The following is a 56,829-nucleotide window of genomic DNA, read 5'->3' on the forward strand; positions in this document are numbered from 1 at the left end:
GCCAGGTGGAGAAGTTGAGGAACCACAGGGCGCACCCGACGACCTCGCCGCCGACGTCGGCGACGTGCCCGAACAGTGCCGGATGCTCGCCGAAGAGGGCGGCGTGCAGCTGCTCCGCGGTCAGCCCGCACTCGTCCGGCGCCTTCTCGTACTCGGCCAGTTCGTGCACGAGCGCGACGACGGCCGCGACGTCGGACTCGCGGACCCGCCGGATTCGGTCGTCCATGGCTTGCGAATATAGCCGACCATCTGCTTGGCTACCGACGAGTAACTTTTGGGAGGGGACATGGCTGCCAGTCCGACCTACGCGCTGTGGAACAGGGTCGCCGGCCTGCCCGGCGGCACGCGGCTCTTCTCCGCGGCGCTCTGCCTGCGGGTGCCCTACTTCCGCACCGTGCTGCCACACGTGCGCGAGATGCGGCCGGGGCGGTGCGAGGTGGGCGCGCCGAAGTGGTGGGGCGTGCACAACCACATCGGCACGTTCCACGCCATCGCGGCGTGCAACCTCGCCGAGCTGGCGATGGGCATGCTCGCCGAGGCCACGATCCCGGCGACGCACCGCTGGCTGCCGAAGGGGATGACCGTGTCCTACGTCGCGAAGGCCGAGACCGGGCTGACCGCGGTGGCCGAGCTGCCGGAGCTCCCGGAGTTCGGTGACGAGGGGATGGACGTGGCGGTGCCGGTCACCGTGTCGGACAAGCGCGGCAAGCCCGTGGTGACCGGCACGATCACGATCTGGGTGACGCGGAAACCCCCGCGCCGGTCGTGAGTGCTCAGCCGTAGGGCCGCAGGGCCACCAGCGTGTCCTGTTCCAGCGTGTTGCGGCCGGACTCCGACGGGAGGCCCAGCCGGCGGTCCAGCACCCGGCCCCAGCCGCCGCAGCCGGTGGTGGCGGGCATCGCCAGCTGCTCGTCGATCGAGCGGAAGCGCAGCACCGGCGGGTCCACCGAGACCACCTCGGTGGGCCCGACCTGCTGGATCTCCGAGTGGATCGGCTCCCGCGCCGTGCCGATCGCGCAGTCGCCGGGCAACAGCCGTCCGGCCAGCTCCGCCGTCAGCGCGATCTCGCCCTTGCGGTCGGCGTTGGCCTCGAAGTCCGAGTAACCACCGTAGGCCAGCCGCAGCGTGCCGCCCGGCAGACCGGGCAGCGTCGTCGGTCCGGCGCGCAGTGCCCCGAACACCTGGGCGTACCGGCCTTCGAGCGTGCCCTCGGCGAACGTGAGCCGCATCGGCGCCAGGCGCAGGTCCCGGACGTGACCGAACGACAGCGTGCCGGTCGAGACGAGCACCTCGCACCGCCAGCGGGCGGGGTCGGCGCCCTCCGGCAGGGCGGGGCAGTCGGCGAAGTCGAAGGCGGGCGGGGGCGTGGCGGCCGAGGCGGGCAGTGCGATGGCGGCCACGACCGCGGCGGCCACGCCCAGTGCGGCGACGGAACGGAACAGGCGTTGTCTCATGGCCTCGAGCCTGGTGTGCCCGGCACCGCGCGGCATCGGGGTTGCCCTGGAGTCGGCCCCTGGTTCGGACCCCGGCCCGTCGCTGGGCCGAACGAGTGAACTTAACACCGTTTACCCAGGTCGGGTGAACCCCGTTAACTAGCGGTATTGCCCCACGTCGCCGCCGGTCGGGAACATGCCTGTCATGCGCTTCTCCCTGTCCCGCAGACGCTTCCTCGGCTACACCGCCCTCAACTCGGCGGCGGCGCTCGGCCTGACCACGATCACCACGCCACGGGCCGCCGCGCAGCAGGACTCGGCCCCCGGCTTCTCGCCCGCCGTCGTGATCGGGACGGGGTACGGCGCGGCCGTCACCGCGCTGCGGCTCGGCGAGGCGGGCATCCCGACGCTCATGCTGGAGATGGGACAGCTGTGGGACACGCCTGCCGCCGACGGCCGGATCTTCTGCGACATGCTCAACCCCGACGCGCGGTCGATGTGGCTGAAGGACCGCACGGAGATGCCGCTCGCGAGCTTCCTGTGGTTCGGCATCAACCGGGACATCGAGCGGTACACCGGTGTGCTCGACCGCGTCCACTACGGCGACATGTCGGTCTACCTCGGCCGGGGCGTCGGCGGCGGGTCGCTCGTCAACGGCGCGATGGCCGTCACCCCGAGCCGGTCGTATTTCGAGGAGATCCTGCCCGGCGTCGACGCCGACGAGATGTACGGCACGTACTTCCCGCGGGCCAACGCCGAGCTCGGCGTCAACCACATCCGCCCGGAGTGGTTCGAGACGTGTCAGGCCTACAAGTACGCCAGGGTGTCCCGCAAGCACGCGGAGAAGGCCGGGTTCGCGACGACGTTCGTGCCGAGCGTCTACGACTTCGGGTACATGGAGCGCGAGGAGGCGGGCGAGGTGCCGCGCTCGGCGCTGGGCTCCGAGGTGATCTTCGGCAACAACCACGGGAAGCGCTCGCTGGACAAGAGCTACCTGGCCGCCGCGCTCGGCACCGGCAACGTCACCATCCGGACGTTGCGGGAGGTGCGCGGCATCAGCCGCCGGTCCGACGGCACGTACGCGCTCACCGTGCGCAGGCTGGGCACGGACGGCTCGGTGCTCGGCACCACCGAGATCGGCACGCGGTACCTGTTCCTCGGCGCGGGCAGCATCGGCTCGACCGAGCTGCTGCTCCGGGCGCGGGACACGGGGACGCTGCCGCTGCTCGGCGAGGAGGTCGGCCGCGGCTGGGGGCCCAACGGCAACGTGATGTTCGGCCGGGCCAACCACATGTGGGACCCCACCGGGTCGACGCAGTCCGGCATGCCCGCGCTGGGCATCGACGCCTGGGCGGACCAGTCGGTGTTCGCCGAGGTGGCGCCCGCGCCCGCGGGCACGGAGACGTGGCTGTCCCTCTACCTCGCCATCACGAGGAACCCGGAACGGGGCCACTTCACCTACGACGCGGCGAGCGACTCCGCCCGGCTGCACTGGACGGCCGAGCAGGGCAAGCCGTCGATCGACGCGGCGAAGGCCGTCTTCGACGAGATCAACCGGGTGAACGGCACGATCTACCGGTACGACCTGTTCGGCGACACGAGGGCGTTCGAGAACCGCTTCACCTACCACCCGCTGGGCGGGCTGGTGCTCGGTGCGGCGACCGACGGCTACGGGCGGGTGCGTGAGTACCCGAACCTCTATGTCACCGACGGGTCGCTCATCCCCGGCAGCACCGGCGTGAACCCGTTCGTCACCATCACCGCGCTCGCCGAGCGCAACATCGAGCGCATCCTCGCCGAGGACCTCTAGCCCTTGGGGTACGTTCAGCGCAGCTGGTAGGCGTCGATCAGGGTCTGCTCGACCGTGCTGCCGTCCCGGTTGACCGCCGTCGCCCGCAGCGACACCGTGCTCGCGCCCACCGGGTGGTGCAGCAGGAGCCGCGCGTTGCCGTCCACCTCGGCCGCCGTCCACGTGTGCCCGTTGTCGTAGGACACCTCGGCGTCGAGCCGGGCGGGCGTCTCGGTCCGGGCACTCGCCTGCTCCTGCACCGCGACCGGAACGGTGAACGGTCTGCCGGACGGCGCCGAGTTGTCGTCGTCGAGCTCCGGGAAGTACCGGATCGTCCACACCGGCAGCCGCGTCGGCTCCTCCGTGTGCCCCGAGCGGAACGTCCACGAGGCGGCCACCCGCGCACCGACGTCGAACAGCGGGCCGCGCCCGCCACCGGCAGCCAGCCGGTACTCGGCTTCCTCCGCGGGCACGGTGAACACTCCCGATCCGGCGACGCTGTTCTCGCCGATCAACTCGCCTTCCCGGGAGAGGCGGGTGTACGTGCCCTCGTCCGAGGAACGGCCCCAGTTGCCGCCGCGGTCGCCGAACAGGGGCGTGTTGACGTCGATCGTGTCGCCGTTCCGGACCACCCACTGCTGCGGGTTGCAGGTCAGCGGCAGCACCGGCCCGAACACCGCGTAGTTCATCGACTCCTCGTACTCGCGGCCCGGTTCGTACTGCTCCTGCGGGGACTCCAGCGTGGTGATCAGCCTGCCGGTCTCCGCGTCGGAGGTGTACAGCCACCTCTTCCAGTCCACCGTCCCGTCCCCGGTGTTGTAGTACTCGGTGCGGACGGCCGGGATCCCGATGTCGGTGAAGTTGGCGACCCCGGTGTCCCACCCCAGGTGCGGCACCGGAGCCGGGCCCGCCTCCCCCGTGGTCCGGGGCCGTGGGGTGCCGTAGTCCACCCGCACCGTGGCCAGATCCTCCGGGCGCACCAGCCGGACGAACCCGGTCGGTACGCGGCCGTACTCGTACCACGCGAGGCCGTAGAGCGCGGTGTTCCCCGCCGCCGTCCACTGGGTGCTGACGAGCGCCCGCAGCTTCTCGTGCGGCAGGTCGGGGCCGAGGTGAGCCATCCGGATCCGCTCGACCGGCCCGCTGAAGACGACCAGGTGAAAGGTCGCGTCCCGGCCCGCGATCGGGCGGGTGTAGGACACCTCGCCGAGCCGGGCGGTCGCGTCCGGCTCGGGTGGCGTGACCCGCACGGGTTCCGCCGCGCGGGCGTCCAGGTCCACGGTGATGTCCCGGTCGAGGGTCAGCTGGGGGTACGCGAGCAGGTGCCGGTGCACCGTGCCGTCGTCGGCCTCGGCGGGGATGAGGGTCTGCAGCAGGTACGTACCGGCACGCAGGCGGAGCGTGACGGTGCCGTCCGGCTCGTACGGCGACCACGTCTCCCCGCTGTCCACGTCCCACAGCTGCGTGAAGTAGGTGTCGGCGGGCGTGCCGTCGGGCGCGACGTGGCGGAGGGTCAGGTCGTAGCTCTCCGGTTCCCGGCCGATGCCGACGGGTGTCCGGACCTCGGTGTCCCCGTCGCGGGCGACGAGCGTGCCGGAGTAGGACCCCGGCTCGGTCACCGTCGAGATGTCGCCGGTCACGACCACGCTCGCCGACCCGCCCGCGGGCACGGTCAGCCGGGACCGCGCGAGCGTGATCACCCCGGGTGGGGCGGGATCGCCCGCCGGACCGGACACGTCCAGGTCGAGCTCCACGGTGAGCTCGGCGTCGCCGAGGTTGGTGTAGGTGAGCTCGATGGCGACCGGCTCCGCGTCCACGTGCGGCCACCGCCGGATGCCGAAGTTGACCTCGCTGGGCTCGGCGAGCATCCGCTGGGCCAGCGCCGCGGCCGAGTCGATGCGGCCGGTGCCCTGCTCGAAGATGGTCAGGCCCTCGGTCGGCCTCGCCGAGCCGACCAGCAGGCTCCTGAGCTGTTCCCCGGTCAGCTCCGGGTGCTGCTGCCGCAGCAGCGCGGTGGCGCCCGCGACGTGCGGGGTGGCCATCGACGTGCCGCTCAGCTCGACGTAATGCTCGCCGACCGGCTCCCCGATCATGCCCTCGGAGCTGCGGGCGGCGACGATCCGCACGCCCGGCGCGGTGACGTCCGGCTTGAGGGCCCGACCGCCGGGCAACGGGCCCCGGCTCGATCGCTCGGCCAGCTGGTCGCGCTCGTTCACCGAGCCGACCGTGAACGCGGCCCGCGCGGAGCCGGGCGAGTTGATCGTGCCCGGCAGGGGGCCGTCGTTGCCCGCCGCCACCACGAACAGCGTGCCGTGCTCCGCGGACAGGGTGTTCAGCGCTTCCTCGACGGGGTCGATCGTCGGCAGGTTGGGGCCGCCGAGGCTCATGTTCACGATGTCGGCGCCCTGCTCGGCGGCAGCCCACTCCATCCCCGCGATGATCCAGGACTCCTGGCCGCGGCCGAAGTCGTCGAGCACCTTGCCGTCGAGGTACTCGGCCTCGTAGGCGACACCCCGGTAGGTGCCGTCGGAGGCGGCTCCGGTGCCCACGGCGATCGACGCCACGTGGGTACCGTGCCCGAGCCGGTCGTCGTCAGTCGGCGTTCCGGCGAAGTTCCGCTGTGCCCGCTGTCGTCCCGCCAGGTCAGGGTGGTCGTGGTCGACCCCGGAATCGAGCACGGCGACGGTCACCCCGCTGCCGGTGTACCCGGCGTCCCACGCGGCGGGCGCGCCGACCTGGGGCACGCTCTCGTCGAGGACGGCCCAGCGGATGCCGTCGAGCCAGATCCTGGTGACCGCACCGGCCAGCGCGGAGACGCCGGCCTCGGCGGTGAGGGCGTTCCACAGGCCGGTGGCGGAGCCCTTGTCGACTCGCGCCGCCGCGCCGTCGATGCTGGCCAGCCGTTGTTCGACGCGGGCTCCGGAGACCCGCTGGACCGTCGTGGCCGCGTCCGCACCCCCGGCGTACTCGACGATGATCGGGATGGTGTCCCGGTGCGCGTCGTCGTACTCGAACTCGAGCAAGGTCGTGATGTCGAAGAGGCGCCGGTCCAGAGTGCCCGCGGCGAGCCGCTGACTCGCGTCGGACGGCACCACGAAGAAGCGGTCCCCCTCGGCGAAGAGCGAGAAGACGATCTCGTCCCGGCCGGGGCCGGGCCGCACTCGCGGCGGCCTGCCGGTTGTCGTCGCGATGACGTGGTCGCCCGTGATGAGCGTGATTCGTTCGGGCATCGCACTGCTCCCCAGCGTCGGTTTCCCCCTGGTAACCGACGCTAGGGACCCCGGAAGCGGGGAAACAATACGCTGTGCGAGTTATCGGTGACGCTCAGTCGAACGCAGCGGGTCACCGACTGGTCAGCGCAGCTTGTCGTAGTACGCGACGCAGTCGGCGTAGCTCGGCAGCAGGCCCTCCCGCTCCGCCTCGGCGAGCGTGGGCGCCGCGGAGTCCTTTTCGGACAGAACTGGCTCGATCCCGGACGGCCAGGGCAGTGCCAGCGCGGGGTCGAGCGGGCAGACGCCGTGCTCGCGAGGCGGGTGGTAGGGCGTCGAGCACAGGTAGGTCATCGCCGTGTCGTCCTCGAGGGCCATGAAGGCGTGCCCCAGCCCTTCGGCGACGTACACCGCCCGGAACTCCGTGCTGTCCAGGCGCACGGCGTCCCACCTGCCGAACGTGGGCGAGCCGACGCGGAGATCCACCACCACGTCCAGCAGCGCGCCCTGGGGACAGTAGACGTACTTGGCCTGTCCCGGCGGCACGTCGGCGAAGTGCACCCCGCGCACGGCCCCGCGGCGGGACACGCTGTGGTTGGTCTGCGCGACGGTCAGGCGGTGCCCCACAGCGTCGACGAACGCCGCCTCCTGGAACGGGGCGACGAAGGCCCCGCGCCGGTCCGGGAAGATCCTGGGGACGAACTCGTAGGCGTCCCGCACGGCCAGTTCGCGCGCGTCCATGCCGGTACCTTAACCTCGTCGCTTCAAGCCGGACGGACGTCTTGCTATCAAGGCGCTGACCTGCGCGGATCCGACGAAATCTGTGATCTCGCCCGCACCTGGTGACCACGACCCTCGGGCGGCCTGTCACACTGGGGGAACCGCCGCGTCCGCGGTCGCTGGCCGCACCATGGGCCTCGACGGACGCCTCGCCGACTACTCGCCGCTACCGCGACGCTCGGTCGTGCTGGAGGAATCCCCGTGTACTGCGGTGCCCGCCGGGCACCACCTTTCTTCAGCTGTTGGAGTTCTCACGTGTCCCATGCTCAGGTAGCGAGCCCGGTGTCAGACGCTGAGGTCATGCCCGAACCGACGACAGGAAGAGCGATGAACGACCAGGTCAGCCAGGACACCGCCGTCGAGGTGAGCGACGAGGAGGTCTTCGCCGGGCACGAGGGCGGCAAGCTCTCGGTGACCTCGAACACGCCCATCTCCCACGCGCGCGACCTGTCCATCGCCTACACGCCGGGCGTCGCGAAGGTGAGCCGCGCCATCGCCGAGGACGCGGCCCTCGCCGCGCGCTACACCTGGGCCGACCGGCTGGTCGCCGTGGTGAGCGACGGTACGGCCGTGCTCGGCCTCGGCGACATCGGCGCGAGCGCGTCGCTGCCCGTGATGGAGGGCAAGGCGGCGCTGTTCAAGAGCTTCGCCGGGCTCAACTCGATCCCGCTCGTGCTCGACACCACCGACGTCGACGAGATCGTCGAGACGCTGGTGCGGTTGCGGCCGTCGTTCGGCGCGGTGAATCTCGAGGACATCTCCGCGCCGCGGTGCTTCGAGCTCGAGGAGAAGGTGAAGCAGGCTCTCGACTGCCCGGTCATGCACGACGATCAGCACGGCACCGCCATCGTCGTGCTGGCCGCGCTGCGCGGCGCGAACATGGTGCTCGACCGTGCCGTTGCCGACCAGCGGGTCGTCATCTCGGGCGCGGGCGCGGCCGGAGTGGCCTGCGCGCGCATCCTGCAGGCCGCGGGCGTGGGCGACGTCACCCTGGTCGACTCGAAGGGCATCATCTACCCGGGCCGCGCCGGGCTGAACCCGATCAAGGAACAGCTCGCGGAGACCACCAACCGGGAAGGGCTCCGGGGCGGGATCGCCGAGGCGCTCGCGGGAGCCGACGTGTTCCTCGGGCTGTCCTGCGCGACGATCGAGGAGAGCCTGCTCGCCACGATGGCCGGCGACCCGATCGTGTTCGCGCTGTCGAACCCGGACCCGGAGGTGCACCCGCACGTGGCCGCACGGTATGCCACCGTCGTGGCCACCGGGCGCAGCGACTTCCCGAACCAGATCAACAACGTGCTCGCCTTCCCCGGTGTGTTCCGGGGTGCGCTGGACGCCGGCGCGCGGACGATCACGGAGAACATGAAGCTGGCCGCCGCCGACGCGATCGCCTCGGTGGCCGCCGACGCGCTGGCGCCGGACCACATCGTGCCGAGCCCGCTCGACCCGAGGGTGGCGCCCGAGGTCGCGGCCGCGGTGGCGAAGGCGGCCGAGGTCGACGGCGTCACCGCATAGCCCCGGCCCGTGAGTGGGAGACGTGGTGCGAACGCAGCGGCGCGGAGCGTCTCCGCCAGGGGTGGTCGGGCGGCGGGTGGGCGTTTCCACTCATGCGCCGGCCAGCAGGTTCCGCAGTTCCAGCAGCCGGTGCCGGGGCAGGTCGACGAGCCGGTGGTCGGCGACGTCCGCGTCCGGGCCCGCCGTCGGCGTGCCGCCGTGTTCGGCCAGCGCCGCGCGCACGGTGTTGGCGAGCCTGCCGTGGGCGCGGCGCCACACCGCCCGCACCGCGGGCGAACCCTGCCCGGCGGGCACCGCGTCGGCGACCACCACCGCGTGCTTGCTGTCCGGGGTGCTCCGCAGCAGCCGGAGCCGGTACTTGTCCTCGATCAGCTCCCGCAGGGCCGCCTGCGCCGCGGCGTCGCCGAGATCGGGGTGGGCGTTGGGCACCAGCAGGGCGACCCGCTCGGCGTTCACGGCGAGCAGCGCCCGCACCAGCCACGGCCCGGGATCGGCGGTGAGATCCACGGCCACCGCCGATCCCGGGCCGGCCTGCACCGGCCCCGACCAGTCCGGCCCGGTCTCCTCGACCACCCGCCCGCCGTCCGCGGCGATGTCGCGCAGTGCGGCGAGCGGGGACCGGCCCGCCGCGCCCGCCTCCACCGACTGCGGTCCGTGCGTGTAGATCGCGGGCCGGCCACCGTGCTTGCCCTGCTTGCCTTTCCTCCGTGCGCGGGCCGTCGGCTGGCACACGTAGAGGTCCGCGGCGCTGCCGATCGCCTGCGCGCCGAGGTAGCGGTGGAAGCCGGGCAGGATCGCCTCGAACGTCAGCCCCAGGCCGAGCAGCTCGCGCTGCACCTGCCCGCCCAGCGCCGGGTGCCGCGCGCTGTAGCCGTAGGCGAGCAGCAGCCGCCCCCGGACCGGGTCCGCGAGGCACTCCAGCGCGCGGCCCGCGAACAGCGCCATGCCGTCCGGGGTGTACGGCGGATCGCTGAAGACCAGATCCGCGTGCCCGGCGACGGTGAGCGGCAACGAGAACCGCAGGTCCGCGAACACGGTCCGGATCGTGCGGCCGCTGAGCCGGTCGAGGTAGGCCAGCACGCGGTCGTCGACGTCCACGACGGTGAGGTCGGCCCCGGGGCACACGGCGCGGACGGCGAGCGAGGTCAGGTCGTGGTCGCCGACGAACACCAGCCGGGCGGTCTCCAGGTCGTACCGCTCCGCCAGCCACGTCGCCCTGCGCAGCACGGTCTCCGGCGTCGCCTGCACGTGGTCGAGCGCGGGCAGCGGCGGTGGTACCTCCTCGATCCGGCGGGTCAGCTCGGCGAGCAGGTCCGGCGGCTCGGTGACCCGGCCCGCCCGCTGCGCGGCGTACCGCGCCGCCGCGCCGGGCCGGATGCGCACCGCCGTCCCGGCGCACTCCACGTCGGCCCCGAGCGCCTCGATCAGCTCCTCCGCGCTGCGGCGCGGCAGCGCCGCCTCCCGCACGAGCGCGTCGAACTCGTGCCAGCCCTCGCACAGCAGGGTGATCGCGTGCCGCAGGGGGCGGGTGTGCACGCCGTGGGCGGCGAGGACCTCGTCGAGTGAGCTCACGAACCCGAGCGTAGATCCCCGGTTCCCGTGCCTTTGTCGGTGTCGTGGGTTACGGTCGACCGGGTCTGTCCTGAGGGGAGCGCGCGCATGGGCATCGAGTTCCGCGGCGTCACGAAGACGTATCCGAACGGCACCGTCGCCGTCGACGACCTGGACCTGTCGATCGAGGACGGCACCATCACGGTGCTCGTCGGGCCTTCCGGCTGCGGCAAGACCACGTCGTTGCGGATGATCAACCGGATGGTCGAGCCCACGTCCGGCGCGGTGCTGCTGGACGGCCGCGACGTCCGGGAGGCCGACCCCGCGGTGCTGCGGCGCGGAATCGGCTACGTCATCCAGCACGCCGGGCTCTTTCCACATCGGACGGTGCTGAACAACGTCGCCACGGTGCCCCTGCTTTCCGGCTGGGGACGCCGGAGGGCGCGCGAACGGGCCGCGGAACTGCTGGAGATCGTCGGGCTGCCCGGCGAGCTCGGCGACCGGTATCCCGCCCAGCTCTCCGGGGGCCAGCAGCAGCGGGTCGGGGTCGCCCGCGCGCTCGCGGCCGACGCGCCGGTGCTGCTGATGGACGAGCCGTTCTCGGCCGTCGATCCCGTGGTCCGGCAGGGGCTCCAGGACGAGCTGCTGCGGCTGCAGGAGCGGCTGGGCAAGACGATCGTGTTCGTCACCCACGACATCGACGAGGCGGTGCGGCTCGGTGACCGGGTGGCGGTGCTGCGGGTGGGCGGCAGCCTCGCGCAGTACGGCACGCCCGCCGACGTGCTCCGGCACCCGGTCGACGACTTCGTGGCGGGGTTCGTCGGCAGGGATCGCGGGTACCGCGGGCTGTCCTTCCTCTCCGCCGAGGGAGTGCGGATCGAGGACGTGCCGACCGTCCGGCTCGGCGGCGAACCCGGTGTCGCTCCGGGCTGGCGGCTCGCGGTGAACGACGCGGGACAGCCGAGGGGCTGGCTGCCTCCGGAGTCCATTGTGGATGGTGTGCTCACCGAGGACGACCTCGTGGCTGGCGGTTCGCTGTACCGCCAGGGCACGGCGATCCGGGGCGCGCTGGACGCGGCCCTCTCCTCGCCCGCGGGGCTGGGCGTGGTCGTCGACGACGACGGCAGGGTGGTCGGCGCCGTCACGGCACACCAGGTACTCGACGCGATCGAGAGCCATCCCGAGAGCGTGGGCAGCGCATGACGTTCCTCGACGAGCTCGGCCGGTTCCTCGGCAGCGAGAACGTTCGCGAGCAACTGGGCCGGAACCTGCTCGAACACTGCTACCTCGCCCTGCTGCCGCTCGTGCTCGGCGTCGTGCTCGCGATCGGCGCGGGCTGGCTCGGCCGTGGCCGCCGCCGCATGCGCGGTGCCCTGTTCGTCGTGGGCAACGTGCTGTACACGATCCCCTCGCTGGCGTTGTTCCTGGTGATCCCCGGCATCATCGGCACGAAGATCACCAGCAGTGTCAACGTGGTGCTCGCGCTGACGATCTACACCACGGCGCTGCTGGTGCGGCCGGTGCTGGACGCCCTCGACAACGTCCCGGCGCACGTCGTCGCGTCGGCCACCGCGCTCGGCTACCGGCCGGCGCGGCGCTTCCTCGCGGTGGAGCTGCCGCTGGCCGTCCCGGTGCTCGCCGCGGGGGTGCGGGTGGCCTCGGTGAGCAACATCAGCCTCGTCAGCGTCGGCGCCCTCATCGGGACGGGCGGCCTCGGCGTGCTGTTCACCGACGGCTTCCAGCGCACCTACTTCGCCCCGATCGTCGTCGGCATCGTGCTGACCGTACTGCTGGCGCTGGTGGTCGACGTGCTGCTCGTCGCGCTGCGACGGGTGCTGACCCCGTGGGACCGGACCGCACCCACCCGAGCGGAGGTGACCGCCGCGTGATCACCGAACTCGCCGACTGGGTGTCCGACCCGGCGAACTGGCAGGGTCCGGACGGGGTGCCCGCCCGGGTGCTGGAGCATCTCGGCTACGTCGGGCTCGGCCTGGTGCTCGCCGCCGTGATCGCCGTGCCGGTGGGGCTGTTCGTCGGGCACACCGGCCGGGGCGGGGTGCTGCTCGTCGGTTCCGGCAACGCGATCCGGGCGCTGCCCACGCTCGGCCTGGTGACCTTCCTGTTCCTGGTCTTCACCGACAGTCTCGTCGCCGCGATCGTCGGGCTGGTGGTGCTGGCCATCCCGCCGATCCTGGCCGGGACGTACGCCGGGATCCAGGCGGTCGACCGCGACGTCGTCGACGCGGCCGAGGGCATGGGCATGCGCGGCTGGCAGCGGTTGTGGCGGATCGAGGTGCCGATCTCACTGCCGCTGGTGCTCGGCGGGGTCCGCAACGCGGTGCTGCAGCTCGTCGCGACCGCGGCGGTGGCGGCGTACGTCGGGCTCGACGGGCTCGGGCGGTACCTGATCGACGGGCTCGCCAACCTCGACTACGGCGCGGTGGTGGCCGGGGCGATCGTCACGGCGCTGCTCGCGGTGACCCTCGACCTGCTGCTCGCCGGGGCACAGCGGGTCGTACTGCCGAAGGGCGTGCGCCTGGCGACCGGAACGGGGCCGTCCGCCGCCGCGGAGCCGACCCGGGAGGTGACCGCATGAGCCCGTCGCCGACCGCACCCAATGTGGCTTTCGGTGCGTTCGACGCACCCGGTGCCGCATTCGGTGCGTTCAACGCACCCGCTGTGGCATTGGGGACATCGTGGCGGCGCTGGTGGGGCCGGCGGCGGGTGCCCGCGCTGCTGGCCGTGCTGGCGCTGCTGCTCTCCGCGTGCGCGAACCCGATGCGGGGCGGCGCCGAGGGCGGCCCTTCCGGCGAGATCGTCATCGGCGCGTCCGACGTGGGGGAGAGCCTGCTGCTCGCGCACATCTACGCGGGCGCGTTGCGCGAGGCCGGTGCCGGCAACGTGACGGTCCACCCGCCGGTCGGCGGCCGCGAGGTGGTGGTGCGGGCGCTGCGCGACCGTTCGCTGTCGCTCGTGCCCGAGTACAGCGGCAACCTGCTGCGCCACTTCGCCGAGGACACCACGGCCACGACGTCCGGTGAGGTGTACGCCGAGCTGCGGCGGGTGCTGCCCCGGGAGTTCGAGGTGCTGGAGCAGGCGCCGGCCCAGGACACCGACGTGCTCGTCGTGCGGCGCGACCTCGCGCGGCAGGGGGTGCGCACGATCTCCGACCTGGCACCGCTGTGTGGCGACCTGGTGTTCGGCGGCCCCGGCCAGTGGGCGGACCGCTGGCGGGCGCGGATCAAGGAGCTCTACGGCTGCGAGTTCAAGCGGATCACGGTGACCGACACGGGCGGCCCGGTCACCGTGGCGGCGCTGCGGTCGGGGAAGATCCAGGTGGCGGACCTGTTCAGCACCTCGGCGACGATCGAGAACAACGGGTTCGTCCCGCTCGAGGACGACAAGAACATGTTCCCGGCCCAGAACATCGTGCCGCTCGCCGCGCGCGGTGTGCTCTCCGCGCGGCACAAGGAGGCGCTGAATGCCGTGTCGGCCGTGCTGACCACCGAGAAGCTGACGCGGCTCAACGTCGAGTTCACCGAGGAGAAGCGGCACCCGGTCGACATCGCCGAGGACTTCCTGCGCGGGAACGGGCTGGCCTGACCAGCAAGCCCGGAGGTCCACCTACTTTCGGGTCGAACCGTTCGGGTGCTTCACGTCGTGGAATGTCGGTTTATTACCGCCTGCGTCCGGAAAACGCAAGATCTACCTTCGGGTGGTTCCTCTCTCTACCGTCTGGTCCCACGTTCACCGGAACGGGTAGGAGGAGAAGCCTTGCGGAAGTTGCTGGGAACGAGACGGAGGTCGGTGACCGGGCTCGGGCTCGCCGCCGGAGTCGCCGCCCTGACGGTACTCGGCGGCACCACGCCCGCCGCCGCCCAGGAAGGCACCATTCTCGGCGCCGACGCGCCGGGTGCCATCGAGAACAGTTACATCGTCGTGCTCGAAGACGGGTCCACGGTGGACCGCGTGACCGGCAGGCACGGCGGCCTGGTCAAGCGGATCTTCACCAGGGCGCTCCCGGGCTACGCGGCCACGATGAGCGAGGCGCAGGCCAAACGCGTCGCCGCCGACCCCGCGGTCGCCTACGTCGAGCAGAACCGGCGGATGCGCATCAGCGCCGACCAGGCCAACCCGCCGTCCTGGGGGCTCGACCGCATCGACCAGCGGGACCTGCCGCTGAACCGCAACTACAGCTACTCCTCCTCGGCGGCAGGCGTGACCGCCTACATCATCGACACCGGCGTCATGACCAGCCACTCCGACTTCGGCGGCAGGGCGAAGTCCGGCTACGACTTCGTCGACAACGACGCCACCGCCAACGACTGCAACGGCCACGGCACCCACGTCGCGGGCACGGTCGGCGGTGCCGCGCACGGCGTCGCGAAGGGAGTGAACCTCGTCGGCGTGCGCGTCCTCGACTGCGGCGGCTCCGGCACCTACGACGGCGTGATCGCCGGCATCGACTGGGTCACCCGCAACGCCGCCAAGCCCGCCGTCGCGAACATGAGCCTGGGCGGCAGCGTCTCCACGGCCGTGGACGACGCGGTGCGGCGCTCGATCGCCTCCGGCGTCACGTACGCGCTCGCGGCGGGCAACGACTACGGCGCCAACGCGTGCAACACCTCGCCCGCCCGCACGGCCGAGGCGATCACGGTCGGCTCGACCACCCGCACCGACGCCAGGTCGGGCTTCTCCAACATCGGTTCCTGCCTCGACATCTTCGCGCCCGGCAGCGACATCACCTCGACGTGGATCGGCGGCAACTCCGCCACCAACACCATCAGCGGCACCTCGATGGCGACCCCGCACGTGGCGGGCGCGGCCGCGCTGTACCTGGCGGGCAACCCGTCGGCGACCCCGAAGCAGGTACGGGACGCGCTCGTCGCGAACGGCACGACCGGGAAGGTGAGCAGCCCGGGAAGCGGCTCGCCGAACGTCCTGCTCTACACGGGCAACGGGAGCAGCACCCCGCCCGACGAGCCCGCCGACTGCGCGCCGGTCAGCAACGGCACCAACGTGGACATCCCCGACGCCGGTTCCGCGGTGACCAGCTCGGTGACCGTGAGCGGTTGCGACCGGGCGGCGTCGAGCACGGCCAAGGTCGCGGTGGACATCAAGCACAGCTACCGCGGTGATCTGGTGATCGACCTGGTGGCACCCGACGGGGCCGCGGTGCGGCTGAAGAACTCGGGCAGCGACTCGGCCGACAACGTGATCACGACCTACACCGTGGACGCGTCGAGCAAGGCGGCCAACGGCACCTGGACCCTGCGGGTGCGGGACGTCTACCGCTACGACACCGGCTACATCGACAGCTGGACCTTCACCCCGTAACCCCCGTCTGCCATGAGTGGCCCGTTACTGGCACATTTCGCCAGTAACGGGCCACTCATGGCAGTAGCGGCGGTGGGTTACTGGAAGGCCTTGTCGATGATGGCCTTCTGCTCCACCTCGTGGACCTTCGACGAGCCCGCGGACGGGGCGGCCATCGGCCTGCGGGCCACCACCTGCAGCCCGGCGAACGTCTCCGGCAGCCTGCGCGGCAGGTTGAGCCCGAAGAACGGCCACGCGCCCTGGTTCTCCGGCTCCTCCTGCACCCAGGTGAGCCCCCGGGAGTTCGGGTACCGCTCCACCGCCGCCCTGAGCTTCTTCTTCGGCAGCGGGTAGTACTGCTCGACACGGACGAGCGCGATGTCGTCGATCTCCCGCTTGGTCCGCTCGGCCAGCAGCTCCCAGTACATCTTGCCGGAGGTGAGCAGCACCTTCCGCACCTTGCCCGGGTCGACGCTCTCGTCGTCGATCACCGAGAGGAACTTCGACTGCTCGGTGAAGTCCTCGACCGAGGACTTCACGTTCTTGTCCCTCAGCAGCCGCTTCGGCGTGAACACCACCAGCGGCCGGTTCACGCCGTCGAGGGCGTGCCTGCGGAGCAGGTGGAAGTAGTTCGCCGGGGTGGACGGCATCGACACGGTCATCGAGCCCTCGGCGCACAGCTGCAGGAACCGCTCGATCCGGCCGGAGGTGTGGTCGGGTCCCTGGCCCTCGTGGCCGTGCGGCAGCAGCAGCACGACGTCGGAGAGCTGGCCCCACTTGGCCTCGCCGGACGAGATGTACTCGTCGATCACGGTCTGCGCGCCGTTGACGAAGTCACCGAACTGCGCCTCCCACATCACCAGCGCCTCGGAGTTGGCCACCGAGTAGCCGTACTCGAAGCCCACCGCCGCGTACTCGGACAGCGCCGAGTCGTAGATCATCACGCGGCCCTGGTCGTCGGCGAGGTGCTGCAGCGGGGAGTACTCCTGGCCGGACTTGCGGTCTATCAGCACCGAGTGCCGCTGCGTGAACGTGCCACGCCGGGAGTCCTGCCCGGACAGCCGCACGAGCCTGCCCTCCAGCGCCAGCGAGCCGAACGCCAGCAGCTCGCCGAACGCCCAGTCGATGCCGCCCTCGCGGGACATCTTCGCCCGCCGCTCCAGCACCGGCTTGACCCGCTGGTGCGGCGTGAAGCCCTCGGGCAGCTTGACGAAGGCGTCACCGATGCGCTCGATCACCTCGCGGGAGACGGCCGTCGGCACCTTCGCGGGCACCTGCTGCTCCTCCTCGACCGAGGGGCTCGGCGCGATCGGGTGCTTCTCCAGCTCCCGCACCTCGTTGAACACGTGCTCGAGCTGGCTGGAGAAGTCGCGCAGCGCGGCCTCGGCCTCCTCGACCGAGATGTCGCCCCGGCCGATCAGCGACTCGGTGTAGGTCTTCCGGACGCTGCGCTTGGTGTCGATGATGTCGTACATGGCGGGCTGCGTCATCGACGGGTCGTCGCCCTCGTTGTGGCCGCGGCGGCGGTAGCAGATCATGTCGATCACGACGTCCTTGTTGAACGCCTGCCGGTAGTCCACGGCCAGCCGGGCCACCCAGTACGCCGCCTCGGGGTCGTCACCGTTGACGTGGAAGATCGGCGCGCCGATCATCTTCGCCACGTCGGTGGCGTACTGCGAGGAGCGGGCGTGCTCGGGCGCGGTGGTGAAGCCCACCTGGTTGTTGATGATGACGTGCACGGTGCCGCCGGTGCGGTAGCCGCGCAGCAGTGCGAGGTTGAGCGTCTCGGCGACCACGCCCTGGCCGGCGAACGCGGCGTCGCCGTGCAGCAGCACCGGCAGCACCGAGAAGCCGCCGGACTCCTTCTCGCCCTTGTCGAGGATGTCCTGCTTGGCGCGCACGATGCCCTCGAGCACCGGGTCGACCGTCTCCAGGTGCGACGGGTTGGCCGTCAGCGACACCTTCGTCTCGCCGTCGCCGAACATGCGGAAGTACTTGCCCTCGGCGCCGAGGTGGTACTTCACGTCACCGGAGCCGTGCGCCTGGCCGGGGTCGAGGTTGCCCTCGAACTCCTGGAAGATCTGCGAGATCGGCTTGCCGACGATGTTGGCCAGCACGTTCAGCCTGCCCCGGTGCGGCATGCCGATGACGACCTCGTCGAGCTCGTGCTCGGCGGCCTTGTCCAGGACGGTGTCCAGCAGCGGGATCACCGTCTCGCCGCCCTCCAGCGAGAACCGCTTCTGCCCGACGTACTTGGTCTGCAGGAACGTCTCGAACGCCTCGGCCGCGTTGAGCTTGCTCAGCACGTACTTCTGCACCGAGGGCTCGGGCTTCTCGTGCGGCACCTCGACGCGGTCCTGGATCCAGCGCCGCTCGTCGGGGTCGAGGATGTGCGTGTACTCGACGCCGACCGTGCGGCAGTAGGAGTCGCGCAGCACGCCGAGCACGTCGCGCAGCTTCATCCGCTGCTGGCCCGCGAACCCGCCGACGGCGAACTCGCGGTCGAGGTCCCACAGCGTCAGGCCGTGGGACAGGATGTCGAGGTCCTCGTGCCGCCGCTGCCGGTAGTTCAGCGGGTCGGTGTCGGCCATCAGGTGGCCGCGCATGCGGTAGGCGTCGATGAGCTCGAGCACCCGGGCGGTCTTGTCGATCTCGCCCTCGGGGATGTCCTCGACCCAGCGCACCGGCTCGTACGGCAGGCGCAGCGACGTGAAGATGTCGTCGTAGAAGCCGTCACCGCCGAGCAGCAGCCCGTGGATCCGCTTGAGGAACTCGCCGGACTCGGCGCCCTGGATGATGCGGTGGTCGTAGGTCGAGGTCAGCGTCATGATCTTGCTGACGCCCAGCTTGACGAGCGTCTGCTCGCTGGTGCCCTCGAACGCGGCCGGGTACTGCATCGCGCCGACGCCGATGATCGCGCCCTGGCCCGCCTGCAACCGCGGCACCGAGTGGTTGGTGCCGATGCCGCCCGGGTTGGTCAGCGAGATCGTGGTGCCCGCGAAGTCGTCGGCGGTGAGCTTGTTGTTGCGCGCCTTCCGGACGATGTCCTCGTAGGCCTGCCAGAACTGCAGGAACGACATGTTCTCGCAGTTCTTGATGGAGGCCACGACCAGCGTGCGCTGGCCGTCCTTGCCCTTCATGTCGATGGCGAGGCCGAGGTTGACGTGTTCCGGCGTGACCGCGTGTGGCTTGCCGTCGACCAGCTCGTAGTGCCGGTTCATGTTCGGGAAGTCATGCAGCGCCCGGACCATGGCGTAGCCGATGAGGTGGGTGAACGAGATCTTCCCGCCGCGGGTGCGCCGGAGGTGGTTGTTGATGACGATGCGGTTGTCCGCCATCAGCTTGGCCGGCACGGCGCGCACGCTCGTGGCGGTGGGGACGCTCAGCGAGACGTCCATGTTCTTGGCGATCGCGGCGGACGCCCCGCGCAACGGCTTGCGCTCCGGCTCCTCGGCGGACGGCTTGGTCTCCTGCTTCGCGGCGGGCGCCTGCCTGGCGGGCGCCGCGGGCTTGGGCTCGGCCTTGGGAGTGGGTTGCGCGGGCTGCTGCGCCTGCTGCTTCGGCTGCGCCTGCCGCGGCTGGGCCTGCTCGGCCTGCTCCGCCTGTTCGGTCCGCTGAGCGGACTGCTGGGGACGTTCGGACGCGGACTTCGTGGTGGAGCTCTGCCCGTTGGGCGACGGGGCCCGCTCGGCGGTCGTGTCCGGCTTCTGTCGCGGAGCCTGCGTTGGCTTGAAGTCCGCGAAGAAGTCATGCCATGCGGCGTCTACTGAGGAAGGGTCGGCGAGGAACTGGTCGTACATCTCCTCGACGAGCCATTCGTTGGGGCCGAACTGTGACGCAGGGCTGCTGCTGGACACGGCTTGGACTCGCCTCTATCCGTCTCGATCTGTGTTGTCCGATTACGCGCCTACCAGGCTAACCCCCTCCCGTGAGGCAACGGCAGCGAACTGGGTCAACTGCCGGAACGGCCCTTTGGGATTTGTCACTGAATCGTTACAGCGGTCGATCCAGGTGACCGAGCGGTCGCCTCACCCGCCCTCGCCGAGCCGCCACAGCTTCGCGTAGTGGCCGTCCGCGGCGAGCAGTTCCGCGTGCGTGCCCGTCTCCACCACATGGCCGTGGTCGAGCACCACGATGCGGTCCGCGCGCGCGGCCGTGGCGAGCCGGTGCGCCACGACGAACGTCGTCCGGCGCGCCGCCAGCTGATCGGTCGCCCGCAGCACGGCCGTCTCGGTGGCCGGGTCGAGGGCGGCGGTCGCCTCGTCGAGCAGCAGCACGTCGGGATCCACCAGTTCCGCCCTGGCCAGTGCCACGAGCTGCCGCTGGCCCGCCGACAGTGCCCGGCCGCGCTCGCCGACCTGCTGGTGGAAACCGTGCGGCAGCGCCGCGATGCCCGGCAGCGCGCCCACCGCGCGCACGGCGGCCTCCACCTCGGCGTCGGTCGCCGAGGGCCGCCCGTAGCGCACGTTGTCGGCGACCGTGCCGGAGAACAGGTGCGCCTCCTGCGGTACCACGCCGATCCGGGACCGCAGCCCGGGCAGGTCGTAGTCGCGCACGTCGACCCCGTCGAGGCGGACCGTGCCCGCCGTGGCGTCGTAGAACCGCGCGACCAGCTTCACCACCGTGGACTTCCCCGCGCCCGTCGCCCCCACCAGCGCCACGGTCGTCCCGGCGGGCACGTGCAGGGACACGCCAGCCAGCGCGGGCACGTCCGTGCCGGGATAGGCGAAGTCGACGCCGGTCAGCTCGACCTCGCCGCGCAGCCGCTCCGGTACCGGCACCGGACGCTCCGGCTGCGGCACCGACGTCGGCGTGCGCAGCAGGTCACCGATCCGGCGCAGCCCGACCTTGGCCTGCTGGTAGCCGTCGAACACCGACGACAGCTGCTGCACCGGGGAGAAGAACAGGCCGAGGTACAACACGAACGCCAGCAGCACGCCCGGCGACAGCGTGCCGGCCGCGACCCGGTTGGCGCCCACCACCAGCACGATCGCCTCCGCGACACCGGAGAGCAGGGTGACGAACGGGAAGTACGTCGCCACGTAACGTTGTGCCCGCAGCCGGGTGCGGCGGTAGGCGTCGCTGCGGTCGGCGAACGCCTGCGCCGAGCGTTCCTCCCGCGTGTACGCCTGGGCGACGCGCAGACCGGAGACGTTCTCCTGCATGTCGGCGTTGACGGCGCTGACCCGCTCGCGGGCCTCGGTGTAGGCGGCCGAGGCGAGCCTGCGGAAGATCACCGTGGCCACCAGCAGCACCGGCAGCACGGCCAGCGCGTACAGCGCCAGCCCGGGATCGGTGACGACCAGCGCGCCGCCGATCCCCGCGATCGTGACGACGCTGACCACGGCCGTGGCGAGGCCCGTCTGCAGGAATGACGACAACGCGTCGACATCCGTGGTCATCCGCGTCATGATCCGCCCGGACAGCTCGCGCTCGTAGTAGTCGAGGCCGAGCCGCTGCAGGTGCGCGTAGCTGCGTACCCGGAGCAGGTAGAGCACCGACTCGCCGGAGCGTGCCGTCAGCCGCGTCTGCACGGCGATGACGAGCCAGTCGACGGCGATCACGAGCACGCCGATCGCGGCGGTGAGCAGCACGACCGACGCCGCGCCGGTCCGCACGCCGTCGTCGACGCCCCGCTGGTAGAGCGCGGGCACGGCGATCGTGGCCAGCGCGTCCACCGCGACGAGCGCCACCACCAGCGCGAGCAGGCCCCGCACCGGCCGCAGCAGGCGGGCCAGCCGGAACCGCGGATCCGGCGCGGTCGGGTCCGCGTCGCCGAGCCGGGGCTCGTCCGTGGCGGGCGGCAGCCGCCGCACCCGGTCCAGCAGCTCGGGCGTCGGGGGCAGGTCGAGCGAGGCCCGGCCGCCGGGGCCGCCACCCGGGCTGGCGGCGCGGGCCGCGGAGGGGGAGCGGTGCGCGGCCGACTCGGCGAGTTCGCCCACGTCGTCGCGGGCGCCCTCGTCCGGCCACAGCTCGGGAGTGACGCCCGAGGCGTCGCGCCCGGACTCGTGGTGCCGCCGGACCTGCTCGACATCGTCGCCGGGCCCGGCGAGCAGGTCACGGAACAGCCCGCAGCGCGCGGTCAGCTCGTCCGCGGTGCCGACGTCCACCACCCGGCCTGCGTCCAGGACCGCGATCCGGTCGGCCAGCGCCAGCGTGGAGCGCCGGTGCGCGATCAGGATCGTCGTCCGCGTCCGGGTGACCGCGCGCAGCGTGTCGTGGATCGCCGCCTCGGTCACCGTGTCCACGGCGGACGTGGCGTCGTCGAGCACGAGCACGCGCGGGTCGGTGAGCAGGGCCCTGGCCAGCCCGACACGCTGCCGTTGCCCGCCGGACAGGGTCAGGCCGCGCTCGCCGACGAGCGTGTCGTAGCCGTCGGGCAGCGCCATGATGAAGTCGTGCGCCTCGGCGGCCCTGGCCGCGGCGACCACCTCCTCGTCGCCGGCGTCCGGCCTGCCGTAGGCGATGTTGTCCCGCACCGAGGTGGAGAACAGGAACGCCTCCTCGAACACCACGCCGATGGCGCGGCGGAGGTCGGCCAGGCGCAGCTCCCGGATGTCGGACGAGGCACCGGGAGGTCCGATGTGGACCGAACCCTCGTGCGGATCGTAGAACCGGGGCAGCAGCAGCGAGATCGTGGACTTGCCCGAGCCCGCCGTGCCCACCAGCGCCAGCGTCTCGCCCGGCCGGGCGTGCAGCGACATGCCGTCGAGCACGGGCTCGGACCGCGTGTAGCCGAACCGTACGTTCTCCAGCCGCACCTCCAGCGGGCCGTCCGGCAGCGGCCGCGCGTCCGGCCGCTCACGGACCTCGGGCTGCGCGTCGATGAGCTCGTGCACCCGCTCGGCCCCGGCCCGGGTGAGCTGGGCCTGCACGACGAGGCTCGCCAGCATCCGCGCCGGGCCGATGAGCGCGGAGACGTACGTCGCGAAGGCGAGGAACGTGCCGAGGGTGATCTCCCCGCGCAGCGCCAGGATGCCGCCCGCGGCCAGCACGGCGACCTGACCGGCGGCGGGCAGCGCCGACGTGGTGGCCGTCGGCACCGCGGAAAGGCGCGCCGAGCGCAGCCGCTCCGCGAACAGCCTGCGCGCGGTGGCCGCGAGCCGGTTCACCTCACGCGCCTCCTGCCCGAAGCCCTTCACCACGCGCACGCCGGTGACGGTCTCCTCCACCTGCTGTGCGACGTCCGCCGCCCGCTGCTGCGCCGACCACGTGGCGGGGAAGAGCCTGCGGCGGCTGCTCGCGACCACGATCGCCACGGCGGGCGCCACCACGAGCGCGATCAGCGTGAGCAGCGGCGACAGCCACAGCATCGCCCCGAGCGCGAGGACGGCGTAGATCACCGACCCCGCCGAGAGCGGCACCTGCATGAGCACGCCCGTCACAAGCTGCAGGTCGGTGATCGCGCGGGAGACCACCTGCCCGGTGCGCAGCGAGTCCTGCTTGCCGCCGTCCAGCCGGGACACCGCGCCGAACACCGCGCGCCGCAGGTCGTGCTGGACGTCCAGGGCGAGCCTGCCGCCCACGTAACGCCGGGCGAACGCGCTGCCGAACGCCAGCACCTGCAGCCCGACGAGCCCGGCGGCGAGCCAGCCGAGGTTCGCCGTCCGTCCCGCGACGGCGTCGTCGACGGCCGTCTTCACCAGCAGCGGGGTGGCGGCCTGGAAGCCCACGCCGACCATCGCGGCGCCGAGCGAGAGCAGGACGAGCACGGGGTGCCGCCAGCACGCGGCGGCCAGCCTGCGGATCCAGCCGGCCCGCTGCGGTCCGGTCCCGCCCGTTCCCGGTGGTTCTGCCGTCTGGTCGCGGGTGCGTGCGGGAGCGGTGGTCACGCCCTCCAGGCTATGGCCGGTGCCGACAGGACGCGCCGGGTGCGTGCCTGGTCACCTCTCGTGAGTGTTTTCCGTGGTTAGAACCACGTTTCTCACTCACGAGGGGTGACCCCGCGGTCAGGTGATGTCGCGGCGCTGGTTGGCGGCCCACCCGGCGAGGAAGAACACCATCGTCCAGGCGAGGAAGATCGCCGCCGAGACCCACCAGGCGAAGGCCCCCGGCGCGCCCGCCGTGTACTGCAGCAGCCACTGCAGGTCCTCGTCCAGCTCGCCCGGCACGGAAAGGCCCGCCGCGCCGAACGCCTCCGCGCCGATCGCCCCGACGATGCCGTTCAACGTGCCGTTCGGCAGCACGCCGCCCAGCCACGTGATGTCCAGCCAGCCGAAGCTGACGAACACCAGGACGTTCTCCACGATGAGCATCCAGATGGTGAGCGTGATCACGCTGCCGACCACGCTGTTCCACACCGCGCCGACACCGATGCCGAAGAGGGTGGCCAGCACGGTCGCGAGGATCCCCGCGCCCAGCACGCCGAGCCACTGGCCCGCGGTGGGCAGTCCGCGCTCGTCTACGGTGAGCACCGTGCCCAGGCTCGCGGCGCCGACGATGACCAGGCCGTAGATCGCGCCGAACCCGATGTAGGTGAGCATCTTCGCGGTCAGCGCCGAGCCGCGGTTGGGCGCGGTGAGGAACGTGGTCGTGATCGTCTTCTTGCTGTACTCGCCCGCGAGCGCGAAAACGCCGAAGATGATCGGGAAGATCGTGCCGATGTTCACGCCGTGCGCGAGCGCGAGCAGCCCCACGGGCAGCTCACCGAGCGAGATGCCGAGCAGCCCGGCCAGCTCCCGCGCGTCGGAGCTGCCGAGGTAGTCGTTGAGGTCGTTGGTGATCGCCCCCCAGAACAGGGCGAACGCGAGCGCGAACGCCACCGAGGGGATGAGCAGGATCCACCAGCTCTTCGTGGTGATGATCTTGCGGGACTCCGCCTTCACGAGGTTGCCCATCATGCCTGGCCTCCCCAGCCCTGCTGCTGCCCCTGCGGCTGCTGATAACCCTGCGGCGGTGGCGGATAACCCTGCTGTCCCTGGTACCCGGGGTGCCCCGGCTGCGGCGGCTGGTAGCCGGGCGGCGGTGCCCACGCACCCGGCGGTGGCTGCTGGCCGTACGGTGCCTGGCCCGTGCTGAACTGCCCCGCGGTGAGCTGGAAGAACAGCCGTTCCAGGTCGGCCCTGTCCTCCTGCATCCCGTACACCGCGATACCGGCCTTCGCCGCGAGGTCGCCGATCTCCTTGACCGTGGCGCCGCTCACCGCGACCCGGCCGTCCGGGGTGGGCTCCAGCTGCGTGAAACCGGCTTCCTGCAACGCTTTCACGAGTTCCCCCGCGTCGGCGGGCTGCACCAGCACCCGCGACGTCTGGCTCTGCCGCAGCTGCTCCAGCGGGCCGTAGTACCGGGTCATGCCCGCGCTGATGATCACGACCTGGTCGATCGTCTGCTCCACCTCGGACAGCAGGTGGCTCGACACCAGCACGGTGCGGCCCTGCTGGGCGAACGAACGCAGGAACGAGCGCAGCCACGCGATGCCCTCGGGGTCGAGGCCGTTGGCGGGCTCGTCGAGCACCAGCACCTGCGGGTCGCCGAGCAGGGCGGTCGCCAGCGCCAGCCGCTGCCGCATGCCGAGTGAGTACTCGCCGGCCTTGCGATCGGCGGCCGAGGACAACCCGACGAGCCCGAGCAGTTCGTCGGCCCGCCGGTCGGGCACGCCGATCGCGGACGCGTACACGCGCAGGTGGTTGCGTGCCGTCCGTTTTGGATGGAAGCCCTCGTTCTCCAGCACCGCCCCGACGACGCGGGCGGGGTTGCCCAGCTGGTGGTGCGGCCTGCCGTTGATGGTCGCCGCGCCGGAGGTGGGGGTGACGAGACCGAGCAGCATGCGCAGGGTCGTCGTCTTACCCGCGCCGTTCGGGCCGAGGAAGCCCGTCACCGAGCCCGGCTCCACCGTGAAGCTCAGGTTCTGCACCGCCGCCACCGCACCGAACCGCTTGGTCAAGTTCTGCACCGCGATGCGGCCACTGCCGTCGTGCATGCCGTCCCCGTTCGCCGTGGTGATCCGTACGCCGTGACTCGCGTCATCCTGCCGTACGGCCGCGGTGGACGGGCACGGGGAGGCCGGAGGCCTTGCCGCGCGGCTCCGGCGACGTCGATCACGTTCCGGCGCCGGAACTCTCCCCGGCGATGCCGGGGCGGGCGGCAAACCTTCCCGTGTCACCCGGTCCGCGCCATGGATCCTTGGGAAATCACGAGTCACCGAAGGTCGCCGTGAAGAAGTAATACCTGAGAGTTTCGCCCCCCGGCGGGCGAACCCCGTACCGACGACCTAAGCTGGTACGTGGCGGCCCGCTCCCGGTGACCCCCAGGCTGGTTGAGCGGGCCGCCCCTTCTTGTGCTCGTGGCCGAGATCGACGCTGGGCACTCCCGGATCCGGTGCGATCAGAGGTCGGCGGGCGTGTACTCCAGGCCGTGTGCCAGCGCCACCGGCTCGTTCGTCAGCGCCCCGGCGTGGGTGTTGAGCCCCTTCGCCAGGCTCGGGTTCGCCCGCAGCGCCTTCCGCCAGCCGTGCTCGGCCAGCTGCACCGCGTAGGGCAGCGTCACGTTGGTGAGGCCGTAGGTCGAGGTCCTCGGCACGGCGCCGGGCATGTTCGCGACGCAGTAGAACACCGAGCCGTGTACCTGGTAGGTCGGGTCGTCGTGGGTGGTCGGCCGGGAGTCCGCGAAGCAGCCGCCCTGGTCGATCGAGATGTCGACGAGCACGCTGCCCGGCCGCATCCGCGAGACCAGCTCGTTGGACACGAGTTTCGGCGCCTTCGCGCCCGGCAGCAGCACGGCGCCGACCACGAGGTCGGCGTCCAGGACGGCCTGCTCCAGGGTGTAGGCGTTGGAGGCGATCGTGCGGATCCGGCCCGCGAAGTCGTGGTCGATCTGGCGCAGCCGGTCGACGTTGGTGTCGAGCACCTCGACGTCGGCACCGAGCCCCGCCGCGATCCGGGCGGCGTTCAACCCGGCGACCCCACCGCCGATCACCACGACCTTGGCCGGATGCACGCCCGGCACACCGCTGGGCAGGATGCCCCGGCCGCCGCTCGGCTTCAGCAGCGAGTGCGCGCCGACCTGCGGCGCGAGCCTGCCCGCGACCTCGGACATCGGCGCCAGCAGCGGCAGCGCGCCCGTCTCGGTCTGCACGGTCTCGTAGGCGACGGCCGTCGTCCCCGCGGCCAGCAGGGCCTCGGTCAGCGGCCGGTCCGCGGCCAGGTGCAGGTAGGTGAACAGGACCTGGTCCGCCCGCAGCCGCTCGTACTCGGCGGCGATCGGCTCCTTCACCTTCAGCACCAGCTCGCCCTCGGCCCACGTCTCCTCGGCCGTGGCGAGGATCTTCGCGCCCGCGGAGAGGTACTCCTCGTCGCTGATCGCCGAACCCGCGCCCGCGTCGGTCTCGATGAACACGTCGTGCCCGCGCTGGATCAGCTCGTGCACGCCGGCGGGAGTCAGCGCGACCCGGTACTCGTGCTTCTTGATCTCTCGGGGGACGGCGATACGCACAGCTGCCTCCTGCGGTGTAGTGCGGTGTCGCTGCCCACGGTGAACCACCCGGACGGCGGTGTCATCGTGGCCGCAAAACAATGATGACCGCCGCCGGTGGTGGGCGCAGAACAACGCCTTGACCTCGACTTTGGTGGAGGTCGCAGGCTGTGGGCAGTGGTTCGACCGGGACGAAGGGGGATCCGATGCGGGCGGTGTGGTTGCACGAGTTCGGCGGGCCGGAGGTGCTCGCCGTGGACGGTGCGCCGGACCCGGAGCCGGACGGGGACCAGGTGCTGATCGAGGTGGAGTACGCGGGCGTCACGTTCGTCGAGACGCAGGTGCGTGCCGGCCGGGGGCCGTTCCCGGTCCGGCCGCCGCTCGTCCCGGGCAACGGGGTCGGCGGGGTCGTCACGCGGGTGGGTGCGGGCGCCGACCGCCGGCTCGTCGGCAAGCGGGTGGTCAGCAGCCTGAACGGCTCGGGCGGCTACGCCGAGCGGGCCGTGGCCGACGCGGCGGCGGTCATCGAGGTGCCGCCGGAGGTCGGCCTGGACACCGCCGTGGCGCTGCTCGCCGACGGCCGCACGGCGACGATGCTCGTGCGCGACGCGGGCCTGCGGGCCGGGGACCGGGTGCTGGTCGAGGCGGCGGCGGGCGGTGTCGGCAGCCTGCTCGTGCAGCTCGCGCGGAACGCGGGCGCGCGGGTGGTGGCCGCCGCGGGCGGTGAGCACAAGCTGGAGCTGGCCGCCGAACTCGGTGCCGAGGTGGTGGTGGACTACCGCAAGCCGGACTGGCCCGGTGCCGTCCGGGACGCGATCGGTGGGGTGGACGTGGTCTTCGACGGGGTCGGTGGTGACCTCGCGCGGGCCGCGTTCGACCTGCTCGGCGCGGGTGGCCGGATGCTGAGCTTCGGCCTGGCCAGCGGCGAGTGGGCGGCCATCCCGGAGGACCTCGCCGCCGAGCGCGGGGTCACGCTCGGCGGTGGCCGGGGCGGTACCCCCGCCGAGCTGCGGGAGCTGGCGGCGAGCGCGCTGGCCGAGGCGGCGGCGGGACGGCTGCGGCCGGTCATCGGCCAGCGTTTCCCACTGGCCAGGGTGGCGGACGCGCACGCGGCCATCGAGTCGCGCGCGACCGTGGGCAAGACCCTGCTCGAGGTGAGGTGATGCGGATCGGGGTGGTCCTGCCCGCGTTCGGCACCGAGGGCGTCGGCGCGGTCGGCCCGTACGCGCGGCACGCGGAGGAATGCGGGCTGGAGTCGGTGTGGAAGGGCGACCACCTGATCGCCGCGCGTCCCGTCCTCGACAGCACGCTCGTGCTCACCGCCGCGGCCACCGCGACGGAGCGGATCAGGGTCGGCTTCGGCGTGCTCCTGCCCGCACTGCGGCCGGTGGCGTGGACCGCCAAGCAGATCGCCAGCCTGCAGCACCTCTCCGGGGACCGGGTCCTGCTCGGCGTCGGCACCGGCGGTGCGGTGCACGGCGCGGCGGGCTGGCGGGCGGCCGGGGTGCCGTACGCGGAGCGCGGAGCCCGCACCGACGCGGCGCTGGAACTCCTGCCCGGCCTGATCGCGGGGAAGCCCGTGACCGTCGAGGGGGAGCCGGTCGCGCTCGCCCGGCGCCACCGTGCCGCCCGTGCTCACTGGGGGTGGCGGCAGGGTGGCGCTGCGGCGGGCCGCCCGGTTCGGCGACGAGTGGTACCCCGCGGTCGTGCCGCCGTCGGCGGTGGCGGCGGGGATGCGGGAGCTCGCCGAGCTGGCGGACTCGTACGGCAGGCCGGCGCCGGGCCTGACGGTGGGCGTGAGCACCGGGATGGGGGAGGTGCCCGCCTCCTCTCGACGCGCAGGTGCGGGGTCTCGCCGACTACGGAACGGGCGATCCGCGCGCCGTGGTGGTGACCGGCCCGCCGGAGCGGGTGGCCGGCCGGTACGCGGAGTGGGCCGAGGCCGGTGCGGGCCAGGTGGTGGCGATGCCGTTCGGCGGGGACTGGTTCCGGCAGGTCGAGCTGCTCGGCGAGGTGGCCAGGCTGCTCGGCTGAGGTCCTCCAAGGCCACCTTGGGGGCTCGTTGGGTCAGGACCAGTGGAGGGCGATGAGCTGGGTGAGCAGGGCCAGGCGGACGTCCGGGTCGTCGAGGTCGAGCGGGACCAGGTCGAGCAGCTTCCGCATGCGGTACCGCAGGGTGTTGGGGTGGATGCGCAACGCCCGCGCCGCGGCCCTCGGGTCGCCGGGATGCCGCAGCCACTCGTAGAGCGTGTCGACGTAGCCGGTGGCGTGCGCGGCGTCGTGCGCGCGCAGCTCGCCCAGCGGCCCGAGCTCGGTGACGCGGGCGGTGCCCGCCGCCGTCGCCGCGCGGTGCAGGGCCAGCGCCGTCCACACCTCGTCGAAGCACACGACGCGCCCCGGCAGCACGCCCGACCGCAGCAGCCCGAGCGCCTCCTCGGCCTCGGCCCGGGAGCTGGCGAGCTCACCGAGTGGCCGCGCGCTGCCCGCCGCGGCGCGCAACGCGCCGGTCTCGCGGCCGGACGGCACCTCGTCGAGCGCGGCCCGCAGCTCCGGCCAGCCACCGGGACCGTCCTCGCCGGGCACGATGGCGTACAGCAGGCCGCTCGCCTCCGCGGCGACCGGCCGCCGCCCGATGCCCTGCGAGATCCGTTCGAGCAGGGCCAGCCGCAGGCCCTCACCGTCGAGCGTCTCGCCGCCCGGCGTCTCCACGACGACCACCCGGTGCGGCTCGTCGGTGAGGTCCAGCTCGGCCGCGGCCTTGCGCGGGCCGACCTCGCCCCGCAGCAGCGCCCGCAACAGCTCGGCGGACGCGCGGCGCTGGACATCGGCGTGCGCGCGGCGGCGCAGCAGGTGCAGCGCCACCACGGGTGCGGTGTCGGCGAACGCCGCGGCCCGCTCGTCGGGGACGGGCCCGGACACCACCGCCCACATCGAGCCGAGCAGCTCGCCGCCCATCCGGATCGGCACGATCAGCCGGGGCAGGGTGCCGTCCCGCTGCGCGGGCACGAAGATCGTCTGCCTGCCCCGGGACAGCTCGCGGAACACCCCGCGCGAACGGAACCGGGCGAGCACGTCGTCCGGGATGCGCCTGCCCATGATCGTCGCGACGCGGGCCGGGTCGGTCAGGTCCTGGCGGGCGGAGTAGGCGAGCACCCGCGAGTTGGTGTCCTCGATGGTCACCGGCGCGTCGACCACCGAGGCCACCGCGTCGGCCAGCCGGAACAGGTCGCTCGCGGCGGGGTCGTCTCCGTTCTCCAGGGTGTCGTGCTCGTCGGCGATCGCGTCGAGCACCGTGCGCAGCAGCCACACCAGCTGCGCCCAGGAGGTCGCGGAGTGCACCTCGATGAGCCCGATGCCCGCCGTTCGCGCCGCGCGGCGGATGCCGGGTTTGCTCGCGAGCGGAGGTTTGAGCAGCACCGCGGCGGCGCCGTTTCCCGCGCTGCCGCGGACCAGTTCGGTGGCCTCCCCGGCGTCGGCGACGGCGACCGCGAGCACGAGGTCGCCCGCCGCGACGTGGCCGGGCGATCCCGGCTCGGCGATCACGACGTCGGCGACGGCGGGGCAGTCGTCGGGAACGTGTACCGCGTGCAGCAGGGTCGGCCCCACGCGGTCCACGACTGTGCGCACGGAGACCATCAGACCTCGGGTGGTGTTCGGTCGTCGATGTCCTCGGGCGTGTACTGCTCGCGCTTCGTGGTCAGCGCCCAGCGGTGGCCGAGGGGATCCACCACCCGGCCGTACCGCTCGCCGAAGAACATCTCCTGGATCGGTGCCTCGACCTCGGCACCCGCGAACACGGCGCGGCGGAACAGATCGTCGGGATCGGCCACCTCGAGCGTGAGCAGGGTGGGTGTGCCGCCGAGGGTGGGCGGCGCCAGCGCGCCCAGCTGGGTGATCTCCTGGCTGACCAGCAGCCTGGCGTCTCCGATGGCGACCTCGACGAACAGCACCCTGCCGTCGGGCAGGACGTTGCGGAACAGCTCGGTGGCGCCGAACGCCGTGCGGTAGAAGGCCAGCGCCCGCTCGACGTCGTGCACGAACACGTGGGGCACGAGGCCGAGTGCGCGGCTGGGCCGGTTCATGCGGTTCTCGCCCGCTCGCCGAGCAGCCCCGCCTCGGCGGACTCAGCCGCGAGCCGCTGCAGCAGTGCGGCCTCGCGCCGCGCGACCCGCAGACCAAGGTCGGTGAGGCGGTAGTAGCGGCGGCGTGCGTCGTGCGGCTCGTCCTCCGTCCGGTGTGGAGCCTCCTCCACCAGCCCGTCCGCGCTGAGCCGGGCGAGCGTCCGGTACAGCGTGCCGGGCCCGAGTTGCACGGACCCGCCGGTGACCTCGTCGACGAATCCCATGATCCCGTAGCCGTGGGCGTGGCCGCGCGCGATCGCCAGCAGCACCTGGAAGCCGGCCGGGGTCAGCGGCGGTGAGTTGACCTTGGCCATGCGATGAGCATACGCTCCACCCTCGTTCTATCCATTACGGATATATCGAGATCGGAGCCACGATGGCGATTCGCGGGGTGCACAAGGTGATCGTGGGCGTGCGTGACCAGGAGCGCGCGAAGCGGTTCTGGACGGAGGTGGTGGGCTTCACGGTGACGACCGACGCGCCGTACGGCGACCAGGGTGCCCGCTGGGTGGAGGTGACCTCGCCGGACGGGCAGGCCCTCGTGCTGAGCGAGGCGGAGGACGCCGGGCCCCGGCCGTCCGGGCGGGACGACCTGCCCACGTCCAACGTCTTCTTCCGCGCCGACGACATCGAGCGGACCCATGCGGAACTGGCGGCGAAGGGTGTCGACTTCCCGGATCCGCCGACCAGGCAGCCCTGGGGCTGGTGGGCGACCTTCGTGGACTCCGAGGGCAACCGCTTCGCCCTGCAGCAGGCTCGTGAGTGAGCAACGTTGTTCTCACAACGTCTTTCACTCACGAGTCGGCGACCGCCTCCCTGATCCAGCCGGCGACGGGCAGGCCCCGCTCGACGCACTCCACCGACAGCCGCACCGTCCAGCGCAGTGCCTGCAGCACGAGGCTGTCCACCTCCTCCGGGGCCGCGCTGGCCAGTGCGATCTCCACCTGCTCCTCCGCGGCCTCCGTGTTGCCGTGCACCTCGGCCAGCAGCGTGCGCACCGCCGTCCGCACCGGCGGGTCGGCCTGGTCGATCGAGACCTCCTCGCCCTCGGAGTCGAACACCTGGACCTTCACCGGTGCGGAACCGCCGTCCCCCAGCGTGGCGACCATGGCGCTGCATTCGGCGAACAGCAGCAGCATCAGCTCCCGCGTCTCGGTCAGGCGCTGCTCCGGGGTCGTGGGCGCCAGCACGTCGAGCGCCTCGGCGTCGTCGCCGAGACGCATGGCGATCAGCGCTCGTTGCGCCTTTCCGACGAGCCCGCCGTGCTCGTCCTCGCTGCGGTCTGCCTGCACGGTGCCCATCCAACACCAGGGAGGCCGGAAGTGCTGCCGCCCGGCAGGGTGAGGGCGAGATCACTCAAGCGGCGTGGAGCGCCCCGAGCGCGAGCCGTTCCAGCAGCGCGGCCTGCTGGTCGTCGGGCAGGTGCCTGCTGTGCGGGGTGGAGTTGATCAGGCCGAACACGGCGTGCGCGGCCGAGCGGGCGTGTGCCTGGTCGAGTCCGGGCACGGCGGCCCGGATCACCCGCACCCACACCTCGACGTAGCGCCGCTGCAGCGCCCGTACCTGCCTGCGGTCGGTGTCGGCGAGGTTGGCGAGGCTGCGCTCCTGCACGGTGATCAGCGCGGGGTGCGTGAGCGCGAAGTCGACGTGGAACCGCACGAGCGCGGCCAGCACCTCGTCGGCGTCGCCGTCGCGCTCGGCGTGCGCCTCGCCGCCGTCGAGCAGGTAGCGGCTGATCGACGTGAGCATCTCGCCGAGCATCGCGTCCTTGCTGCGGAAGTGCCGGTAGAGCGCGGGGCCGGAGATGCCCACCGCGGCGCCGATGTCGTCGATGCCGACCCCGTGGAAGCCGTGCTGGGCGAACAGCTCCGCCGCGGCGGTCAGGATCTGCTCGCGCCTGCCCGCCTTCTCTCCGCTGACGAGTGGGGTGGTGGGGGTCGACGACACGCCGCCATTCTAGAGGCCGGAGGTTAGCGAGCGCTAACAAGACGTTCGACCTGGTCCGGTCGGGTCATGTCCGCTTCACACCCTTTTTACGTCGACTGCTGGCCTGGTACAGACATTTCAGGTCAACAGCCAACAAAGGGGACGGCCATGACACGACCGGTACTCCGCTTCCTCGCCACGATCCTGGCCGTCTCGCTGGTGCCGCTGGTCGGTGCCGCCTCGGCCGCCGCCACGACCGTCACCAGCGCCGCCGTCAACTACGTCGCCCTCGGCGACTCCTACTCCTCGGGGGTCGGCGCCGGGGAGTACCTCGACTCCAGCGGCTGCCGCCGCAGCGCCAACGCCTACCCGAAGCTGTGGGCGGACTCCCACGGAGTCTCCTCGTTCCGGTTCGTCGCGTGCTCCGGAGCGCGCACCGCCGACGTCGTCCAGCAGGCGGCGGTGATGGACGCGAGCACGACCTTCGCCACCGTGTCGGTCGGTGGCAACGACGCCGGCTTCGCCGACGTGATGACCGACTGCACCCTCGGCGGCGACCAGTACTGCGTGAACCGGGTCGAGGAGGCGAAGGCCTTCGCGCGGAACTCGCTGCCCGCCCGGCTGGACAACGTGTACGCGACGATGCGGGCCGAGGCGCCCAACGCCGAGATCGTCGTGCTCGGGTACCCGCGCTTCTACCAGCTCGGCGGTTCCTGCCGGGCCGGGCTGAGCGAGACCAAGCGCGCGGCCATCAACTCCGGCGCCGACACGCTCGCGCAGGTCACCGCGCAACGGGCCGCCGCGGCGGGCTTCACGTTCGTGGACGTCCGGGGGGCGTTCACCGGTCACGAGATCTGTTCGAGCGACTGGTGGCTGCACAGCCTCACCTGGCCGGTCGAGAACTCCTACCATCCCAATGTCAAGGGGCAGTCGCTCGGCTACCTGCCCGCGCTGAAGGCCGTCACCGGCTGAGCGGCCGCCCTCACCGCCACTGGACAGCCAGGTTAGCCACCGCTAACATCTCGCCAGGTGTTAACGGCTGCTAACCTGGCTGTGTGCCCGCGCGGAGAACGAGGGAGGCCATGGACGCACCGGTGCTGACCAGTTCGGTCGACACGCACAGCGAGGCGTACGCCCGGAACGTGAGCGCGCACGCCGAACTGGTGGAGGATCTGCGCAAGCGGTTGGCCGCCGCCAGGCTCGGCGGCCCAGAGAAGGCGCGTGCCCGCCATGTGGAACGCGGCAAGCTGCTGCCGCGCGACCGCGTGGACGCGCTGCTGGACCCGGGCTCGCCGTTCCTCGAGCTCTCGCCGCTGGCCGCGACCGGCCTCTACGACGACGAGGCGCCCTCGGCGGGCATCATCACCGGCATCGGCCGGATCTCCGGCCGGGAGTGCGTGATCGTCGCCAACGACGCCACGGTCAAGGGCGGCACCTACTACCCGATGACCGTCAAGAAGCACCTCCGCGCGCAGGAGGTCGCCCTGCACAACAACCTCCCGTGCGTGTACCTCGTCGACTCCGGCGGCGCGTTCCTGCCCCGGCAGGACGAGGTCTTCCCCGACCGGGAGCACTTCGGGCGCATCTTCTACAACCAGGCCACGATGTCGGCGCGCGGCATCGCGCAGATCGCGGCGGTGCTCGGTTCGTGCACCGCGGGCGGCGCGTACGTGCCCGCGATGAGCGACGAGGCCGTGATCGTGCGCAACCAGGGCACGATCTTCCTCGGTGGCCCGCCGCTGGTGAAGGCGGCCACGGGCGAGGTCGTCACCGCCGAGGAGCTCGGCGGCGGCGACGTGCACGCGCGCTCGTCCGGGGTCACCGACCACCTCGCCGCCGACGACGCCGACGCGCTGCGCCGCGTTCGGTCCATCGTCTCCACGCTGGGCCCGCGCGAGCCGAGGCCGTGGGAGGTCGTGCCCACCGAGGAGCCCGCCCTCGACCCGCGCGAGCTTCACGGCGTCGTGCCCACCGACCCGCGCACCCCCTACGACGTGCGCGAGGTCATCGCGCGGATCGTCGACGGCAGCCGGTTCGGCGAGTTCAAGAAGGAGTACGGGACCACGCTGGTCACCGGCTTCGCGCGGATCCACGGCCATCCGGTGGGCATCGTCGCCAACAACGGCGTGCTGTTCGCCGAGTCGGCGATGAAGGGCGCCCACTTCATCGAGCTGTGCGACCGGCGCTCCATCCCGCTGCTGTTCCTGCAGAACATCACCGGCTTCATGGTCGGGAAGGACTACGAGGCGGGCGGCATCGCCAAGCACGGCGCGAAGATGGTGACCGCCGTGGCCTGCGCGCGGGTGCCGAAGCTGACCGTGATCATCGGCGGGTCGTTCGGCGCGGGCAACTACTCGATGTGCGGGCGGGCCTACTCGCCCCGGTTCCTCTGGATGTGGCCCAACGCCCGCATCTCCGTGATGGGTGGCGAGCAGGCGGCCTCCGTGCTGGCGACCGTGCGCCGGGACGCCTTCGAGGCCAGGGGCGAGGAGTGGCCCGCCGAGGACGAGGAGAGGTTCAAGGAGCCGATCCGGGAGCAGTACGAGCGGCAGGGCAGCCCGTACTACTCCACGGCCCGGCTGTGGGACGACGGCGTGATCGACCCGGCCGACACCCGCACGGTCGTGGGGCTCGCGCTGTCGGCGGCGGCCAACGCGCCGCTCGAGCCCGTCGGTTACGGCGTCTTCCGGATGTGAGGCTTGCGCATGTTCGACACCGTTCTGGTCGCCAACCGGGGTGAGATCGCGGTCCGGGTCATCGGCACGCTGCGCCGCATGGGCATCCGCTCGGTCGCCGTCTACAGCGACGCCGACGCGCGGGCCCGGCACGTGCGGGAGGCGGACACGGCGGTCCGCATCGGACCGGCCGAGGCCGCCCGCAGCTACCTGTCCATTCCGGACATCGTGCGCGCCGCTGTGGACACCGGCGCGCAGGCCGTGCACCCCGGCTACGGTTTCCTCGCGGAGAACGCCGAGTTCGCCCGCGCCTGCGCCGAGGCGGGGCTGGTGTTCATCGGCCCGCCCGTCGCGGCCATCGAGGCGATGGGCGACAAGATCCGCGCCAAGGCGACGGTCTCCGCGGCCGGGGTTCCGGTCGTGCCCGGAAAGTCCGATGTGGACGACTTCGCGCGGGCCGCCGAGGAGGTCGGCTACCCGGTGCTGCTCAAGCCGTCCGCGGGCGGTGGCGGCAAGGGCATGCGACTGGTGCACGAGCCCGGTGAGCTGGCCGCCGCGGTGGAGTCGGCTCAGCGCGAGGCGCGGGGCGCGTTCGGCGACGACCGGCTGCTCGTGGAGCGCTTCGTCACCGGTCCCCGGCACATCGAGATCCAGGTGCTCGCCGACACGCACGGCAACGTCATCCACCTCGGCGAGCGCGAGTGCAGCCTGCAGCGCAGGCACCAGAAGATCATCGAGGAGGCACCGTCGGCGTTGCTCGACGAGGAGACGCGGGCTCGTATGGGCGCCTCGGCGGCCGAGGCCGCGCGGTCGGTCGGCTACGTGGGCGCGGGCACGGTCGAGTTCATCGTGTCGGCACACCGGCCGGACGAGTTCTTCTTCCTGGAGATGAACACGCGGCTGCAGGTCGAGCACCCGGTCACGGAACTGGTGACCGGAATCGACCTCGTCGAGTGGCAGCTCCGGGTCGCCGCGGGCGAACCGCTCGCGGTGGCGCAGGAGGACGTGCGGCTCGACGGACACGCGGCGGAGGCGCGCGTCTACTCGGAGGACCCGGCCCGCGGCTTCGTGCCCACCGGCGGCACGGTGCTGGACCTCGCCGAGCCGGCGGGCGCCGGGGTGCGGGTCGACTCCGGCATCCGGCGCGGCACCGTGGTCGGCTCCCACTACGACCCGATGCTGGCGAAGGTCATCGCATGGGGTCCCGACCGTGCCTCGGCGCTGCACCGGCTCGATCGCGCGCTCGCCGGGACCGCCGTGCTCGGCGTGCACACCAACGTGCCGTTCCTGCGCGCGCTCGTCCGCGACCCCGACGTGCGCGCGGGCCGGCTCGACACCGGGCTCGTCGAGCGCAAGGTCGGCGACCTGGTCTCCGGGGAGGTGCCCGCGGAGTTCTTCGTCGCCGCCGCGCTCGACCGGCTGCTGTCACTGCAGCCCGCCGGGCCCGTCGTCGACCCGTGGGACGTGCCCGGCGGCTGGCGCCTCGGCGCGCGCGGCAACGTCGCGTTCCGCCTGCGCGCGGGCGAGGCGGAGTCGCTCGTGCGGATCGAGGGGCTCCCGGCCGACGCGCTGGTGAGCGTGGACGGTGCCGAGCCGGTCGCGGCCTCGGCCGAGCGCACCGGCGCGGAACTGGCCGTGCGCAGTGGAGATCAGGTGCTGCGCTACCGGCGCGCCGAGGCGCCCGACGGCACGCTGTGGCTGGCGCGGGAAGGCCGCGCCGTCGCCATCGGCGAGCGGCCCAACCTGCTCGCCACCCACGCCGAGAGCGCGGAGGCGGGCCCGGTCACCAGCCCGATGCCCGGCACGGTGCTGGTGGTCAAGGCGGCCCGCGGTGACGTCGTCTCGGCAGGCACCCCGCTGCTGGTCGTCGAGGCCATGAAGATGGAGCACACCATCACCGCGCCGGTCGACGGCGTCGTCACCGAACTGCACGTCCAGGCAGGCCAACAGGTCGCGCTGGACGAGCCACTGGCCCTGGTCACCCCGGAGGAGCACAACTCATGATCGACTTCAGACTCGGCGACGAGTACGAGGCACTGCGCAAGACCGTGCGGGACTTCGCGCAGTCCGAGGTCGCGCCCGTCATCGGCGAGTACTACGAGCGGGAGGAGTTCCCGTACGACCTGGTCGCGACGATGGGCCGGATGGGCCTGTTCGGCCTGCCCTTCCCCGAGGAGCACGGCGGCATGGGCGGCGACTACTTCGCGCTCTGCCTCGCGCTGGAGGAGCTGGCGCGGGTCGACTCCTCGGTGGCGATCACGCTGGAGGCGGGGGTGTCGCTGGGCGCGATGCCGATCCACCGGTTCGGCAGCGAGGAGCAGAAGCGGGAGTGGCTGCCCGCGCTCTGCACAGGGGAGGCGCTCGGCGCGTTCGGGCTCACCGAGCCCGGCGGCGGCTCCGACGCGGGAGCCACGCGGACCACGGCGCGGCTCGACGGGGGACAGTGGGTGATCAACGGCAGCAAGGCGTTCATCACCAACTCGGGCACCGACATCACCCGGCTCGTCACGGTCACGGCGGTGACCGGGCAGCAGCCCGACGGGCGCAAGGAGATCTCCACGATCATCGTGCCGTCCGGCACGCCGGGGTTCACGGTGGCGCCGAAGTACTCGAAGGTCGGCTGGAACGCCTCGGACACGCACGAGCTGGCGTTCGACGACTGCCGGGTGCCCGAGGCCAACCTGCTGGGCGAGCGGGGCCGCGGCTACGCGCAGTTCCTGTCCATCCTGGACGAGGGGCGGATCGCCATCGCGGCGCTCAGCGTGGGACTCGCGCAGGGCTGCGTCGACGAGTGCGTGCGCTACGTGGGTGAGCGCGAGGCGTTCGGCCAGAAGATCGGCACCTACCAGGCGATCCAGTTCAAGATCGCGGACATGGAGAGCCGTGCGCACACGGCGCGGCTGGCGTACTACCAGGCGGCGGCGAAGATGCTGCGCGGCGAGCCGTTCAAGAAGGAGGCGGCCATCGCGAAGCTGGTGTCGTCCAACGCCGCGATGGACAACGCGCGCGAGGCCACCCAGATCTTCGGCGGCTACGGCTTCATGAACGAGTTCCCGGTGGGCCGCTTCTACCGTGACGCGAAGATCCTGGAGATCGGCGAGGGCACCAGCGAGGTGCAGCGGATGCTGATCGCCCGCGAGCTGGGCTTGCCCTAGCTCACCCGTTGGCAGTGAAGGCCACCTTCAGTGCGTTGAACGCAGTGAAGGTGGCCTTCACTGCTCGTGGCACCTGTGATAAGAATACCGGTATAGTTATCCGGTATCAGGTAGGTGCTTCGTGATCGAACTCAAGAGTCCCGGCGAGATCGACGCCATGCGGGTGGCGGGCAAGGTGGTCGCCACGGCGCTGCGGGCCGTGCGCGAGGGCGCGGCGGTGGGCACGTCGCTGCGTGAGCTCGACGAGATCGCGGCGAGCGTACTCGCCGACGCGGGGGCGGGCTCGCCCTTCCTGCACTATCACCCGGGGTTCGCGCCGAGCCCGTTCCCCGCGGTCCTGTGCACCAGCGTGAACGACGCGGTGGTGCACGGCGTCCCCACGAACTACCGGCTGCGCGACGGTGACCTGCTCAGCATCGACTTCGGTGCCGAGGTCGACGGCTGGCACGGGGACGCGGCGACGAGCTTCGTCGTGGGGACCGCCGACCCGGGTGATCTCGACCTCATCGCCACCACCGAGCGGGCGCTGGCCGCCGGCATCGAGGCGGCCAGGCCGGGCAACCGGCTCGGCGACATCGGGCACGCCATCGGCGGCGTCGGCCGCGCCGCGGGATACGGCATGCTCGCCGACCACGGCGGCCACGGGATCGGCCGGGCCATGCACGAGGCGCCGAGCGTGCCCAACGAGGGGCGGCCGGGCCGGGGGCTGCGGCTGCGACCCGGGATGGTGATCGCCATCGAACCCATGCTCATCGCGGGTGGCGGCGACTCCTACCGCGTGGCGGCCGACGGCTGGACGTTGCACACCGTCGACGGCAGCCGGGCCGCGCACGCCGAGCACACCGTCGCGATCACCGCCGACGGGCCGAGGATCCTCACGACCGAGTGACATCGCGGGGTCTGGCGTCTCGCGCCGATCCGGGGCACCATAGGCTTAGTTGGCGTATTGCCAATACGGATCGTCATCGTCGACGAGAGGAGCCCCGGCATGGGCAGGCAGCCGCGGTCGTTGCGAGGCAAGGTCGTCGTGATCACGGGAGGCGCGCAGGGGATCGGCGCCGCGACGGCGGAGACGCTGGTCCGGCACGGGGCCCGCGTGGCCATCGGGGACCTCGACCTCGTCCGTGCCGAGAAGACGGCGGGTGAGCTGGGCGGGGACACCCTGGCCCTGCGGCTCGACGTCACCGACACCGACGCGTTCAGCGCGTTCCTGGACGAGGTGGAGCGGAGGCTGGGGCCGGTCGACGTCCTGATCAACAACGCGGGGATCATGCCGCTGTCCCCGCTCGACGAGGAGGACGACTCGTCGACCCGGCGGCAGCTGGAGATCAACCTGCACGCCGTCATCCACGGCACGCGCGAAGCCATGCGCCGCATGCGCCCGCGCGGCAGCGGGCACATCGTCAACGTCGCGTCGATGGCGGGCAAGGCCGGGTTCCCCGGCGCGGCCACCTACTGCGCCACCAAGCACGGCGTCGTCGGGCTGTCCGAGTCCGTGCACCTGGAACTGCGAGGCAGCGGCGTCGACGTCTCGTGCGTGATGCCCGCCGTCGTGCGGACGGAGCTGGCGAGCGGCCTCGGTGAGGCCAGGATGATCAAGTCGGTGCGGCCGGAGGACGTCGCGGCCGCCATCGTGCACGCGCTCGAACACCCGCGCTTCGACGTGTACGTGCCGAAGTCGCTCGATGCCACCAACCGCATCACGCGGCTGTTCCCGCGCAAGGCGTCCGAGTGGGTGATGCGGGCGCTCGGCGGCGACCAGCTGCTCGCCTCCGCCGCCCACTCGCCCGCCCGCGCCGAGTACGAGGCGCGAGCCGCCGAGAGCGCTCCGGGGGCGAACCGGTCACAGACCGGTTGAGCCGTACCCGGCCGCGGGAGAGGATCCTCCCTGAGGTTCCAGCTCAGGGAGGCAACCGATGACGTCACCACCGGCGAGGCTCGCGGCCGCCGCGTCCAACGTGGTCGCGAAGGTGCTGCGTGGCGGCGTCGCCGACCTGCGGCCCGTGCCGCGGGTGCTCATCGACCAGGGTCCGAACCGGTCGGTGTACCGGATGACCGGCAGCGGCGGTCCGGCCCCGGCCGGGCCCCCGGTGCTGCTCGTGCCGCCGCTGGCCGCGCCCGCGCTGTGCTTCGACCTGCGGCGCGGGTGCAGCCTCGCCGAGCACCTGGTGGACGGCGGCAGGCGCACGTACCTCGTCGACTACGGCAACGTGGCGTTCTCCGACCGCAGGCTGGGCGTCGAGCACTGGATCGACGAGGTGCTGCCGAGGGCGATCCGCAAGGTCAGCGCCGACGCGGGTGGCCAGCGGGTGCACGTCGTCGCGTGGTGCCTCGGCGGCATCTTCTCGCTGCTCACCACGGCCGACCAGCCGGACCTTCCCGTCGAGTCGGTCACCACGATCGCGTCGCCGTTCGACTTCACCGCGATCCCGCTGGTGGCGCCGTTCCGGCCGCTGATCGACCTCACGGGCGGGCACCTGCTCACGCCGGTCTACCGGGCGCTGGGCGGTGCACCGTCCTACCTCGTCGGCCCCGTCTTCCGGGCCACCGGGCTGAACAAGGAGATCACGAAGCCGCTGGCCATCCTGAAGAACCTCGACGACCGCGACTTCCTCGCGCAGATCGAGGCGGTGGACCACTTCATGGCCAACATGCTCGCCTACCCCGGCCGGACGTTCGGGCAGCTCTACCACCGGTTCTTCCGGGCCAACGACCTCGCCGAGGGCAGCGTCGACCTCGGCGGCAGGGTCATCTCCCTGTCCGGGGTCAAGGTGCCGACGCTCGTGGTCGCGGGTGAGAACGACACGATCGCCCCGCGCCGGGCCGTCGAGCGCCTGGTCGACCTGCTGGAGAACGCGCCGGAGGTGCGGTTCGAGTCCGCGCCGGGCGGGCATCTCGGCGTGCTCACCGGCAGGCGGGCGCGTGGGACGACATGGCGCTACCTCGACGAGTTCCTGGACGCGCAGTTCAGCCGCACCGCCGGAGCGTGACCTCGAACGCGTGGACCGTGCCGCAGCACTCGTAGCGCGGCGGGAATGTGCGCGCCTCGCGGTGCCGTTGTGCGGGGCATGAGGGCGATCATGATGGAGCGGTACGGCGGACCGGACGAGCTGACGCTGGGGGAGCACCCGGACCCGAAGGTGGCGCCGGGTGAGGTGCTGGTCCGGGTCAAGGCCGCGGGCATCAACCCGGTCGACTGGAAGATCGGCGCGGGTTACCTGGACGGGCTGATGGAGGTCCGGTTCCCGCTCATCCCCGGCTGGGACATCTCCGGGGTGGTCGAGGCCGTGGGCCTGGACGTGGACGAGTTCGCGGTGGGCGACGAGGTGATCGGCTACGTCCGCAAGGACCAGGTCGAGCTGGGCGCGTACGCGGAGCTGGTGGCGGCCAACGTGCGGCTGCTCGCGCGCAAGCCGGCCGCGCTGGACTGGGCGCAGGCGGCCGGGCTGCCGCTGGCCGGGCTGACCGCGTACCAGTCCTTGCGGCGGGTGGGCGCCCGCGACGGGGACGTCGTGCTGATCCACGCGGCGGCCGGCGGGGTCGGATCGCTCGGCACCCAGCTGGCCGTGGCCTCGGGTGCGCGGGTGATCGGTACCGCGAGCGAGCGCAACCACGACTTCCTGCGGGAACTGGGCGCGGAGCCCGTGCCGTACGGCGAGGGACTGGTGGAGCGCGTGCGTGATATCGCACCCGGCGGGGTGGACGCCGCGCTCGACTTCGTCGGCGGTGACGCGGTGGAGGTGTCGCGGCAGGTCGTCCGGGATCCCGCGCGCATCGCGTCGATCACCGACCCGGAGGTGGCCGAGTCCGGCGGCCAGTACGTGTGGGTGCGCCCGAGCGTGGCGGACCTGACCGACCTGGCGCGACTGGCCGACGAGGGCAAGCTGACCGTGCACGTGGACAAGGTGCTGCCGCTCGCCGAGGCGGCAGAGGCCTGGCGGCTCAGTCAGGACGGCCGCACGCGCGGCAAGCTGGTCCTCTCCGTGGCGTGACTGTCATGAGTGGCTCGTACCGGCATTTTCCGTCAGCAACGAGCCACCCATGACAGTAGGCTGCGGGGGTGGCCGAGGTCCTGCTTTTCCACCACGCCCTGGGGCTGACCCCGGGCGTCCGCGCATTCGCGGACCGGCTTCGCGCGGAGGGGCACGTGGTGCACACGCCGGACCTCTTCGACGGGCAGGTGTTCGCCGAACTGGCCGAGGGAGTCGACTTCGCCGAGCGGCTCGGCCTCGACACCGTCCTGGACCGCGGCCGCTGGCGGCCGACGACCTGCCGGGCGAGCTGGTCTACATGGGACTGTCGCTCGGCGTGCTGCCCGCGCAGCAACTGGCGCAGACCCGGGTGGGCGCGCGGGGCGCCGTGCTGCTGCACGGTTGTGTCCCGGTGACCGAGTTCGGTGACGCCTGGCCACCCGAGGTGCCGCTGCGGCTGCACGTCATGGAGAACGACGAACTCGGTGACGTCGACGTGGCCCGCAACGTCGCCGCCACGGTGGGGAACGCGGAGCTGTTCCTGTACCCGGGCAACGGGCACCTGTTCACCGATCCCGGCTCGCCGGACCACGACGAGCCCGCCGCGAGCGCGGTCGAGCGGCGTGTGCTGCGGTTCCTCGCTGCCCGCTAGCCTCGGCCCGCGCGCGGCGACGAAATTGGATTCCCGGCGCACCGCGCGCGCCACTATGGTGAGCCGATGTCGTCGGTCAAGCAGGTCCAGGTCACGTTCGACTGCGCCGAACCCGGGCGGCTCGCCCGTTTCTGGTGCGAGGTGCTGGGGTACGTCGTGCCGCCGCCACCGGAGGGGTTCGCCACCTGGGACGATGTCGATCGCTCGTTGCCGCCCGAGCGGCAGGGTTCGGCGTTCGCCTGCGTCGATCCGTCGGGTGTGGGACCGCGGCTGTTCTTCCAGCGCGTTCCCGAAGGCAAGGTCGTCAAGAACCGGCTGCATCTGGACGTGCGGGCTGGGACCGGGCTCGTGGGTGAAGAGCGCCTCGCCGCGCTCGAGGCCGAGTGCGCACGCCTGGTCGCGCTCGGGGCGGTACGCGTGCGACTGCTGGTTGCCGATGACCACGACGAGTCGTGCATCGTGATGCAGGACATCGAGGGCAACGAGTTCTGCCTCGACTGAGAAGCCGCCGACGGTCCGAGGAAACGTCCTAGCCGGACAGTTGCTCGCCGAGTTCCCGGCACAGGTCGGCGAAGGCCCGCTTGCCAGCCGTGATGTCGCCGGAGCCGTCGGGTGGCTCGGCGAGATCGGTGAGCATCGTCGTCAGCAGCTCGATCGCTTCGGGGGACGCGCCCTGGTCGCGGCCCAGCACGGGTGGCGCGAGGATGAGTCCCGCCGAGAGCACGGCCATCGCCTCGCTCAGCGTGTCCGGATCCAGGTCGGCGCGCACGAGCCCGGCGCGCTGGAGGCGCTCGACGAATCTGCGTCCCAGCAGTACCCGCGGCGCGTACCGGGCGGGCCCGTGCCGGAGCAGCATGGTGCCGAGTACGTCGGCGTCGCGGGTGTACAGCGCGCGCATGAGCGGGCGGGCGAGCAACTCGTCGAGTGCGTGCCGGTAGACCCGCGACAGCCGGCCACCTTCCGGGTCACTGTCCACTGTGGTGTTGACGGCGGTGAGGTAGGCACGGAACTCCCGTTCCACCAAGGCTTCGGCGAGTTCTCGTTTCCCGGCGAACTCGAGATAGACGGATCCCTTCGACACACCTGCCGCCCGCGCGATGTCGTCGACCGTGGTCTTGCCCGCACCGAACCGGACGAAGAGGTCCGCCGTGGCGTCCAGGATGCGGTCCGCGCGGTCGCTCATCGGCCGTCCACCGGGTAGTGCGTGCGCAGGAAGTCGAGGAGGGTCTCGTTGAACCAGCCGGGATTGTCCTGGTTGGCGTTGTGCCCGGCGCGGGGTACCACCTCATACCGGCAGCGGGGATCCCTGGCCGCCCACCGGGGTGCGACCCTGGCGACGTTGCCCGCCCGGTCCTGGTCGCCGTGACACAGCAGAAGCGGCTGCTCGATGCGGTAACCGGGTTCCGGATGGAGGGCACCGGCGACCGCGCGCCAGACGGTGACGAATTCGGCTTTCGAGAGCCGGCTCGCGGCGTCGAGCGCGTACTCCCGCGCGGCGGGTGTCACCGCGGTGTGGGTGGCGATGGTGCGGCGCAGCGCGCCTGCCGGCCACAACCGGAACGCCAGCGGCGAGGCCGCCAGCGCCCACCGCTCCCGGCGGGAGATCGGCATGGTGACGCACGTCGAGCCGATGATCACGACGGCGGCGACGCGCTCGGGGTGGCGGAACACGAGTTCCTGGGCGAGGTAGCCGCCGAGCGACTGCCCGCCGACGCAGAGCGGGCCGTGCTCGCCCAGCTCGTCGAGGATCGCGAGCAGGTCCGCGGTGAGGTCGCGGGTCGAGAGGGGCAGGTCGCCGATCGGTTTCGACTCGCCGTGGCCGCGGATGTCCCAGGTGAGCGTGCGGTAGCCGGCCGCCGTGAGAGCCGGGACCTGCGGGTCGAACATCCGGTGGTCCATCGCGGCGCCGTGGCTGAACACGACGAGCGGTGCCCCGGTGGGCCCGTCCAGCCAGTAGCGCAGCCGCGAGCCCGCGCGGTCCAGGGTGCCACCGTCCATGCCCACCTCCTGTACGTTCTGACCAATTTAGCAAATCTGGTCAACACGTCAGAAGGGTGGGCGTGTGGATGTGCCGGTCGAACACGCTGTGCGGCGAGGCTCCGCGGCTCCCCAATGTGGCATTGGTTGCGTTGAACGCACCCGATGCCACATTCGGTGCGGCTCGAGGCACCGTCGGCCGCGACCATCACGGCACGATGTCGATGGCGCCGGTGCGCCGGTGCGCCGGGTCCGGATCCACGATGCTGGTGCTATGCGGGACGCGGAGCGAGGGAAAGCCGCGATGTGGGCGGGCGCCCTGTTCGGCCTGCTGCTCCTCGTCGTCCTGGTCGCGGCGGGACTCTTCGTGCTGCTGTTCGTGCTCTATGTCGTCACGTACCCGCTGCTGAATATCAGGGGCCTCTGACAGCCGTCACTTCAGCTCGGCGCTGGTCTTGCCCAGCAACCTGCGGGCGACGATGAGCTGCTGGATTTGTTGCGTGCCCTCGAAGATGTCCAGGATCTTCGAGTCGCGGCTCCACTTCTCCAGCAGCAGCTCCTCGGTGTAGCCGAGGGTGCCGGCCAGTTCGACGCAGCGGAGCGTGATGTCCACGACCGAGCGGCCCGCCTTCGCCTTCGCCATCGACGCCTGCAGCGAGTTGGGCTTGCGGTTGTCCGCCATCCACGCCGATTCGAGCGTCAGCAGGTACGCCGCCTCGTAGTCGGCCTCCAGCTGGAGGAACGCGGCCGCCGCCGCGTGCTGCGTGTTCGCCGGCCGGTCGTAGTCGATCGTGACTCCGGCCTCTTCCAGGATGCGCCTGGTCTCCTCCAACGCCGCCCGCGCGACGCCGACGGCCATCGCGGCCACCAGCGGGCGGGTGTTGTCGAAGGTCTGCATGACCCCGGCGAAACCCTTCTTGGTGTCGATCTCCGGGGTGCCGAGCAGGTTCTCCTTCGGCACGCGGCAGTTCTCGAACCGCAGCACCGCCGTGTCCGAGGCCCGGATGCCGAGCTTGTGTTCCAGCCGCACCACCTCGAAGCCCGGCGTGCCCTTCTCGACCACGAACGACTTGATCGCCGCGCGGCCCTTGCTCCGGTCGAGGCTGGCCCACACGACCACGGCGTCCGCGCGCTGGCCCGCGGTCACGAAGATCTTCTCGCCGTTGAGCACGTAGTGGTCGCCGTCGAGCTCCGCGGTCGCGGTGATGGCGGCCGAGTCGGAACCGCAGCCGGGTTCCGTGATCGCCATCGCGGCCCACACCCCGGCGAACTTCTTCAGCTGCTCGTCGTTGGCGACGGACGCGATGGCCGCGTTGCCGAGGCCCTGCCGCGGCATGGACAGCAACAGCGCCACATCGCCCCAGCACATCTCGATCGTGCCGAGCACCGTGCTCAGGTTGCCGCCGTTGCGGTTGCCGTTCGACCTGCCGTCGTCCTCGCCCCGCCGCACCCCGGCGGCGCCCGCGCCGCCCTCGCCGGACGTGTTGAGCCCGTCGAGCAGGGCCGCGAACATGTCCAGTTCGGACGGGTACGCGTGCTCGGCGCGGTCGTACTTGCGGGAGATGGGCCGGAACACCTCGGCGGCGGCCTGCTGTGCCTGGTTGACGAGTGCCGCGGCCTTCTTGGGAGGTTCCAGATTGATCATGATGGTCCTTCACGAAGGGGAGTCGTGAGTGAGAAACGTCGTTCTCACCACGTTTCTCACTCACGAGGGGTCAGGGGAGGAGGACGCCTTCCATGACGCCGATGGCTCGCAGGTCGCGGTACCAGCGCTCGACCGGGTGCTCCTTGGTGTAGCCGTGCCCGCCGAGCAGCTGCACTCCCGCGCTGCCGATCTGCATGCCCTTGTCGGTGGCGAGCTTGCGGGCCAGCGCGACCTCGCGCGCGAACGGCTTGCCCTGCTCGGCCCTGGCCGCCGCGCGCAGCGTGACCAGCCGCATGCCCTCCAGCTCGATGCCGATGTCGGCGATCTGGAAGGCCACGGCCTGCCGGTGGCTGATCGGTTCGCCGAACGCCTGCCGCTCGTTGGCGTACGGGATGACGTAGTCGAGCACGGCCTTGCCGGTGCCGCACGCCATCGCGGCCCAGCCGAGCCGGGACAGCCGCACCAGCTCGGTGAACACCTCGGTGCTGCCGCCGCCGAGCAGCGCCGAGGCGGGCAGCGCGACGTTCTCCAGGTGCAGCTTGCCGGTCGCCGCGCCGCGCAGGCCCATCGCGGGTTCGGCCTCCACGGACACGCCTTCCGTCGAGGACTCCACGAGGAACAGCGCGGGTCCCCGGCCCTCCAGATCGGCCGACACGACGAACAGTTCCGCGTCGGCCGCGCGCGGCACGAGCGACTTCACGCCGTCGAGCCGGTAACCCTTCGGGGTGCGCCGCGCCCGCGTCGTGGGCCGGAACGGGTCGTACAGCGCCGCGCGCTCCTGCAGCGCGAGCGCGGCGGCGGGCACGTTCTCGCCGACGAACGCGGGCAGGTAGGTCGCCTGCTGTTCCTCGTCACCCCACTGCACGAGCGCCGTGCTCACGGCGGACGGCGCGAGCACCGCCACCGCGAGCCCCAGGTCACCGTGTGCCAGGGCCTCGGCCACCAGCACGTTCGTGACGACGGACCGCTCCGTGCCGACCCCGCCGAGCTCCTCGGGGATGCCGACGAGCGTCACACCCAGCTCCGCGGCCCTGCCGAGCAGGCCGTCCGGCGGCGCCAGCTTGGCGTCCGCCTCCGCCGCCGCGGGCCGCAGCTGTTCGGCCGCGAACTCCCGCACGGTCTCGGCGATCATCTCCTGCTCTTCGCCGGGGGTGAGGTCGAACAGCCCCGTGTCCGGCGCGGGTTCGAGCCGCGCAGGCCTGCCGAGGCGCTGGGCGGCCTTGAACGTCCGGTTCGCCGCCCCCGCCGCCCTGAACCCGTTGCGGGTGGCCGCGGAGACCAGGTTCTCCACGGGCTTGCGCAGCCCGACCCGGTCGAGCGTCTTCGTTCCGGCGAGCTTGGTCAGCGCGGCCAGGCCGAAGCCCATCGCGTCGCGCTTCCGCTGCGTTGTCTGTCGGGACACGGGTCTCCCCTCACGTACCTACTCGCGAGTAGGTTAGCGCGTGGGCGGGTTCCCGCGCCAGTAGGGGCACCCTCGCGTGGGTCGCGTGCCGCTCAGCGGTCTCTGCTGTGGGTGAATCCCCTCGGGTGGATGTACAGCTCGCGCCGTTCCTTCGGGGCCACGGTCCGCTGGTCTGGCACGGGCAGCTCGTAGTCGACGGGCCGCCAGTGCTCCGCGTGCAGCCGTTCCGGGTCGTAGACGCTGGAGAACTTCCACAACATCCGCGCGAAGTTCGTCTGGCCCCGGAGCAGGTGCCCGGCCACGATCTTCGCCGTCTTCGCCAGTGCCGCCACGCCGAGGTGCTTGCGGTTGAGCACCGACTGGGTGTGCACGAGCTCGCGGTAGAACTCGTCCAGTGGCAGTTTCGTCGGCAGCACCGCGTGCTGGATGTCGAACAGCCGGTAGTCCCGCGTGCTCAGCTTGCGGGACTCGGTGTGCCAGATCTCCGTGCCGGGGTAGGGCGTCATCACCGAGAGGTGCACGATCTCGGGCACGCTCATCGCCCACTCGCGCACGAGCCGGAACCGCTCGGCGTCCCACTGCGGGTCGACGATCAGGTTGATCGCCACCGCCAGCCCCATCTTCCTGGCGACCTCGAGCGCCCGCACGTTCTCGTCCGGGCTGATCCGCTTGCGGAACAGCTCCAGCCCCTCGGCGTCGAGCGCCTCCATGCCGAGGAACATGTAGTTCAGGCCGAGCCGCCGCCAGCGCTGGAACACCTCCGGGTGGCGCAGCAGCACGTCGGCGCGGGTCTCCAGGTAGTACTGCTTGCGCACGTCGCGCCGCTCCAGCTCGGCCGCGATCGCGTCGCCGTGCTCGGGCCGGATGAACGCGACGTCGTCCACGATGAACACGCCGGGCTCCCGGATGCTCGCCAGCTCGTCGGCGGCCGCCTCCGGCGACATCTTGCGGTAGCTGCGGCCGTAGAAGGTCCAGGCCGAGCAGAACGAGCAGTCCCACGGGCAGCCGCGGGTGAACTCGACCGAGGCCGCCGGGTCGAGCACGCCGATGAAGTACCTGTCGCGCCGGGTCAGCAGGTCGCGGGCGGGCGGCGGCCGGTCGATGGAGTCCAGCAGCGCCGGGGCGGGTCCCGAGCGGTCGGGTGTCACGGCACCGGGTGCCTCGTGCGGTGCGCCGTCCGCGGCCGCGGCGAGCAGTGCGGGGGCGCCGGTCTCGCCCTCGCCGCGCACGATCGCGTCGATGGCCCCGCCGGCCTGCGCGAGGAGGTGCTTGGCGATGAACGACACCGAGTGGCCGCCCGCGAACACGAACAGCCGGGGCGAGCGCCGCTTGAACCGCTTCGCCAGCTCGATCACCTCGGGCACGTTCGCGAGGTAGTTCAGCCCGAAGCCGACCGCGTCGGGTTCGAAACCGGTGAACTCGCGGGCCAGCTCGGCGTGGTCGTGCGTCTGCAGGTCCACGATCCGCACGTCGTGGCCGTCGGCGCGCACCGCCGCGGCGACTCGTTCCAGCCCGAGCGGCTCCAGTCGCAGGAACAGCTCGGAGTACAGCAACGCGCTGGGGTGTACCAGCAACACCCGCATGTCTCGGCCTCCTCCCGCCGGGGTTCCGCGGGCACATACCCCGGCGTGTGTGAGCTCACACGTCGAGCACGGCCGTCATCAGCGCCACCAGCTCCGCGTCGAGGCCGGGCCGGGAGTTGACCCGGCGGGTGCGGGACAGGTCGTTGGCGATCGTCAGCGCCGCATGCACGGTGATCTTGCATTCGCGGCGGTCGAGCCCGGGGTGGACGGCGCCGAGCAACTGAACCCACGGGGCGACGTAGTCCCGCTGGATGCGAAGCAGTTCGGCGCGGTCGCGCTCGCCGACGTGCACGCGGTCGGCGGAGAACGACACCAGCAGCTCGGGGGTGCCGGTGAGGGTGCGCACGTAGGACTCCACGAGCCTGCGCAGCGCCGTGCGCTCGTCCGGTGGGGCGCTCGTGCGCAGCGCGTACTCCGCGCCGAGCGCGAGCCGGTCGGCCGCGCGCCTGCCGATGGCCCCGAGCAGGCTCGCCTTGCTGGGGAAGTGCCGGTACACACTCGGCCCCGCGATGCCCGCGGCCTTGCCGATGTCCTCCATGCTCACGGCGTGGAAGCCGCGCTTGCGGAACAGCTCGGTCGCGGCCGTCAGCACCTCCTCGCGCCGGGATCGCTTGCCGAGGGAGAGCGGGGGTGGCTCCGGTGCGGGTTCGGCGTCCGGCTCCGGGAGTGTGGTGTGCATCACCCGCAGTGCGATGTCCACGAGCAGCCGGCAGAACCGGCGCTTGGCCACGCTCGTGTGGTGCACCGAGACGCTGCCGAACACCGACAGCCCGGCCCAGCACAGCAGCTCCGCGTCGTCGGCGTCCAGCTCGGGCCGCAGACGCAGCAGCACCTTCGCCCACATCGCGAGCATCGCGGACGACCGGTGCCGGATCGTGCGCTGCGTCTCCGGGTCGAGGTGCCTGCCCTCCCAGCGCCACAGCGCGGCGACCTCGCGCCGCTCGACCGACCTGGTGGCCAGCCTGGCCAGCAGCTCACGTACCTGCTCGGGCGTCGGGTCGTCGGCCGCGAGCGCTCCCGCCGTCGCCTCCTCCATCTCCTCGATGCCCGCCAGCAGCACGTGCGCGAGGATCGCGCGCTTGTCCGCGAAGTGGCGGTAGAGCGCGGGGCCGGTGACTCCGGCCGCCGCGGCGATGTCGTTGATGCCGACGCCGTGGTAACCGCGCGCGCTGAACAGTTCGGCCGCGACACCGGCGAGCTGGTTGCGCCGGTCGCGCGGCCGTTTGTTCCGAGAGGGCTGCTCGTCCATAGGTGAGAACACAATAGCTCGTGTCATGCAGGGAACAACCCGTTGACAGCAAGGGCAGGAGCAGGATTATGTTAGTGGCGATTAGCACCGCACAGCCGCCGCATCGCCAGGAAGGACCGTTGGTGTGAGTACAGAGGCGTTCATCTACGAGGCGATCCGCACGCCTCGTGGCAAGAACAAGGGCGGATCCCTGCACGGGACCAAGCCGATCGATCTGGTCGTCGGTCTGATCGACGAGCTCAAGACCCGGCACCCGAACCTGGACCCGGCCCTGGTCGAGGACATCGTGCTCGGTGTCGTCTCGCCCGTCGGCGACCAGGGCGCGGACATCGCGCGCGCCGCCGCCATGGTGGCCGGGCTGCCCGACACGGTGGCCGGCGTGCAGCTCAACCGGTTCTGCGCGTCCGGCCTGGAGGCGGTGAACCAGACGGCGCAGCGCGTGCGTTCCGGTTTCGAGCGGCTGCTCATCGCGGGCGGTGTCGAGTCCATGTCGCGCGTGCCGATGGGCTCCGACGGCGGTGCGATGTTCACCGACCCGGCGACCAACTACGACACCTACTTCGTGCCCCAGGGCATCGGGGCCGACCTGATCGCCACCATGGAGGGCTTCTCGCGGGAGGACGTCGACGCGTTCGCGGTGCGCTCGCAGGAGAAGGCCGAGGCGGCGTGGGCAGGCGGCTACTTCGCCAAGTCGGTCGTGCCGGTCAAGGACATGAACGGCGTGACGATCCTCGACCACGACGAGCACCGCAGGCCCGGCACCACGCTGGAGGCCCTGGGCAAGCTGAAGCCGTCGTTCGAGGGCATCGGCGAGATGGGCGGCTTCGACGCGGTGGCGCTGCAGAAGTACCACTGGGTCGAGAAGATCAACCACGTGCACACCGGGGGCAACTCGTCGGGCATCGTCGACGGCGCGGCGCTCGTGCTGATGGGTGACGAGGAGATCGGCAAGACGATCGGCATGACCCCGAGGGCGCGCGTCGTCGCCACCGCCGTCACCGGGTCCGACCCGACGATCATGCTGACCGGGCCCACTCCGGCCACGCAGAAGGTGCTGGACCGCGCCGGGCTGACCATCGACGACATCGACCTGTTCGAGCTCAACGAGGCCTTCGCGTCCGTCGTTCTCAAGTGGATGAAGGATCTGAAGATCCCCGAGGAGAAGGTCAACGTCAACGGCGGTGCCATCGCGATGGGCCACCCGCTCGGCGCCACCGGCGCGATGATCCTCGGCACGATGGTGGACGAGCTGGAGCGCAGGCAGGCCCGCAGGGCACTGGTCACGTTGTGCATCGGCGGCGGCATGGGCGTCGCGACGATCATCGAGCGCGTGTGAGGGACGAGACCACCATGACTGAATCCAAGACCATCCGCTGGGAGCGGGACTCCGACGGCATCGTCGTGCTCACGCTCGATGACCCCAAGCAGTCGGCGAACACGATGAACGGCGACTTCCGCTCCTCACTCGGGGTGATCGTCGACCGGCTGGAGGCCGAGCAGGACTCGATCACCGGAGTCGTGCTCACCTCGGCGAAGAAGACGTTCTTCGCCGGTGGCGACCTCAACGACCTGATCCAGGCGACGCCCGAGCACGCCGCGGAGATCACCGAGCGGACCAACGAGCTGAAGGCGCAGCTGCGCAGGCTGGAGACCCTCGGCAAGCCGGTCGTCGCCGCCATCAACGGCGCCGCGCTCGGCGGCGGGCTGGAGATCGCGCTGGCCTGCCACTACCGCATCGCCGCGGACGTCAAGGGCAGCCAGATCGGCCTGCCCGAGGTGACGCTGGGCCTGCTGCCCGGCGGTGGCGGTGTGGTGCGCTCCGTGCGGCTGCTCGGCATCCAGAACGCCGTCATGAACGTCCTCGTGCAGGGCCAGCGGCACAAGCCGGCCAAGGCGCTGGAGATCGGCCTGGTGCACGAGCTGGTCGGCTCGGTCGACGAGCTGCTGCCGAAGGCCAAGGAGTGGATCAAGGCCAACCCGGAGGGTGGCGTCCAGCCCTGGGACACCAAGGGCTACAAGATCCCCGGCGGCACGCCGTCCAACCCGAGCTTCGCGGCGAACCTGCCCGCGTTCCCGGCGAACCTGCGCAAGCAACTCAAGGGCGCGCCGATGCCCGCGCCGAGGGCGATCCTCGCCGCGGCCGTCGAGGGCGCGCAGGTGGACATCGACACCGCGACGGGGATCGAGACCCGCTACTTCGTCAGCCTGGTCACCGGCCAGGTCGCGAAGAACATGACGAAGGCGTTCTTCTTCGACCTGCAGCACATCAACTCCGGCGGCTCCCGGCCGGACGGCTACGAGCGGTACCAGGCGAAGAAGGTCGGCGTGCTCGGCGCCGGGATGATGGGCGCGGCGATCGCGTACGTGGCCGCGAAGGCCGGCATCGACGTGGTGCTCAAGGACGTCTCGGTGGAGAACGCCGAGAAGGGCAAGGGCTACGCGGTCAAGCTCGAGGAGAAGGCGCTCAAGCGGGGCAAGACCACGCAGGAGAAGTCGGACGCGCTGCTCGCGCGCATCCACCCGACGGCGGACCCGGCCGACTTCAAGGGCGTCGACTTCGTGATCGAGGCGGTGTTCGAGAGCACCGACCTCAAGCACAAGGTCTTCGGCGAGATCGAGCACATCGTCAACCCGGACGCCGTGCTCGGCTCCAACACCTCCACGCTGCCCATCACCGGCCTCGCCGAGGGCGTGCAGAGGCAGGAGGACTTCATCGGCATCCACTTCTTCTCGCCGGTGGACAAGATGCCGCTCGTGGAGATCATCCGCGGGCAGAAGACGTCCGACGCGACGCTGGCGAAGGTCTTCGACTTCACGCTGCAGATCAAGAAGACCCCGATCGTCGTCAACGACAGCCGCGGGTTCTTCACCAGCCGTGTGATCGGCACGTTCATCAACGAGGCGGTCGCCGCCGTGGGCGAGGGTGTCGAGCCCGCGAGCATCGAGCAGGCCGGTGCCCAGGCCGGGTACCCCGCGCCGCCGCTGCAGCTGATGGACGAGCTGACGCTGACCCTGCCGCGCAAGATCCGGCAGGAGACGCGGGCCGCCGTCGAGGCCGCGGGCGGCACGTGGAACGAGCACCCCTCCGAGGCGGTCATCGACCGGATGATCGACGAGTTCGACCGCAAGGGCCGCTCCAGCGGGGCCGGGTTCTACTCCTACGACGCCGAGGGCAAGCGGACCGGCATCTGGCCCGGCCTGCGCGAGGCGTTCGACTCGGGCAGCCGGACGGTGCCGTTCGAGGACCTCAAGGAGCGCATGCTCTTCGCCGAGGCGCTGGAGACGGTCAAGTGCTTCGACGAGGGCGTGCTGATGTCGGTGCAGGACGCCAACATCGGTTCGATCTTCGGCATCGGCTTCCCCGCGTGGACCGGTGGGGTCGTGCAGTACATGAACCAGTACCCCGGCGGGCTGAAGGGCTTCGTGGCGCGGGCGCGTGAGCTGGCCGAGCGCTACGGCGACCACTTCACCCCGCCGCAGTCCCTCGTGGAGAAGGCCGACAAGGGCGAGATCTTCGAGTAGAGCCTGGCGATCCGGCAGTGAATGGCACATTCCCTGCACTCAACGCAGGGAATGTGCCATTCACTGCCGTCGGCTCAGGCGGGGAAGCGGTCGACGACTAGTGCCGTCGCGTTGTCCGTACTGCCCTCCGCCCTGGCCTCGTCGACCAGTGCGAGGGCGGTCGCGCTCGCGGGAGCGTCCTTCGCCAGGAGCGTCTTGATCCGGGTCAGGTCGAGTGGCTTGTGGACGCCGTCGCTGCACAACAGCAGGCGGCCCGCACCGGCGCCGATCCGGGCGTGGCCGATGTCGGCCTCCCGCGCCGTCCGCACCGAGTCGGTGACGACGTGCTCCATCCGCGGCGACGGCGTCAGCCCGTGTGCCCGCCAGAACTCCGCGAGCGTGTGGTCGACGGTCACCTGGTGCAGGACCCGCCCGTTCCAGCGGTACACCCGGCAGTCGCCGACCCACGCGATGTCGTACATCGGCTCCTCCTGGTCCCCGGGTGGCAGGACGGCCACGACGAGGACGGCGTCCGCCTTGTCGTCGGGGAACTCGGCCCGCAGCTCCTCCTGCGCCCGGCGCAGCGCCGCCGCGGCCCCGTACCGGACCGCGGCCGTGGCCGCCGTGCGTGCGGCGACCCGGGCGGCACGGGCGGCGAGCAGGTGGTCGCCGACCCCGTCGGCCACCACGAACGCCGTCCGCCCGGTCTGCGGATCGGTGTGCGTGGCCGTCGCGTCGGCGTTGATCCCGCGCGGGCCCCGGTCGGTGGCGGCATCGGATCGCGTGTGCATCGTTCCCGGCAGGTGCGGAGTGGTCAGCACGGCCGTTCCTCCTCGAACCGGTGGCCGGTCCCCCGAAGACCAGCCGTTACCCCTTCAACGCGGGAACGCCGCCACATACTCCAAGAAAACCCTGTGAGTGCCGGGCGGTACCGAGTTCCCCAATGTGGCATTGGTTTCGTTCCCTGCACCGAATGCCACATCGGGTGCGTGCAGCGTTACCAATGCCACATTGGGGAGCGTCGCGCGGGCTACAGGATCGGGGGCACCATCGCGTCGATCAGGTGCGGGCCGGGCTCGGCGAGGGCACGCCGGAACTGCTCGGCCAGCTCCTCCGCCGTCGTGGCTCTCGTGGCGGGCACGCCCATGCCCTCGGCGATCCGGACGAAGTCCAGATCGGGGCCGGACAGGTCGAGCAGCCCTTTGGCCTTGGGCCCTGCGCTCTCCGCGCCCACGCGCTGCAGCTCCATCCGCAGGATCGCGTAGGCCCGGTTGTCCAGCACGACGGTGGTGACGTTCAGGTTCTCCCTGGCCTGCGTCCACAGTGCCGGGATCGTGTACAGCGCGCTGCCGTCCGACTCGAGGTTGATCACCGGCCGGTCCGGTGCCGCGATCGCGGCACCCGTCGCTACGGGCATGCCCTGCCCGATGGCGCCGCCGGTGAGGGTGAGCACGTCGTGCCGGGGCGCGCCGGCCGTCGCGCCGGGCAGCAGCAGTCCCGACGTGTTCGCCTCGTCGGCGATGATCGCGCCCTCCGGCAGCAGTGCGCCGATCACGTCCACCCAGTTCTGCGCGGTGAGGTCCCCCGAGGGCAGCTCCGGCCGGTGCGACTGGGCGAGCACGGGCGGGACGTCCGCCGCGACCAGGTCGGCGAGGTGCTCCAGCGCGGTCGGCACGTCCTCGTCGAGCCCGGCGAGCGTGTGCACCTGTGCGCCCTCGGGCACCAGGTCGCTCGCCTTTCCGGGGTAGGCGAAGAACGACACGGGCGGCCGGGTGCCCGCCACGACGACGTGCCGGATCCCGTCGAGCTGGTAGGCGACCTGCTCGGCGAGGTAGCCCAGCCGTTCCACGGCGGGCAGGCCCGCGCCGCGCTCGAGGCGGCTCGGGAACGTCTCGACGAACGGCTTCGCCCCCGTGGCGGCCGCGATCCGGCTCGCGGCGCGCAGCGCCCGTTCCCGGCATGCGGCACCG

The 56,829-nt window shown here is 71.8% G+C and carries 48 protein-coding genes and 1 pseudogene (2 of these 49 running past the window's edge); 26 read left to right on the forward strand and 23 right to left on the reverse strand.

Annotated features, from left to right (window positions below):
• On the reverse strand, positions 1 to 226 hold the 5' end (the start) of the coding sequence (locus tag B0I33_RS07240; RefSeq protein WP_106177801.1) for a GNAT family N-acetyltransferase. It extends 257 nt beyond the left edge of the window; the window shows 226 of its 483 coding nt (coding positions 1-226); the start codon lies at positions 224 to 226; its stop codon lies beyond the left edge, outside the window.
• Positions 227 to 286: 60 nt separating this feature from the next.
• Here B0I33_RS07240 and B0I33_RS07245 point away from each other — a divergent pair, with 60 nt between their 5' ends.
• Positions 287 to 769: a hotdog fold domain-containing protein gene (locus B0I33_RS07245; RefSeq protein ID WP_106177802.1), complete on the forward strand. Its 483-nt coding sequence runs from the start codon at positions 287 to 289 to the stop codon at positions 767 to 769.
• Positions 770 to 773: 4 nt separating this feature from the next.
• On the opposite strand, the gene B0I33_RS07250 is transcribed toward B0I33_RS07245, so the two are convergent.
• Positions 774 to 1,454: a hypothetical protein gene (locus B0I33_RS07250; protein ID WP_106178230.1), complete on the reverse strand. Its 681-nt coding sequence runs from the start codon at positions 1,452 to 1,454 to the stop codon at positions 774 to 776.
• Positions 1,455 to 1,638: 184 nt separating this feature from the next.
• Between B0I33_RS07250 and B0I33_RS07255 the strand changes: the two genes are divergently transcribed.
• Positions 1,639 to 3,243, forward strand: coding sequence for a GMC oxidoreductase (locus B0I33_RS07255; RefSeq protein ID WP_219927151.1), 1,605 nt, complete (start codon positions 1,639 to 1,641; stop codon positions 3,241 to 3,243).
• A gap of 14 nt (positions 3,244 to 3,257) precedes the next feature.
• Here B0I33_RS07255 and B0I33_RS07260 read toward each other — a convergent pair whose 3' ends face one another.
• On the reverse strand, positions 3,258 to 6,452 hold the full coding sequence (locus tag B0I33_RS07260; RefSeq protein WP_106177804.1) for a S8 family serine peptidase: 3,195 nt from the start codon (positions 6,450 to 6,452) through the stop codon (positions 3,258 to 3,260).
• A gap of 123 nt (positions 6,453 to 6,575) precedes the next feature.
• Positions 6,576 to 7,172, reverse strand: coding sequence for a dTDP-4-dehydrorhamnose 3,5-epimerase family protein (locus B0I33_RS07265; protein ID WP_106177805.1), 597 nt, complete (start codon positions 7,170 to 7,172; stop codon positions 6,576 to 6,578).
• 366 nt (positions 7,173 to 7,538) lie between these two features.
• On the opposite strand from B0I33_RS07265, the gene B0I33_RS07270 reads away from it, so the two are divergent.
• Positions 7,539 to 8,726, forward strand: a complete 1,188-nt coding sequence (locus B0I33_RS07270; protein ID WP_106177806.1) for an NAD(P)-dependent malic enzyme — start codon at positions 7,539 to 7,541, stop codon at positions 8,724 to 8,726.
• Positions 8,727 to 8,816: 90 nt separating this feature from the next.
• Here B0I33_RS07270 and B0I33_RS07275 read toward each other — a convergent pair whose 3' ends face one another.
• Positions 8,817 to 10,298 (reverse strand): bis-aminopropyl spermidine synthase family protein, encoded by a 1,482-nt coding sequence (locus B0I33_RS07275; protein ID WP_245900484.1) that lies wholly within the window; start codon positions 10,296 to 10,298, stop codon positions 8,817 to 8,819.
• Positions 10,299 to 10,385: 87 nt separating this feature from the next.
• Here B0I33_RS07275 and B0I33_RS07280 point away from each other — a divergent pair, with 87 nt between their 5' ends.
• From B0I33_RS07280 to B0I33_RS07300, 5 genes are all read left to right on the forward strand, one after another.
• Positions 10,386 to 11,480, forward strand: coding sequence for an ABC transporter ATP-binding protein (locus tag B0I33_RS07280; protein WP_106177807.1), 1,095 nt, complete (start codon positions 10,386 to 10,388; stop codon positions 11,478 to 11,480).
• The gene (locus B0I33_RS07285; RefSeq protein ID WP_106177808.1) at positions 11,477 to 12,166 is read left to right on the forward strand and encodes an ABC transporter permease; all 690 of its coding nucleotides are present in this window, start codon (positions 11,477 to 11,479) and stop codon (positions 12,164 to 12,166) included. The genes B0I33_RS07280 and B0I33_RS07285 overlap by 4 nt, the downstream gene beginning before the upstream one ends.
• Positions 12,163 to 12,873: an ABC transporter permease gene (locus B0I33_RS07290; protein WP_106178232.1), complete on the forward strand. Its 711-nt coding sequence runs from the start codon at positions 12,163 to 12,165 to the stop codon at positions 12,871 to 12,873. The genes B0I33_RS07285 and B0I33_RS07290 overlap by 4 nt, the downstream gene beginning before the upstream one ends.
• A 182-nt stretch (positions 12,874 to 13,055) precedes the next feature.
• On the forward strand, positions 13,056 to 13,880 hold the full coding sequence (locus tag B0I33_RS07295; protein ID WP_425440461.1) for an ABC transporter substrate-binding protein: 825 nt from the start codon (positions 13,056 to 13,058) through the stop codon (positions 13,878 to 13,880).
• Between the two features lie 171 nt (positions 13,881 to 14,051).
• On the forward strand, positions 14,052 to 15,614 hold the full coding sequence (locus B0I33_RS07300) for a S8 family peptidase (protein ID WP_106177810.1): 1,563 nt from the start codon (positions 14,052 to 14,054) through the stop codon (positions 15,612 to 15,614).
• 77 nt (positions 15,615 to 15,691) lie between these two features.
• On the opposite strand, the gene B0I33_RS07305 is transcribed toward B0I33_RS07300, so the two are convergent.
• From B0I33_RS07305 to ald, 5 genes are all read right to left on the reverse strand, one after another.
• Positions 15,692 to 19,450, reverse strand: a complete 3,759-nt coding sequence (locus B0I33_RS07305) for a multifunctional oxoglutarate decarboxylase/oxoglutarate dehydrogenase thiamine pyrophosphate-binding subunit/dihydrolipoyllysine-residue succinyltransferase subunit (RefSeq protein WP_106177811.1) — start codon at positions 19,448 to 19,450, stop codon at positions 15,692 to 15,694.
• Positions 19,451 to 19,621: 171 nt separating this feature from the next.
• The gene (locus B0I33_RS07310; protein WP_106177812.1) at positions 19,622 to 23,425 is read right to left on the reverse strand and encodes an ABC transporter ATP-binding protein; all 3,804 of its coding nucleotides are present in this window, start codon (positions 23,423 to 23,425) and stop codon (positions 19,622 to 19,624) included.
• A gap of 117 nt (positions 23,426 to 23,542) precedes the next feature.
• Positions 23,543 to 24,430 (reverse strand): ABC transporter permease subunit, encoded by an 888-nt coding sequence (locus tag B0I33_RS07315; protein WP_106177813.1) that lies wholly within the window; start codon positions 24,428 to 24,430, stop codon positions 23,543 to 23,545.
• Positions 24,430 to 25,512, reverse strand: coding sequence for an ABC transporter ATP-binding protein (locus B0I33_RS07320; protein WP_106177814.1), 1,083 nt, complete (start codon positions 25,510 to 25,512; stop codon positions 24,430 to 24,432). The genes B0I33_RS07315 and B0I33_RS07320 overlap by 1 nt, the downstream gene beginning before the upstream one ends.
• Positions 25,513 to 25,916: 404 nt before the next feature.
• Positions 25,917 to 27,023, reverse strand: a complete 1,107-nt coding sequence (ald, locus tag B0I33_RS07325) for an alanine dehydrogenase (RefSeq protein ID WP_106177815.1) — start codon at positions 27,021 to 27,023, stop codon at positions 25,917 to 25,919.
• Positions 27,024 to 27,208: 185 nt separating this feature from the next.
• On the opposite strand from ald, the gene B0I33_RS07330 reads away from it, so the two are divergent.
• The 3 genes and pseudogenes from B0I33_RS07330 (at position 27,209) to B0I33_RS30360 (ending at position 29,036) form a co-directional block, all read left to right on the forward strand.
• A complete protein-coding gene (locus B0I33_RS07330; protein ID WP_106177816.1) occupies positions 27,209 to 28,165 on the forward strand; it encodes a zinc-binding dehydrogenase in 957 nt (318 codons plus the stop codon).
• Positions 28,165 to 28,744 (forward strand): annotated as a pseudogene (locus B0I33_RS07335) (LLM class flavin-dependent oxidoreductase); the annotation flags it as partial. The gene B0I33_RS07330 and the pseudogene B0I33_RS07335, both read left to right, overlap by 1 nt.
• 142 nt (positions 28,745 to 28,886) lie before the next feature.
• The gene (locus tag B0I33_RS30360; RefSeq protein ID WP_245900559.1) at positions 28,887 to 29,036 is read left to right on the forward strand and encodes a hypothetical protein; all 150 of its coding nucleotides are present in this window, start codon (positions 28,887 to 28,889) and stop codon (positions 29,034 to 29,036) included.
• Between the two features lie 33 nt (positions 29,037 to 29,069).
• Here the strand turns inward: B0I33_RS30360 and B0I33_RS07340 are convergent, their stop codons facing one another.
• From B0I33_RS07340 to B0I33_RS07350, 3 genes are read right to left on the reverse strand one after another with little or no spacing between them, the layout of a single operon-like run.
• A complete protein-coding gene (locus B0I33_RS07340) occupies positions 29,070 to 30,638 on the reverse strand; it encodes a PucR family transcriptional regulator (protein WP_106177817.1) in 1,569 nt (522 codons plus the stop codon).
• A complete protein-coding gene (locus B0I33_RS07345) occupies positions 30,638 to 31,084 on the reverse strand; it encodes a VOC family protein (protein ID WP_106177818.1) in 447 nt (148 codons plus the stop codon). The genes B0I33_RS07340 and B0I33_RS07345 overlap by 1 nt, the downstream gene beginning before the upstream one ends.
• Positions 31,081 to 31,437 (reverse strand): PadR family transcriptional regulator, encoded by a 357-nt coding sequence (locus B0I33_RS07350; protein WP_106177819.1) that lies wholly within the window; start codon positions 31,435 to 31,437, stop codon positions 31,081 to 31,083. Before B0I33_RS07350 ends, B0I33_RS07345 begins: the two co-directional genes overlap by 4 nt.
• 62 nt (positions 31,438 to 31,499) lie before the next feature.
• On the opposite strand from B0I33_RS07350, the gene B0I33_RS07355 reads away from it, so the two are divergent.
• On the forward strand, positions 31,500 to 31,889 hold the full coding sequence (locus tag B0I33_RS07355; protein ID WP_106177820.1) for a glyoxalase superfamily protein: 390 nt from the start codon (positions 31,500 to 31,502) through the stop codon (positions 31,887 to 31,889).
• Between the two features lie 28 nt (positions 31,890 to 31,917).
• Here B0I33_RS07355 and B0I33_RS07360 read toward each other — a convergent pair whose 3' ends face one another.
• Together B0I33_RS07360 and B0I33_RS07365 are read right to left on the reverse strand one after the other, a co-directional pair.
• Positions 31,918 to 32,424, reverse strand: coding sequence for a hypothetical protein (locus B0I33_RS07360; RefSeq protein ID WP_106177821.1), 507 nt, complete (start codon positions 32,422 to 32,424; stop codon positions 31,918 to 31,920).
• 55 nt (positions 32,425 to 32,479) lie between these two features.
• Entirely contained in the window at positions 32,480 to 33,070 is a 591-nt protein-coding gene (locus B0I33_RS07365; protein ID WP_106177822.1) for an SACE_7040 family transcriptional regulator, read from the reverse strand.
• A gap of 147 nt (positions 33,071 to 33,217) precedes the next feature.
• Between B0I33_RS07365 and B0I33_RS07370 the strand changes: the two genes are divergently transcribed.
• The 11 genes from B0I33_RS07370 to B0I33_RS07415 all read left to right on the forward strand — a co-directional run bounded on the left by B0I33_RS07370 (position 33,218) and on the right by B0I33_RS07415 (position 44,003).
• Positions 33,218 to 34,021, forward strand: coding sequence for an SGNH/GDSL hydrolase family protein (locus tag B0I33_RS07370; protein WP_106177823.1), 804 nt, complete (start codon positions 33,218 to 33,220; stop codon positions 34,019 to 34,021).
• 110 nt (positions 34,022 to 34,131) lie between these two features.
• On the forward strand, positions 34,132 to 35,745 hold the full coding sequence (locus tag B0I33_RS07375; protein WP_106177824.1) for a carboxyl transferase domain-containing protein: 1,614 nt from the start codon (positions 34,132 to 34,134) through the stop codon (positions 35,743 to 35,745).
• 9 nt (positions 35,746 to 35,754) lie between these two features.
• Entirely contained in the window at positions 35,755 to 37,728 is a 1,974-nt protein-coding gene (locus tag B0I33_RS07380; RefSeq protein ID WP_106177825.1) for an acetyl/propionyl/methylcrotonyl-CoA carboxylase subunit alpha, read from the forward strand.
• Positions 37,725 to 38,879 (forward strand): acyl-CoA dehydrogenase family protein, encoded by a 1,155-nt coding sequence (locus B0I33_RS07385; protein ID WP_106177826.1) that lies wholly within the window; start codon positions 37,725 to 37,727, stop codon positions 38,877 to 38,879. Before B0I33_RS07380 ends, B0I33_RS07385 begins: the two co-directional genes overlap by 4 nt.
• 121 nt (positions 38,880 to 39,000) lie before the next feature.
• A complete protein-coding gene (gene map, locus B0I33_RS07390) occupies positions 39,001 to 39,768 on the forward strand; it encodes a type I methionyl aminopeptidase (RefSeq protein ID WP_106177827.1) in 768 nt (255 codons plus the stop codon).
• 99 nt (positions 39,769 to 39,867) lie between these two features.
• Positions 39,868 to 40,737 carry an SDR family oxidoreductase gene (locus B0I33_RS07395; protein ID WP_106177828.1) on the forward strand — a complete coding sequence of 290 codons (870 nt, stop codon included), beginning with the start codon at positions 39,868 to 39,870 and terminating at the stop codon, positions 40,735 to 40,737.
• A 58-nt stretch (positions 40,738 to 40,795) separates the two neighbouring features.
• Entirely contained in the window at positions 40,796 to 41,869 is a 1,074-nt protein-coding gene (locus B0I33_RS07400) for an alpha/beta fold hydrolase (RefSeq protein ID WP_106177829.1), read from the forward strand.
• Positions 41,870 to 41,947: 78 nt separating this feature from the next.
• Positions 41,948 to 42,871: an NADP-dependent oxidoreductase gene (locus B0I33_RS07405; protein WP_106177830.1), complete on the forward strand. Its 924-nt coding sequence runs from the start codon at positions 41,948 to 41,950 to the stop codon at positions 42,869 to 42,871.
• Between the two features lie 68 nt (positions 42,872 to 42,939).
• Positions 42,940 to 43,266 carry a dienelactone hydrolase family protein gene (locus B0I33_RS30170; RefSeq protein WP_219927152.1) on the forward strand — a complete coding sequence of 109 codons (327 nt, stop codon included), beginning with the start codon at positions 42,940 to 42,942 and terminating at the stop codon, positions 43,264 to 43,266.
• Positions 43,170 to 43,502: a dienelactone hydrolase family protein gene (locus B0I33_RS30175; RefSeq protein WP_219927153.1), complete on the forward strand. Its 333-nt coding sequence runs from the start codon at positions 43,170 to 43,172 to the stop codon at positions 43,500 to 43,502. Before B0I33_RS30170 ends, B0I33_RS30175 begins: the two co-directional genes overlap by 97 nt.
• Positions 43,503 to 43,568: 66 nt before the next feature.
• Positions 43,569 to 44,003, forward strand: coding sequence for a VOC family protein (locus B0I33_RS07415; RefSeq protein WP_106177831.1), 435 nt, complete (start codon positions 43,569 to 43,571; stop codon positions 44,001 to 44,003).
• A 28-nt stretch (positions 44,004 to 44,031) separates the two neighbouring features.
• Here B0I33_RS07415 and B0I33_RS07420 read toward each other — a convergent pair whose 3' ends face one another.
• On the reverse strand, positions 44,032 to 44,685 hold the full coding sequence (locus B0I33_RS07420) for a TetR/AcrR family transcriptional regulator (protein ID WP_106177832.1): 654 nt from the start codon (positions 44,683 to 44,685) through the stop codon (positions 44,032 to 44,034).
• Positions 44,682 to 45,500, reverse strand: coding sequence for an alpha/beta fold hydrolase (locus B0I33_RS07425; RefSeq protein WP_106177833.1), 819 nt, complete (start codon positions 45,498 to 45,500; stop codon positions 44,682 to 44,684). The genes B0I33_RS07420 and B0I33_RS07425 overlap by 4 nt, the downstream gene beginning before the upstream one ends.
• A 253-nt stretch (positions 45,501 to 45,753) precedes the next feature.
• On the opposite strand from B0I33_RS07425, the gene B0I33_RS29875 reads away from it, so the two are divergent.
• Complete coding sequence (locus tag B0I33_RS29875) at positions 45,754 to 45,906, forward strand: hypothetical protein (protein ID WP_181193209.1); 153 nt, start codon at positions 45,754 to 45,756, stop codon at positions 45,904 to 45,906.
• Between the two features lie 6 nt (positions 45,907 to 45,912).
• Here the strand turns inward: B0I33_RS29875 and B0I33_RS07430 are convergent, their stop codons facing one another.
• The 4 genes from B0I33_RS07430 to B0I33_RS07445 form a co-directional block, all read right to left on the reverse strand.
• Positions 45,913 to 47,124: an acyl-CoA dehydrogenase family protein gene (locus B0I33_RS07430; protein WP_106177834.1), complete on the reverse strand. Its 1,212-nt coding sequence runs from the start codon at positions 47,122 to 47,124 to the stop codon at positions 45,913 to 45,915.
• Between the two features lie 70 nt (positions 47,125 to 47,194).
• A complete protein-coding gene (locus B0I33_RS07435; protein ID WP_106177835.1) occupies positions 47,195 to 48,490 on the reverse strand; it encodes an acyl-CoA dehydrogenase family protein in 1,296 nt (431 codons plus the stop codon).
• Positions 48,491 to 48,618: 128 nt separating this feature from the next.
• Positions 48,619 to 50,109, reverse strand: a complete 1,491-nt coding sequence (gene hpnR, locus B0I33_RS07440) for a hopanoid C-3 methylase HpnR (protein WP_106177836.1) — start codon at positions 50,107 to 50,109, stop codon at positions 48,619 to 48,621.
• A 55-nt stretch (positions 50,110 to 50,164) separates the two neighbouring features.
• The gene (locus tag B0I33_RS07445) at positions 50,165 to 51,358 is read right to left on the reverse strand and encodes a TetR/AcrR family transcriptional regulator (protein ID WP_106177837.1); all 1,194 of its coding nucleotides are present in this window, start codon (positions 51,356 to 51,358) and stop codon (positions 50,165 to 50,167) included.
• A 124-nt stretch (positions 51,359 to 51,482) separates the two neighbouring features.
• On the opposite strand from B0I33_RS07445, the gene B0I33_RS07450 reads away from it, so the two are divergent.
• Positions 51,483 to 52,694: an acetyl-CoA C-acetyltransferase gene (locus B0I33_RS07450; protein WP_106177838.1), complete on the forward strand. Its 1,212-nt coding sequence runs from the start codon at positions 51,483 to 51,485 to the stop codon at positions 52,692 to 52,694.
• Between the two features lie 14 nt (positions 52,695 to 52,708).
• A complete protein-coding gene (locus tag B0I33_RS07455; protein ID WP_106178233.1) occupies positions 52,709 to 54,880 on the forward strand; it encodes a 3-hydroxyacyl-CoA dehydrogenase NAD-binding domain-containing protein in 2,172 nt (723 codons plus the stop codon).
• A 74-nt stretch (positions 54,881 to 54,954) separates the two neighbouring features.
• Here B0I33_RS07455 and B0I33_RS07460 read toward each other — a convergent pair whose 3' ends face one another.
• Together B0I33_RS07460 and B0I33_RS07465 are read right to left on the reverse strand one after the other, a co-directional pair.
• The gene (locus B0I33_RS07460) at positions 54,955 to 55,680 is read right to left on the reverse strand and encodes a PP2C family protein-serine/threonine phosphatase (protein ID WP_245900485.1); all 726 of its coding nucleotides are present in this window, start codon (positions 55,678 to 55,680) and stop codon (positions 54,955 to 54,957) included.
• A 209-nt stretch (positions 55,681 to 55,889) separates the two neighbouring features.
• Positions 55,890 to 56,829, reverse strand: partial view of an acetolactate synthase large subunit gene (locus B0I33_RS07465; protein WP_106177839.1) — the 3' portion only. 614 nt of this gene lie beyond the right edge of the window; only the last 940 of its 1,554 coding nucleotides appear in the window; its start codon lies beyond the right edge, outside the window — the gene reads right to left on this strand; the stop codon is at positions 55,890 to 55,892.

The sequence above is a fragment of the Prauserella shujinwangii genome (assembly GCF_003001955.1).
GTDB classification, from domain to species: domain Bacteria; phylum Actinomycetota; class Actinomycetes; order Mycobacteriales; family Pseudonocardiaceae; genus Qaidamihabitans; species Qaidamihabitans shujinwangii.

Excerpts from the sequence above, each read along its gene's own strand:
- B0I33_RS30175 (WP_219927153.1), top strand. The coding sequence starts at position 43,170 with ATGGGACTGTCGCTCGGCGTGCTGCCCGCGCAGCAACTGGCGCAGACC.
- B0I33_RS07350 (WP_106177819.1), bottom strand. The coding sequence starts at position 31,437 with ATGGCCAAGGTCAACTCACCGCCGCTGACCCCGGCCGGCTTCCAGGTG.
- B0I33_RS07405 (WP_106177830.1), top strand. The coding sequence starts at position 41,948 with ATGAGGGCGATCATGATGGAGCGGTACGGCGGACCGGACGAGCTGACG.
- B0I33_RS07285 (WP_106177808.1), top strand. The coding sequence starts at position 11,477 with ATGACGTTCCTCGACGAGCTCGGCCGGTTCCTCGGCAGCGAGAACGTT.
- B0I33_RS07360 (WP_106177821.1), bottom strand. The coding sequence starts at position 32,424 with ATGGGCACCGTGCAGGCAGACCGCAGCGAGGACGAGCACGGCGGGCTC.
- B0I33_RS07400 (WP_106177829.1), top strand. The coding sequence starts at position 40,796 with ATGACGTCACCACCGGCGAGGCTCGCGGCCGCCGCGTCCAACGTGGTC.
- B0I33_RS07430 (WP_106177834.1), bottom strand. The coding sequence starts at position 47,124 with ATGATCAATCTGGAACCTCCCAAGAAGGCCGCGGCACTCGTCAACCAG.
- B0I33_RS07245 (WP_106177802.1), top strand. The coding sequence starts at position 287 with ATGGCTGCCAGTCCGACCTACGCGCTGTGGAACAGGGTCGCCGGCCTG.
- B0I33_RS07270 (WP_106177806.1), top strand. The coding sequence starts at position 7,539 with ATGAACGACCAGGTCAGCCAGGACACCGCCGTCGAGGTGAGCGACGAG.
- B0I33_RS07330 (WP_106177816.1), top strand. The coding sequence starts at position 27,209 with ATGCGGGCGGTGTGGTTGCACGAGTTCGGCGGGCCGGAGGTGCTCGCC.
- B0I33_RS07395 (WP_106177828.1), top strand. The coding sequence starts at position 39,868 with ATGGGCAGGCAGCCGCGGTCGTTGCGAGGCAAGGTCGTCGTGATCACG.
- B0I33_RS07265 (WP_106177805.1), bottom strand. The coding sequence starts at position 7,172 with ATGGACGCGCGCGAACTGGCCGTGCGGGACGCCTACGAGTTCGTCCCC.
- B0I33_RS07415 (WP_106177831.1), top strand. The coding sequence starts at position 43,569 with ATGTCGTCGGTCAAGCAGGTCCAGGTCACGTTCGACTGCGCCGAACCC.
- B0I33_RS29875 (WP_181193209.1), top strand. The coding sequence starts at position 45,754 with ATGCGGGACGCGGAGCGAGGGAAAGCCGCGATGTGGGCGGGCGCCCTG.
- B0I33_RS07435 (WP_106177835.1), bottom strand. The coding sequence starts at position 48,490 with ATGGGCTTCGGCCTGGCCGCGCTGACCAAGCTCGCCGGAACGAAGACG.
- hpnR (WP_106177836.1), bottom strand. The coding sequence starts at position 50,109 with ATGCGGGTGTTGCTGGTACACCCCAGCGCGTTGCTGTACTCCGAGCTG.
- B0I33_RS07295 (WP_425440461.1), top strand. The coding sequence starts at position 13,056 with ATGCGGGGCGGCGCCGAGGGCGGCCCTTCCGGCGAGATCGTCATCGGC.
- B0I33_RS07280 (WP_106177807.1), top strand. The coding sequence starts at position 10,386 with ATGGGCATCGAGTTCCGCGGCGTCACGAAGACGTATCCGAACGGCACC.
- B0I33_RS07255 (WP_219927151.1), top strand. The coding sequence starts at position 1,639 with ATGCGCTTCTCCCTGTCCCGCAGACGCTTCCTCGGCTACACCGCCCTC.
- B0I33_RS07420 (WP_106177832.1), bottom strand. The coding sequence starts at position 44,685 with ATGAGCGACCGCGCGGACCGCATCCTGGACGCCACGGCGGACCTCTTC.
- B0I33_RS07355 (WP_106177820.1), top strand. The coding sequence starts at position 31,500 with ATGGCGATTCGCGGGGTGCACAAGGTGATCGTGGGCGTGCGTGACCAG.
- B0I33_RS07380 (WP_106177825.1), top strand. The coding sequence starts at position 35,755 with ATGTTCGACACCGTTCTGGTCGCCAACCGGGGTGAGATCGCGGTCCGG.
- B0I33_RS07375 (WP_106177824.1), top strand. The coding sequence starts at position 34,132 with ATGGACGCACCGGTGCTGACCAGTTCGGTCGACACGCACAGCGAGGCG.
- B0I33_RS07315 (WP_106177813.1), bottom strand. The coding sequence starts at position 24,430 with ATGGGCAACCTCGTGAAGGCGGAGTCCCGCAAGATCATCACCACGAAG.
- B0I33_RS07455 (WP_106178233.1), top strand. The coding sequence starts at position 52,709 with ATGACTGAATCCAAGACCATCCGCTGGGAGCGGGACTCCGACGGCATC.
- B0I33_RS07260 (WP_106177804.1), bottom strand. The coding sequence starts at position 6,452 with ATGCCCGAACGAATCACGCTCATCACGGGCGACCACGTCATCGCGACG.
- B0I33_RS07385 (WP_106177826.1), top strand. The coding sequence starts at position 37,725 with ATGATCGACTTCAGACTCGGCGACGAGTACGAGGCACTGCGCAAGACC.
- B0I33_RS07425 (WP_106177833.1), bottom strand. The coding sequence starts at position 45,500 with ATGGACGGTGGCACCCTGGACCGCGCGGGCTCGCGGCTGCGCTACTGG.
- B0I33_RS07345 (WP_106177818.1), bottom strand. The coding sequence starts at position 31,084 with ATGAACCGGCCCAGCCGCGCACTCGGCCTCGTGCCCCACGTGTTCGTG.
- B0I33_RS07370 (WP_106177823.1), top strand. The coding sequence starts at position 33,218 with ATGACACGACCGGTACTCCGCTTCCTCGCCACGATCCTGGCCGTCTCG.
- B0I33_RS07340 (WP_106177817.1), bottom strand. The coding sequence starts at position 30,638 with ATGGTCTCCGTGCGCACAGTCGTGGACCGCGTGGGGCCGACCCTGCTG.
- B0I33_RS07445 (WP_106177837.1), bottom strand. The coding sequence starts at position 51,358 with ATGGACGAGCAGCCCTCTCGGAACAAACGGCCGCGCGACCGGCGCAAC.
- B0I33_RS07320 (WP_106177814.1), bottom strand. The coding sequence starts at position 25,512 with ATGCACGACGGCAGTGGCCGCATCGCGGTGCAGAACTTGACCAAGCGG.
- B0I33_RS07250 (WP_106178230.1), bottom strand. The coding sequence starts at position 1,454 with ATGAGACAACGCCTGTTCCGTTCCGTCGCCGCACTGGGCGTGGCCGCC.